This is a genomic window from Mycobacterium sp. MMS18-G62 (genome assembly GCF_053877835.1).
Window position 1 is genome coordinate 5669207 of record NZ_CM132662.1, and the last position, 57671, is coordinate 5726877.

The window sequence follows — 57671 nt, forward strand, 5'->3', positions numbered from 1 at the left end:
TTGTCGCTGGATGCGTTGGAGCGCAACAAGATGCGCGTCGTGCCGGGTGTGACGTCCAAGGCGATGTCGGTGGCCAGCGGGTACACCCCACGCGCCATCGTCACGCCGATCGTCGGCGCGGTCTACAAGAAACTCGGCGGCGGCTAGCGCCGGCGTTGCGCCTCGCCGGTTTCTGCACCATGTGACGACTTTGGACCGTAGGCACGAGATTGCACTCAGGGTCGTTACTCCTTAGCTCAAGGCCAATCCACAGCCCTGAGTGCAATCTCGCGGCTAGCGCCGGCGGCGGCCTGTGCCGAAGATGCTGCGGGTGATCTCGCGGCCGAGGACTGTGCCCGCGGAGCGCAAAGCGCTCTTGAAAGCCGAGCTCTCCACCACCTTTTCGACCATGCTGGGCTCGGCCGTATCACGCGATCTCACCTCGCCCTCGGCGGGCGGCAGCCCGACCGGAGCCTCAGCGGCCGGCGGGGGCGCGGCCTCGGGGGGCGCCAACCGCGCGTTCAGCCGCTCATAGGCGGAGTCACGGTCGACGGTCTGACCGTACTCTGCCTGCAGTGGACTGGCTTTCGCCGCCGCGGCGATTGCGTCCGGTCCAATGGTGTCCATCAATGAGCGGGGCGCACGCATCCGCGTCCATGCCACCGGCGTCGGCGCACCCTTCTCCGAGAGCACGGTGACGATCGCCTCGCCGATGCCCAGCGACGTCAACGCCGACTCCAGGTCGTACACATCGGTTTTCGGGTAGGTGCGCACTGTCTTCGCGAGCGCCTTCTGGTCGTCTGGGGTGAACGCGCGCAGCGCATGCTGAATTCGCGCACCGAGCTGGCTGAGCACGTCGTTGGGGACATCGGTCGGCAGCTGCGTGCAGAAGAACACGCCAACACCCTTGGAGCGGATCAGCTTGACGGTCTGCTCGACCTGCTCGAGGAACGCCTTGGACGCGTCGGTGAACAGCAGGTGCGCCTCGTCGAAGAAGAAGACCAGCTTGGGCTTGTCGACGTCGCCGACCTCGGGCAGCGTGGTGAACAGATCCGCCAGCACCCACATGAGGAACGTCGAGAACATCACCGGCCGGGCGGCCTGATTGCCCAGCTCGAGAAGGCTGATGATGCCGCGGCCCTGAGCATCCGTACGCAGCAGAGCCGTGGGCTCGAGCTCAGGCTCGCCGAAGAATGTGTCGGCGCCCTCGGCCTCGAGATTGACCAGGGCACGCAGGATGACGCCCGCCGTCGTCGGCGACACCGCGCCAAGGGCCTTCAGCTCGGGCTTGCCATCGTCGCTGGTGAGGTACTGAATGACTGCGCGCAGGTCCTTGAGGTCCAGCAGCGACAAACCCTTCTGGTCGGCCCAGTGGAAGATCAGGCCGAGCGTGGACTCCTGGGTAGCGTTGAGCCCCAACACCTTTGACAGGAGAATCGGCCCGAAGCTGGAGATCGTCGCACGCACCGGAACCCCGATGCCCGACGTTCCCAGCGACAGAAACTCGACCGGGAAGGCGGTCGGCGTCCACGAGTCACCGGTGTCCTTGGCCCGCTGCTCGCTCTTGTCGTTGGCCACGCCGGGCTGCGACAACCCCGACAGGTCGCCCTTGACGTCGGCCATCACCACCGGCACACCGGCCGCCGACAGCTGTTCGGCCAACACCTGGAGTGACTTCGTCTTGCCGGTGCCGGTCGCGCCCGCGACCAGGCCGTGGCGGTTGACCATGGCCAGCGGAATCCGCACCTGCGCGGTGGGGTCACACGTCCCGTCGACGACGACGGCGCCGAGGTCCAATGCCTGTCCTTCGACGGCGTAACCTGCGGCGATCTGCTGTGCGGGGGTGGCTGCCGACTCGGTCGTCATGGTTCGCAACACTACTGGCGTGTCGGGTGCCGTTGGCGGGTAGTTGTCGGGTGTGGGAATACTGTGAGCGCTGTGCGTGACGAACTGGTGTGGATCGACTGTGAGATGACCGGCCTGGATCTCAAGACCGACCGGCTCATCGAGATTGCGGTGCTAGTCACCGACGCCGAGCTCAACATCCTTGGCGACGGCATCGACGTGGTCATCCACGCCGACGATGACGCGCTGACGTCGATGATCCCGGTCGTCACGGAGATGCACACCCGATCGGGCCTGATCGAGGAGGTGCGCGCGTCGACAATCGACGTCGCCGCCGCCGAGGAGCTGGTGCTCGACTACATCCGCACCCACGTCAAGCAGGCCAAGACCGCTCCCCTGGCAGGCAACTCGATCGCCACCGACCGCGGGTTCATCGCCCGCGACATGCCCAAGCTCGACGACTACCTGCACTACCGGATGATCGACGTGAGCTCCATCAAGGAGCTCTGCCGGCGCTGGTACCCGCGCATCTACTTCGGCCAGCCGGAGAAGGGGCTCGCTCATCGCGCGCTGGCGGACATCCACGAGTCGATTCGCGAGCTCAAGTACTACCGGCGAACCGCGTTCGTCCCCCCGCCAGGGCCGGCGACCAGCGATATCGCGGCGATCGCCGCCGAACTGGGAACGAACGACGGTGACTCCGACGTTATCGATTCGGCCGCGGAACGCCCGAGCGGCTAATATCGACGGGCCGCTTGTCCTCACCGACTCGCGGAGATGGTGGCTGTAGTTCAGTTGGTAGAGCACCAGGTTGTGATCCTGGATGTCGCGGGTTCGAGTCCCGTCAGCCACCCCAAAGATCCCCGGCCGTCGGCCGGGCTCTACTTAATGCACCGTCTGGGCGGGCGGAAGCGTCGGCCTGAACTGACCAGGCCTCGCCGGCGGGAGCGTCGGCTTCGTCGAATCTCCCTCGTCGGAACCGATGAACGAACCATCCGACGCGTAGTAGTCGCACGTCTGGGCGCCGGAGCCGGCCAACGGCTTGTAGCAGCAGCTGTACAAAATCTCGCCGCCTAGCTCGCTCGAGGTCCACGTGCCGCCCAGACCGTGACATTGAGCCTCGACCTGCGAGGGCAGTTCTGCGTGAGCGGCCGGCGCGGCGATGGCCATCAGGCCGGTGATCGCACCTGCCGCGATGAACGCGGCGGGCACCAGCCGTCGCGAATGGGTTGTGTTCATAGTCGTCCCTTTCGTGTGGGTAGTAGCTGCGCCTCGGCGAGGCGCCAAGTGAATGAGGGGCGGCGATGTGCAGAGGTGACACATTTCTCGGGCGAAGTTCGCACCACCGCCGCGCGAAAAGTTCGTGAAAAACCGTCACCCCATTCGCGCGTGATGACTCCAACAATCGACGGCGGCCCGCCCGGGGCCGTCATGAAACCAAGGAGTCACACCATGAAGCACTTCCGTATCGCGTCACTGATCGGCGGCGGCGCAATCGCCTCCGCTGCGCTCGTCACCCTGACGGCGCCGGCCGCCCAGGCCGTCACGCCGCTTGCGGCCGACCAGAGTTTCTGCCAGTTGATCGGAGGCACATTCACCACCGAGGTATTCGGGGGGCAGAGCCATTCGACCTGCACGTTCAACGTGGCTACGGCCACCCATCATCTTCGCTACGAAAACGGCCTATTCACCGGTTCGGACTAGTGGCGAACGTGGCTGGCCGATCTCCCTCGGATCGGCCAGCCGAGCCCCTCTTCGGATTACGATCACGTCTTATCCCCGACCGCATTAGCTGGGGAGCGCTTTCATGACTGCACTGCCGGACTGGGACGTCGCCAGTGACGCCGAACTTGCGTGCGCCGCTGCGGCCGGCGATCGGGACGCATTTGCAGAGATCTATGACCGCTACGCCGACCGGTTACATGACTTCTGCATCGGCATGCTCCGTAACCGCGACACCGCGGCCGATTGTGTGCAGGACACGTTCTGCATAGCCGCTACGCGACTGCCTCAGCTGAAAGACGGCGAAAAGCTCCGTCCGTGGCTGTACTCCATAACTCGCAACGAAGCCCTGCGCTATATCCGCGCGGCTGGGCGCGAAAGGATCTCCGACGAGATGCCCGAAACGGTGTCGAACGAACCGGGGCCGGATGTCCTGGCAGCGCGCAGTGAGCTGGCCGATCTGGTTGCGGCTGCTGCCGGCGGGCTTTCCGATCGCGACCGCTCAGTGCTCGAGATGACGTACCGCCACGGCCTCGACGGGCCGGAACTGGCTCAGGCACTTGGCGTCAGCCACTCCAGCGCCAAGAAGATGGCACAACGCCTTCGGGAAACGGTCGAGAAATCGCTGGGTGCGCTCCTCGTATCGCGGCGCGCCATCGACCACAACGGATGCGCGGACTTGAGGACGATTCTCGACGGCTGGGACGGGAAATTCACCGTGCTGATGCGCAAGCGAATTGCGCGTCACATCGAATCATGTGCCGATTGCGATCAAGAGCGCCGCCGCCTGCTCAATCCGGTCGCATTGCTCGGCGCCGTCCCCGTGTTCATCCCCGCCCCCAAGTGGCTACGCGAGCACACCTTGAACAACATCGAGCTTCCGGGGAATTCAGCGCCGAGCGCCCAGGCTGGAGGCAAAGATGCAACGGAATCCGGTTCCACCAACCCGGCTGCGGACAAGCTCAGGCGATGGCGTCGAATCGCAATGACCGCGGGCGTTGTGGCCGCGATCATGGCAGCCGGGACCGGCTTGACGATTGCCTGGATGGTCGAGCGGTCGCCGAAGATCACCCCTGCAAACCTCACCAACACCGTGGCACCACCCACGTCCGCGCGAAATCAGATGAGCCCCAACGTAGTCGGTCCATCGCCAACCAATGCGCCGACACCTATCGAGACGCCGACGACGACGGCTCCCACCGCGCGGACGACCGAGCCGTCGCCCCCGCCGAGCACCGGCGCGACGACCACGACGGCGGGTACCACGTCCCAGCAGTTGCCGGTCCCAACAACCAATCCGCCCACGAGCGCTCCGACGAAGACCACGTACACACCACCGGCCTCGGAGAACCCGACCACTACGCAGCCCCCATCGAGCGTGCTGAAGCCGACGAATCCGGTATTCCGGCCGACGGCGACTGTGATCAAGCCGGCCCCTGTGACCACCACCCCGCCGATACTGCAGTAAGCCAGACTCAGTCCGAAGCGGCGGCCACCAGCCGAGCCGGAACCTTGTCCCCGAACAGACGTGCCGCATTGCCGTACGACACCTTTGCGCGGGTGGCCTCGTCCATCGGATACGACGCGATGAAGTCCGCACCGTCCTTGTTGTCGTCCATCGGGTAGTCCACCGAGAACATGACGCGGTCTGCGCCCATCACCTCGAGGGTGCACGCGAAGGCAGGCGGTGAGAAATTGCCGCTCGTCGTCACGTAGAAGTTGTTGCGCAGATACTCCGACGGCAGCCGCCGCAGCTTTCCGCCGCCGTCGCCGCCGAGCCCGTAGTACCTGTCGGTGCGAAACGCCGAGAACGGCAACATCTCTCCGAGATGTCCGAGGATCATCTGCAGGCGCGGATGGCGGTCGAACAGACCGGAGTAGATCAGCCGCAGCGCATGCGTGCCCGCCTCGACCGCGAACCCCCACGAGGCGAGGTGCAGGCCGTCGTCGACGTACGGCGCAAACCACGCGTCCATCACCGCCGGGTGCGGCGTCGTCGGATGAAGATAGATCGGCACACCCAGCGTCTCCGCGCGCTCAAAGAGATCCTCGTACGCTGGATCGTCCAGATATCGGTCGTGGGTGCGGCCGTTGACAAGCGCGCCCGCGAAGCCGAGATCCGTGACGGCGCGCTGCAATTCCGCCGCGGCGGCGTCCGGGTCCTGAGTGGCCAGCGTCGCGAAAGCACCGAAGCGGTCAGGGTTTTCGCGTACCGTCTCGGCGAGGTCGTCGTTGGCGCGGCGCGCATAATCGACCGCACGCGCCACGTCGTCGTCCTCCTGCACGCCCGGGTCGAACAGCGACAGGATCTGGAAGTCGATGCCTGCAGAGTCCATCTGCTCGAGTCGCAGCGGGCCGCGGTCATACAGTCGGTCGTAAGCGGTCGTGTTGTTGGACCGCAGCCACGTCGCAACGACGTTGTCCGCGCTGACCGGGTCCCACGCGTAATGCTCCTCGAGCGCAATTAACGGCACGGCCAGGAGATTACGCGCTCAGACGTTGGCGTTACCGGCTTTCCACTGCTCCCACGGAATGTTCCAGTCGCCAAGACCGTCGGTGCCAGGCAGCGTCGATCCGACGGTGTTGATCACCTCGACGACATCGCCGCGTTTGGTGTTGTCGTAGAACCAGATCGCATTGCTCGGGCTCACATTGAGACAGCCGTGACTGGTGTTCGTGTTCCCCTGGCTGCCGACCGACCACGGCGCGGAGTGCACGAAGATTCCGCTGTAGCTGATCTGCGTCGCCCAGTCGACGTCGGTGCGATATCCGTTGGGAGAGTTGACCGGAACGCCGTATGTCGACGAGTCCATGATGATGTGGGTGTACCGATTGCCTACGAGGTACACGCCGTTGTTGGTCGGCGTGCTGTTCTTGCCCATCGAGGTGGGCATCGTCTTGACGACCTCGCCGTTGCGCCGGACGGTGACGATCTTGGTGTCGTCGTCGGCCGTCGCGATGACCTCGTCGCCGATGGTGAAGTGTGAGGTGATGTTCTCCTGACCGAACAGCCCGTCGCCGAGGTCGACGCCGTAGGTGTTGACCTGAACGTCGACCGTGGTGCCCGGCTTCCAGTAATGCTCTGGGCGCCAGCGCACTTCGCGGTTGTTCAGCCAGTAGAAGGCGCCCTCAACCGGCGGGTTGGTGGTGATCTTGATGGCCTTCTGAGCCGCCAGCCGGTTCGGGATGTTCTCGTCGAACTGGACTGCGACGGGCTGGCCGACGCCGACGACCTCGCCCTCGTTGGGCAGCACGTAGGCCATCGTGAGGTTTTCCGGCGAATGCGTCTGGAAGGTCATCTGCTGGCTGGTGACGCCACCGAGGCCCAGCGACTGCGCGTTCAACGTGTAGCGCTTGTTGTAGCCAAGCGGCTCGGCCGTCGTCCAGGTCAGGCCGTCGGGGCTCAGCTTGCCGGCAACGGGCTCCCCGTTCTCGTTGGTCATGGTGATCGGGCCCAGCACGCCGTCCTCGGCGCTGACCGTCACTGGCGACTCGACGCTCACACCGACGGCGCCATCCTTGACCGACGCAGTGAGCTTCGGCACAAGCAGGTCGCCGTAAGGAGTGCCCTTATCGGTGATGACTTGAGGCTTCGGTGGAGCAGCGGGGCTGCTGCAGGCGCCCAGCCCGAGCACGACGGCAGGCAATAGCGAAATCGCCAGCCATGCACGCATTCGGCGCGGACGGGCCACTGTTCGGACCTGCCACATTCTTTGCTCCACCTCGCAACCAGTACTCACTCGTAGACCATTCTTGGCAATAGTCTAAGGGCAAACTTAACTAGGGGCGCGACTGCGGCGTCGCTCCCAGGAGGTGCGAGCGGTCGAATTTCACCCTTGCCGCAAGGCCTGTTATTGTCGCACACGCAGCGCCGTTAGCTCAGTTGGTAGAGCAGCTGACTCTTAATCAGCGGGTCCGGGGTTCGAAACCCTGACGGCGCACTCAGCGTGATAAATCGCTACGAGACCCGGCCCGCCGGGGCCCGCGTGTCCGGGAAGCGGCGGTGCAGTCCATCGATCAGCCGATGCGCTTCATATAGCTCGCGCCGCAGGCCGCCAGCCCTTCGCCGCACGGCAGCGCCAGCACGGCCCTGTACCGCGTGCGTCCGGCTCTCGACGGATTCCAACTTGTGCGAGATGTCCTCGACCTGTTGGTGCAGCGCCTGCAGCAGCTCTCTGGCCTGTGCGGTGTCGGCGTCATCGGTCACGCGGTCATCTTCACATCCACAGCGATGATGCGCGCGACCAGGGTCGACCGTCGCCAGTGATCGGCTATCTTGATCCTGTTGCCTTCGCACTGACCCCGCCGTACCTGCATGAATCGGCGCCCACCGCCTCGGAGATGTGCTACCACTCACATAACCCGACTTATGTCACGAATCCACCATGAGCTTGCATGAGTAACGGATTTTGCAGGTAGACGGGGCCGGACGGCAGATATCCTGCGCAAAGGCAATAGCCGGTGCTACACTGCGGATTAGCTAGAACGCACTACAGGCCTGTGAGCCGGTGGTCGAAGGTACGAAACGAGGTCTTAGCTGATGTCGCAGGGTGGCGCAGCGTTTCCGACTGAGGCGTCGGACATGCATGCGGCCGATGACGTAACTGCGCAACGGCCGGTGCTCGTACTCAGCTGCAGCCGGCTTGGCCGCGTCGCCAATCCTCCCAGCTTCTCCTTCGCCGACTGGTTCCGCCCCGGACGTCGCGGCTGACTCAATCCGTCAGCGCTGACGGATTCGCCGAACGACGATCACGACAACCACGACTCCGACCCCGGTCAGTGAAATCGCCACGGCCGGCTTCTTGACGAATCGCAGGACCCCCGCCTTGATGTCGTCAGCGATCCTGCGTGGGTTCGCCCGCTCGGCGAGGGTATCGACCGTGGACGCCAACTGGTCGCGAGCCTGATCGATCTCCTGCTTGATGACATCGGGATCCCGGTCCGCCACTGTGCCCTCCAAGTCGCCGTCCTGCCGCACTACCCTAGATCAGCCCGCGCGCATTGACGCGCACCGGTCGAAGAAGGGACACCACCGCATGCCGCAGACCTCGCGCCTTCAAGTGGGCGATAAAGCCCCCGCGTTCAGCCTGCCCGACGCCGACGGCAATACGGTCAAGCTGTCGGATTACAAGGGCCGCCGGGTCATCGTGTACTTCTACCCTGCCGCCGCGACGCCGGGATGCACCAAGCAAGCCTGCGACTTCCGCGACAGCCTCAGCGAACTGAACGGTGCCGGGCTCGACGTCATCGGCATCTCTCCCGACAAACCCGTCAAGCTTGCGAAGTTCCGTGACGACCAGAAGCTGACCTTCCCGTTGCTCTCGGATCCGGATCGCAAGGTGCTCACCGAATGGGGTGCCTACGGCGAGAAAACCATGTACGGCAAGACCGTTCAGGGCGTCATCCGTTCGACGTTCGTCGTCGACGAGAAGGGCAAGATCGCCGAGGCGCAGTACAACGTCCGCGCCACCGGCCACGTCGCCAAGCTACGGCGCGACCTGTCCGTCTGAGCCCAGGTACGCCAGCAGCAGCGCCTCAGCCGTCGCGGCGCGCTCGAGAACCCCGAGGTGCAGGCTCTCGTTGATGCTGTGGGCCTGTGTCGCAGGGTCTTCCACGCCAGTGACCAAGATTTTCGCCGACGGAAACGCCGCGGCGAACTCGGCGATGAATGGGATCGAGCCGCCGACCCCGGTGTCGACCGGTTCCGTGCTCCAGGCCTGCCGGAACGCAGCACGCGCAGCCTCGTACACGGGGCCGCTGGCATCGATCGCGTAGGGCTGGCCGATATCACCGGGCGTGACGGCGACCTGTGCACCCCACGGCGCGTGCTTTTCGAGGTGGCGGGTCAGCGCGGCGAGGTGTTCACGCGCGTCGCCCCCGGGCGCCACCCGCATACTGACTTTGGCGCGCGCCCGCGGGATCAAGGTGTTCGACGACTTGTCGATCGGTGTGGTGTCGATGCCGATGATCGTGATCGCCGGCTTCGCCCAAAGTCGTTGCGGCACTGAGCCTGAACCGATTTCGCGTACACCGTCGAGTAGGCCGGCCTCCTCGCGGACGCGTTGCGGCGAGTAGTCGACGTCTGCGGCGGTTCCTTCGTATAGTCCTTCGACTGCGACGTTGCCGTCGTCGTCGTGCAGGCTGGCCAGCAGTCGCACCAGCACCGAGAGCGCGTCGGGCACCACGCCGCCCCACAGTCCTGAATGCAGGCCATGATCCAGCGTGGCGACCTCCACGACGCAATCGGCAAGCCCGCGCAGCGACACCGTCAGCGCCGGAACATCGACGCTCCAGTTGTCCGAGTCGGCGATGACGATCACGTCGGAGGCCAGCGCGTCGCGGTGTGCGGTCAGCAGCGCCGGCAGTGACGGCGAACCGGATTCCTCCTCACCCTCGACGAAGACCGTCACCCCGACGGGCGGGTTACCGTCGTGGGCGCGGAACGCGGCCAAATGTGTTGCGATGCCGGCCTTGTCGTCAGCGGAGCCGCGACCGTAGAGCCGGCCGTCGCGTTCGGTCGGGACGAACGGCGGCGAGTGCCACTGCGTGTGATCGCCTTCCGGCTGTACATCGTGGTGGGCGTACAGCAGCACCGTCGGCGCCCCTGGCGGGGCCGGGTGCCGGGCGATGACGGCCGGTGCGCCGCCCTCGCTGACGATCTGCACATCGCCGAACCCCGCGTCCGCCAACAGTTTTGCGACCGCATCGGCGCTGCGGTGGACTTCTGCTCGGCGCGCCGGGTCGGCCCACACCGACTCGATGCGCACCAGGTCTTCGAGGTCGCGCCGCACCGACGGCAACACCTCGCGGACGCGCTGAACGAGATCACTCATGCAGCCGAGGCTAGCGGGTCACCGTATTAGCGCGAGCGCGCAGCCTGGTACACAAATTCGGCCTAAAACCGTACCTAACTGAGCGCTCGACGCATTTCCGTGATCCAGGCCGCCCCGGCTCGCCCGTACTAACGCTCCTCGAGGATGGCGACCGCCGCGGCGGTATCGGCCTCGTGCGTCAACGACAGATGGATCGTCACGTCCTTGAGATGCTCGGCGATCGCGCCGGTGAGGCGCACCTTCGGCCGTCCCCACATGTCGGTGATGACCTCGATGTCGCGGTGGATGCCCTCGGGCAGCACCGGCCTCTTGGAAAATCGCGAACCCGACCACGCCTTGATGACGGCCTCCTTGGCCGCCCACCGGGCGGCCAGATGCCGTGCCGCCGACGAGCTCTTGTCGGCGGCGTCACGGCGCTCACCGGGCGTGAACGTCTCGGCGAAGACGGTGCCGGGCTGGTCGACCTGCTCGGCGAAATCGGGAATGGAGACCAGGTCGATCCCCACCCCGACTACCGCCATGCCGCAGACGCTATCTCACCGCACATAGACGTCGTCATCGCCCAGCCGCGACGACGGATCGAGCAGCATCTCGGCTTCCTGCCGCTTCTCCGGCGCCTCACCGCTGAACCGGCGGTCGGCCGGCTTCTCGTACAGCGGACGCCCGCCGGCGATCGCCGACGCCAGCCTGCGCTGACCGGCCAGCACGCGAGCACCCGCGCGCTTGCGGTAATCCTCGCGCGTCTCCGGGTCGAGTGCCGCCAGGAACGCCTGCGGATGCACCAGCGCGACAAGGCCCGACACGTGACCGAAGCCGAGGCTGGTCACCAGACCGGCCTTCAGCGGGAACTTCTCGCCCAACCGCAGCGAGTCACGCAGCCATACGAAGTGCGCAGCACCCGAGAGCTCGTCGTCGACACAGTCCAGGCTGCGGTTCGGCGGGATGACGCCGTCGCGCAGGATCTGGCACATCCCCATCATCTGGAACGCCGCAGCGCCGCCCTTGGCGTGACCAGTCAGGCTCTTCTGCGAAACCACGAACAGCGGTGCGCCAGGCGAGCGGCCCAGCGAGTCGGCCAGCCGCTCGTGCAGCTCGGTCTCGTTCGGGTCGTTGGCCAGCGTGGAGGTGTCGTGCTTGGACACCACCGCGATGTCGTCGGGGCCGACGCCGAGCTTGGCGAGCGAGCGCGCCAGCTGCGACTCCCGACCGCCGCGGCCCGCGCCCAACGCGCCCAGGCCAGGAGCCGGGATCGACGTGTGCACACCATCGCCGAACGACGAGGCATAGCCCACGACGGCCAGCACCGGCAGACCCATGTTCACCGCGAGGTCACCGCGGGCCAGCAGGATGGTGCCGCCGCCCTGTGATTCGACGAACCCGAGCCGGCGCCGGTCGTTGGCGCGGGAGAATTTCGAGTCGCTGATGCCCTTGGCGCGCATCATCTCGGTGTCGGCGGTGGCCGCCATGTCACCGAACCCGATGATTGCCTCCAGCGTCAGGTCGTCGTAGCCGCCAGTCACCACGAACTCGGCCTTGCCGAGCTTGATCTTGTCGACACCTTCCTCGACGGACACCGCGGCCGTCGCACATGCGGCGACCGGGTGGATCATCGAGCCGTAGCTGCCGATGTAGCTCTGAACCACATGTCCGGCAAAGACATTCGGCAGGACTTCCTGCAGGATGTCGTTCGGCTTGTTCCGGCCGAGCAGGTTGCCGTGGTACATGGTCTGCATCGACGTGAGCCCACCCATACCGGTGCCCTGGGTGCTGGCCACCAGGCTCGGGTGCACCCAGCGCATCAACTCGGCCGGGGAGAAGCCGGCCGACAGGAACGCGTCGACGGTTGCACATAGGTTCCACAGCGCCACCCGGTCGATCGACGAAGCCATGTCCGGCGTGATGCCGAACACCATCGGGTCGAAGCCGGTCGGGATCTGGGCGCCGACGGTCCGCGACAGCTTCACCTTGCGCGGCACCCGGATCTCGGTGCCTGCCATGCGGGTGACCTGCCAGTCAGCGCTGTCGGGCACCGGCGAGATGACGGTGTGCTCCGGATCGAATTGCACGAACGCGCGCGCGTCGGCCTCAGACGAGACCACGAACGTGAAGTCCTTGTCCAAGAACACCGACACCAGCAGCGGCGAGGCGTGATCGGGATCGATCGCTCCGTCGTCGACCCACTCGCGGATGCCGACTTTCGCCACGACGGCGTCGTGGTAACGCTCGACCAGTTCGCCCTCGTCGACCAGTTCGCCGGTCTCGTTGTCGTACCAACCCGGCGTCGGGTCGTCCTCCCACTTGACCAGGCCCGTGGTCCAGGCCAGCTCGAGCACACCGGCCGCCGACAGCTCGTTTTCGACTTCCATCTCGAAGCGGGTCCGCGACGAGCCGTACGGCCCGATCTCGGCACCGCCGACGATGACGACGAGATCGGCGGGGTCGACGTCGAGGTCATCCCATGCCGGCGGCGGCGCAGCCTTGTAGCCGCGTGGCGGCGACGGCAGTGCGCGAATCGTGCCCTGCTCGTCGACGTCGTCGGGGGCGGTCTCGGCGACCATCTCCTCGCGGGCCTTGGCGGCCAGCTCCGACAGATCGAGATCCACCTCGGCCAGGCCGCCGGTCAAATCGACCTTCAGCGGCTCGCGTGCGGCGGCGACCTTGGACTCGATGCTGCACAGAGCCAGCAGCATGGTCGCCATCTCGTCTGTGGTGTAGGTCGTCACGCCGGCTTCCTCGACCGCGCCGACGATCGCGTCGTTGTGGCCCATCAGACCGGTGCCCTTGGTCCAGCCAATGAGGGCGTGCGCCAACGACACTCGCTGTGCCCACGACGACTCGGCCTTCCACCGCGACACCACGGCGTCGAGCGCGGACTTCGACTCGCCGTAGGCGCCGTCACCGCCGAACATGCCGCGGTTCGGTGAGCCCGGCAACACGACGTGCAGCCGAGCGGCGATGTCGCGCTCTGCACCGATGTGTGACAGGCCGCCGATCAACCGCTGCACGGCCCACAGCAGCACCTTCATCTCCATCTCGGCGCGCGACCCGGCGTCGGACAGATCACCGGCCACACGCGGCGCCGCGAACGGGAACAGCAACGTGGGTGTCTGCGCATCTTTGATGTGAATCGATTGCGGCCCAAGGCTTTCGGTCTGCTCGGTGCCGACCCATTCCACCAGCGCGTCGATGTCGGAGTACGACGCCATGTTGGCGGGGACCACCCACAGCTTCGCGCCGAACCGCGCGTTGTCGCGGTAGAGCGTGCGATAGAAGCCGAGACGGTCGTCGTCCAGTTTGGACGTCGTGGCGATGACGGTCGCACCGCCATCCAGCAGTTGACCCACCACCGACGCGGCGATCGACCCCTTGGACGCACCCGTGACCACCGCGACCTCGTCGCTGTAGCAACCCTTGCCGGGGTTCTCCGCACCCGCGGCCGCGCGGCCATACAGCGACGCGTGGATGTTGCGGCCTGCGGCCAGGGCCTTGCCCTGCCACCACGTGGCTTGGGTGCCGACGATGTGGCCTGCGCCCTCGAACCGCTGCGAGAGCCGCGGCCAATCGGCGTCGATCTCGCTCTCGTCGAGCAGCCACAGCTTGGCCAGGTCCTCGCGTGCGCTGGCCCAGCGGTCGTCGAAAAGCACCGCCTTGCGGCCGTCGAAGACAGGGGCGACCAAACGCGGCCAGTCCGAACCGAGTTCGGCGGTGACGAGGTCGATGAGTTCGGCGTCCGTCGCCTCCGGCGTGCTGACCGGGGTGTCCAGGCCGAGCTGGCCCAGGATCAAGCGGGCCGCCGACGCCAGTACGCCGTTGCGACCCGTGACCTGCTCTGCGAATTCGCCAAGCGCGGCCGAATCGACCACGCCGCCACCGCCACCGGCGGCCGACGGCAATGAGACCGAAACTCCTTGGCGCGCACCCACAGCGGTGACGGCGGCGTCGATGACCTTGTCGACGGTCGCCGCGTCGGCGAGCGCTCCGTCGTGCAGGCCGCCGAGAACGCCACCGCGAACGCTGGACCCCTCGCGGGTGCCCAAGGCCACCTCGACCGTCACGTGCTTGACCCAGCCGTCGCCGAGCTCCCAGGTCTTCTTGACCCGCTCTGCGATGTAGGCCGGGCGCTTGCCTGACGGGCCGAGCACCGTGCGCAACTGGTCGTTGATCGCATCGGAAAGCACTGGGCCGTAAGGCTTGTATGTGCGGGCCAGCTTGGTGACCTGTCCCTTCAGGCCGGCCAGATCGGCCTCGGCTGCGCCGTCGATGGCGCCGAGGTTCAGCTCGGAACCAAGGTCCACCAACAGCTGGTTGCGCCGCGACGATGCGCCGTCGGTGATGGACTCGATGGAGTCCAGCGGCTCGATCTGGTCGATGCGCATCTTCGCCGACAGCGCGATCAGCGCCATGGTGGCATCTGCCGCGCCGTAACCGATGTCGTCGGGTCGCGGGCCACCACTGGGAGCGGCAGGCGCAGGCGCCGGGGCAGCCGGTGCGGCGGCCTCGACGGGCGCGGCTTCGACGGCCGGCGCCGGGGTCTCGCCCTCGTCGTCTTCCGGCTCCGGATCGGTGTCGGTGGCGAACAGCACCGCGGCGTCGCGCTCTGAGTTCAGCACTTCCGTTGTGTTGTGCGAATACTCGGGCAACTTCAGCGTGTTGGTGGCCAGGCCCGCGACGGTCGGCGCAGACTTCACACCGATCTCGACGAACCGCTCGACACCCAGGCCGCCGGCTGCCTCCTCGATGAACAGGAGGTCCTGCGTCTCGATCCACCGCACCGGGCTGGCGAACTGCCACGCGAGAAGCTCGATGACGACCTTGCGGCACAGCTCGCTCGGCTTCTCGGTGATCCAGGTGTCGTAGTCGGCGAGGATCTCGTCGAGCGGCTCGGCGGGCACCAGATCGCGGATCTCCTGGATGAAGTCGCGGTCCAGGCTGAACAGCCTCGGCACCAGGTTCGGGATGTACCGGCCGACGATCAGGTCGGGATCCTTGTCGCGCGGCATGACTCGCTCCAGCGAGCGCCGGAAGTCGGCGACGCCGACTCGCAGCACCGAGGAGTGGAACGGCACGTCGATACCCGGCACCAGGATGAACGACCGCTTGCCGCCGGTGATCTCGCGGCGCTTTTCGATCTCCTCCTCGAGCACCTCGAGGCCGCGGACCGTGCCCGCGATCGCGTACTGCGAACCACGAAGGTTGAAGTTCACGATCTGTAAGAACTCGCCGGTATTCGCCGCGATCTCGTCGATGAAGGCAGGCACGTCGTCGTCATCGAGATCGATCTGCGACGGCCGGATCGCGGCCAGCCGGTAGTTGGAGCGGCCAAGGTGGTCGCGCGGAACGATGTCGTGCATCTTGCTGCCGCGGTGGAACACCACCTCCAGCAGCGCCTCCAGTTCGTAGACACCGCTCACGCACGCGAGTGCGGTGTATTCACCGACGGAGTGGCCGCAGGCGATCGCGCCCTCGACGAACGCCCCCTGCTCGCGCATCTCGGCGACCTGTGCGGCCGCGACGGTCGCCATCGCGACCTGGGTGAACTGCGTCAGGAACAGCACGCCGTCCGGGTGGTGGTAGTGCACACCGCTGGCGATCAGGCTGGTCGGGTTGTCGCGGACCACATGCAGCACCGAGAAGCCGAGGGTTTCGCGGGTGAACTTGTCGGCGCTGTCCCACACCTTGCGGGCGGCCTTGGACCGGGCGCGCACCTCCATGCCCATGCCCTTGTGCTGGATGCCCTGGCCCGGGAACGCGTAGACGGTCTTCGGCGCGGCCAGCTGTGCGGTCGCCGACATCACGAGTTCGTTGTTGACGCGCGCGGCGACCTCGACGATCTCCGCGCCGCGGTCGATGCCGACGCGGTCGACGCGGAAGTCGATCTCGTCGCCGGGCAGCACCATGCCAAGGAAGCGCGACGTCCAGCCGACGACGCGGGCCGGCGGTGCCGGCTTTCCGTCCGTCGCGGCGACGACATGCTGTGCGGCTGCCGACAGCCACATGCCGTGCACGATCGGCGATTTCAGCCCTGCCAGCAGCGCGGCGGCGCGATCGGTGTGGATCGGGTTGTGGTCACCGGAAACGACGGCGAACGCGCTCATGTCGGTCGGTGCCGTGACGGTGACGTCGCGGCGACGGCGGCGCGGCGTGTCGGTCGCGTTGTCGGTGATCGCCCCACCCGCACGCGGCGGATCGGTCAGTTCGGCCGCGCCGGTGCGGCCGCGGATCGCGAACCGCTCCTCCAGCCTGGCCAGTACGGTGCCCTTGGCGTCGGCGATGGTCACCGCAACCGGGATGACGCGGCCGTACTCTGTGTCGCTGGCCGCGGAAACCGTTGCGGTGACGGTCAATTCGGCCGTCGTCTTCGGCATCGGGGCCAGCAGGTGTGCGGCGTGATCGAGGTGGACCAGGCTCAGCAGGCCCTCGACGACGGGGAAGCCGTCCTCGGTCACGGCCGAGCCGATGGTCGCGAACACAGCGGGCCAGCAGTGACCGACCAGCGCGTCGGGAACCATCTTGAGACCCGGCGCCAGCGGCGCGCCGAACGTCGCGGTGACGCCGGTGTGGTCGGCGACCTGTTCGGGATCCCAGTCGACGGTGACTGTCGCGGTGCCGTCGTGAACCTGCGGCAGCGCGTCGGGTCCGTCGGCCCCCGCGGCAATGGCCAGTACCGAACGCATTGCGGTGGAGGCGTCTTCGACGGTGACGACCGGCATACCGCCGTCGACCGTGCAGGACGGCAGCGTGAAGCGAATGTTGATCCAGATGTCGGAGAGCGGGACGCTCAGGGTGACCGCATCGCCTGCGAGCTCCAGCCGTGAACCCGTGGACGGGTGTGTGGCATTGCGGTTTTCGTTGACCTGCCACTCGTCGGGCGCACCGATCCGGTGCACCGGGTTGATGGACGTGCGTCCGGCCCACAGCACGTCGGGCGAGTCGAGCACCACGGCGAGCGGACCCGTGACATCGATACGGGCCTGACGGCGTGAGACGACGGGCAGGGGCTGGCCGTCGGAGGCGAGCGCCTCGTCGATGGCGGCCTGCTCGAAGCGGTCCAGCAGGTCGCCGACGGGCTCGTCGACGCGGGTGATGCCGGCCACCGCCTGCGTGCCCGGGATGATGCACACCTCATCGGCTGAGTAGCGGGCGTCGTGCGCCTGCCACAGGGAGTCGCTGCGCCACCAGCGGCGGACATCCTTGTCGATGACGGGCACGAAGTTCACCGGCTTGCCGAGCGTCTTGCAAAGCGTGATGAAGAACGGCACGTCGGCGGGATGCAGCTTGACGGTCTCGGCGTCGGGGTAACGCGCCAGCAGAGCGGCGATGGCCTGCTCCGGATTGTCCAGCAACGCAGCATCATTGAACAGGGTCTGGATCGGACCGGAATCCTGCGGGTGCAGGCGGGCCTCGGCACGGTTGAGCATCTCTGCGAACCGCTCGCGCCAGGTGTCGGCCAGCCATGGGCTGTCGGGCAGTTTGGTGTCGGCGGTGCTGTCGCCGTCGCCGATGGCCAGCTCGACGTAGCGCTGCAGCCACTGCAGGTAGGTCATGTCACCCACGTCGCCGAAGTACGGCTTGCAGGTGTTGCCCATCGCGGCGATGATCTCGTCGCGGCGGGCTGCGACGGCATCGGCGTCGCCGGCCACCTCGTCGAGGAGCTGGCCGCAGCGCGAAGCCGCGTTGTCGATCTCGTGGATGTCGGCGCCGAGCTGGCTGCGGCTGGATGCCATGCCGCCCTTGGCTTTTCCGGCGCTGATCCAGTGATCGGTGCCGGTAGTCTCGACGAGCATCTGCTTGACGGCGGGCGAGGTGGTGGCTTCCTTGGTGGCCATCGCTGCGGTGCCGACGAGGATGCCGTCGACCGGCATTTCCGGGAAACCGTATTCGGTGGCCCAGCGGCCCGACAGGTATTCGGCCGCCCGCTCCGGGGTGCCGATGCCGCCGCCGACGCAGACGGTGATGTTGGGCAGCTTGCGCAGCTCTGCGTAGGTCCCCAGCAGCAGATCGTCGAGGTCCTCCCACGAGTGGTGGCCACCGGCGCGGCCGCCCTCGATGTGCACGATGACGTCCTTGCCGGGCACCTCGGCGGCAATTTTGATGACGGACTTGATCTGGTCGATGGTGCCTGGCTTGAACACCACGTGTTTGATGCCGACGCTGCCCAGTTCGTCGATCAGCTCGACGGCCTCCTCCAGGTCGGGGATGCCCGCGCTGACGACGACACCGTCGATCGGTGCCCCGGACTGACGTGCCCTCTGCACCAAGCGTTTTCCGCCGACCTGAAGCTTCCACAGATACGGGTCGAGGAACAACGTGTTGAACTGCACGGCGCGGCCGGGCTCCAGCAACTGGGTCAGCTCGGCGATGCGGTTCTCGAAGATCTCCTCGGTGACCTGACCGCCGCCGGCGAGCTCGGCCCAGTGGCCGGCGTTGGCGGCCGCAGCGACGATCTTCGCGTCGACGGTCGTCGGCGTCATCCCGGCGAGCAGGATCGGCGAACGTCCGGTCAGCCGGGTGAACTTGGTGGACAGCTTGACCGAGCCGTCGGGCAGCTTGACCGTGGTCGGCTTGTAGCTCGACCACGCTGGCGCCACGTCGGGCTCGGCGCCGACGGTGAACAGGTTGCGCTGACCGGCGCGCGTCGCGGCCGGAACGATCCCGACACCCAGCCCGCGAATCACCGGAGCGGTCAGGCGGGTGACGGTGTCGCTCGGTCCGAGGTCGACGATCCACCTCGCGCCGGAGTCGTGCAGCCGCTCGATCTCGGCCACCCAGTCGATCGGGCGCACGAAGATCGATTCGGTCATCTCATGGGCCATCTCGGCGTCGATGCCACACTTGGCTGCCCAGCGGTCGACCATCTCGACACCGTCGGCCAGCCGTGGGGTGTGGAAGCCGACCTCGACCTGCACGCCGTGGAACACCGGCGAGAACACCGCGCCACCGCGGAGCTTGTTCTTGCGCTCGGCCTCTTCCTTCTCGGTGATCTTGCTGCAATACAGCTCGAAGCGGCCCAGTTGTTCCGGGGTGCCGGTGATGACGACCGAGCGCCGGCCGTTGCGGATCGACAGCACCGGTGGCAGCACGGTGCGCACATCTTTGGAGAACTCCTCGAGGAGTTCGGCGATGCGGTCAGGGTCGACGTTCGTCACCGAGACCATCGGCGACTTGTCGCCGCGCCCAACCATGCCGCGGCGGCGCGAAACCAGCGACCCGGCCGCGCCGATCAGTTGCAGCAGGGCCAGCAGCTCGGCGTCCTTGGTGCCCTTGGCGCGCAGCGACTCGCAGGCCATGACGCCCTGTGAGTGCCCGGCCATCGCCACCGGCGGCGTGCCGTACAGATCGAGACCCTGACGCGTCAGCGCACGGATGGCGGCCATCTGCGCGAGCAGGATGCCCGGACCGGAGATGGCGGCGGTGATCAGTTGTTTGGTGGCGGGCAGCGGCTCTTCAGCCGCCAGCGCGCGGACCCACTGCAGCGGCTCGAAACCGATCGGCCGAACCACCACCAACTCACGGGCGACCGGCTCGAGCAGCAGCTCGGCCTCGCCAACGACCTCGCTGAGTTCGGATTCGATGCCCGCCGAGCTGACAAGTTCTTCGAGGTTCTCCAGCCACGCGCCGCCCTGGCCGCCGAACGCGACCGCGTAGGGCTCACCGGCGTTCAGACGATCGACGAGGGCGTGGGTGCCCGCCAACGCAGCAGGGTCCTCACCGGTCTCGTTCTTTCGGTCGGCGGACACTCGGTGCTGTTCGTTGATCGTCACGTCTTGTTTTCTCCCTCGGCGCGTATCGCTCGTCGTCTGTCGCAGTCGTCTCTGAAGCTTTGTGGCCTGCGCTTCCCTGCTACAGGCCATAGATTCGGCGTCGAATCCCGCTGGTTCCGGCATAGGCGATCTCGCAGACCGCCCAGCGGACACTCCAGCCGTACTAAGAGTGTCATAAGAGACGAGGCCATTTTCGCGCCTCAAATGGTTACTGGCGAGTTCTACGCATGGGTAACCACTTATTGCATAACGCGGGCTTCCATAGGCGCAGAACGCATCCGGGACAAACGTCCTGCATGCAGGTGGTTACGGTCGAGTAGGCATAACTGCGCTGATCAAGGCAGTATTGTTATGCAATCGTTATGTAAAAATTTCGCCTTGTCTCACCAGGCACATCGCAGCGTTGCGAGTCGACACTATGGCCAGATTTGTCTTGTCATCGCCGCCGGCGACCGCGGAGAGTTTGCTGCATCTACTTACTGATCGGTAAGGTTTAGTCCCACTGCCCAAATTGAGGCTTGAGGACGTGGTTGATATCCACTCCGACGCCCCCGACGGACCGCTTATCGATCTCGACCTGATGCAGATGCGCGGCAGGATGGGGCACCTTGCCCGGCGATCCCCAGTTGTGCTGCCAGAAGTAGGTGCCCAGGCCGTCCTGAAGTGCCCACTCGATGGTCTTGGAGTTGGCGTAGACGCCCACGCGCTGATGGCCCAGCACGGCTTCCCAGCCGCGCAAGTAGGGAGCGACCTGGGCCTTGTACTGGTCCAAGGTCGGGTCGTCGTCGATGGACGCGTAGATCGGCGCGCCGTACGAGCCGCCGGCCGCGACATGTAACTGCCAGCCACGCTTCGCGTGTGCAACGCCCGCGCTCTGACCTCCGAGCCAGTCGGCACTGTCCTGCTTGCCGTACTGATAGCAGGACACGATTTTCAGCCCGTTCTGGTACAGGTCACGCGCCTCGGGCAGCTGGATCGGCTTCCCGAGCATCCAGGCACCGCCCGGCCTGCGATCAGAGACGTACCTGATGGCGCCCATCGCGCCGGCGGCGCGCAGGTCGGCGGCATTGATGACACCGGCCGCATAGTCCAGGAGTACGCCCAGCGGCGCCGCCGATGCGCGTGCAGGTGCCAATGCCTGCAGCCCTGCGCCCAGGCCGAGCACGGCGGGCGCCGCGGCCGCGAATTTGAGCACGTCGCGGCGGGATACGGCCATGTGCCACAGGGTACGACAATTGCATCACTTTTCACGGCAACGCCACTGGTCACATCTGTATCAAGATTCCCAATCGGCTCGCAACACGACGCCGATCCCCACGGACGCACTAATAGCCGGGCAACGCACCCGCACGACGACGGCCACGATGGCTGTCGCACGTGCCGCCGCATTGTTGGTGGTGTTGCCTGCTAACAACCGCAATGTGCGGAACCCGTGGTCTGACGGCGAAAAGATCACGAAATCCGCGATGAAGGTGCGACATCACCGTGGAATTCCTACGATGAGCCATGCCCTCGGGGACGGTCAGTTCGCAGCCTGACACGAAAGTGGCTGCCGCCGTTGAGGATCCCCAGATCGAGCTGATCGGGGTGCGCAAAGTGTTCGGCGACGTGGTTGCCGTCGAGGGCGCGGACCTCACCGTGGGCGATGGCGAATTGTTCGCCATCCTCGGTCCGTCCGGCTCGGGCAAGACGACGGTGTTGCGGATGATCGCCGGATTCGAGCAACCCTCGGCCGGGGTGATCAAGCTGGGCGGCACCGACGTCACGGCGCTGCCCGCCCGCCGCCGCGACGTCAACACCGTCTTCCAGGAGTACGCGCTTTTCCCGCACATGACGGTCGCGCAGAACGTCGAATACGGGCTGAAGGTGCGCGGCGTCCCGAAGGCTGAACGCCGGCGCCGCACAGTCGACGCACTCGACATGGTGCAGCTGGCCGACCACGCTCCCCGCCGCCCCGCACAACTGTCCGGAGGACAACGTCAACGCGTCGCGCTGGCCCGCGCACTCGTCGGCCGGCCGCGGGTCTTGCTGCTCGACGAACCGCTCGGCGCACTGGATCTCAAGCTGCGCGAACAGATGCAGATCGAATTGAAGGCGATCCAGCGGGAAGTCGGCATCACGTTCATCATCGTCACCCACGACCAAGACGAGGCGCTGACGTTGTGCGACCGGCTGGCGGTGTTCAACGACGGCCGCATCGAACAGGTCGGCAATGCCCGCGACGTCTATGAAAGCCCGGCTAACCGCTTTGTCGCCGATTTCGTCGGGACTTCCAATGTGCTCGACGGCGCAGCGGCGGAGGCGCTCATCGGCAGACCCGGCATGTTCACCGTCCGGCCCGAACGCATTGGCGTGTTCCGGCCCGGCACCGACGCCGTCCCGGGTGTGCGCACCGTCGAGGCGACGGTGTCCGAGGTCATCTATGCCGGGCCAACCACTCGGATCGCCGCTACCACGCATGCCGGCGTCACGCTCGTCGCCACCGTGCTGACCGCGAGCACGTGGCTGCCACCGGATTTGCATCACGACACCCCAATCACCTTGGCGTGGCCCGAAAAAGCCGTCCACCAACTGTCAACCGAGGAGTAGCCATGAGATCAACCGCTGTCCGGATCGGCCTTGCGCTCACGGCGTGTGCCGCCTTGCTCGTCGCGTGTTCGGGTTCGAAACCCTCTGGCGGCAACGGTGAAACACCACCGAAGCTGGAGCCGCTGTCGGCGGTCGGCAACGGCGAGGGTCAGCTGAACATCATCGCGTGGGCCGGTTACGCCGAGGACGGGTCCAACGACAAGAGCGTGGACTGGGTGACGCCGTTCGAGCAGCAGACCGGATGCCAGGTCAACGTGAAGGTCGGCAACACGTCTGACGAGATGGTGCAGTTGATGCGCACCGGTCAGTACGACGGTGTCTCCGCATCCGGTGATGCCACGCTGCGGCTGATTTACGCCGGTGACGTCGCCCCGGTGAACACGTCGCTGGTGCCCAACTACGCCACGATTTCAGGGTTCCTCAAAGACAAGTCGTGGAATTCGGTGGACGGCCAGATGTACGGGATTCCACACGGCTGGGGTGCCAACCTGCTGATGTACAACATCGACGTGGTGCGCGACGCGCCCAACTCCTGGGCGGCGGTATTCGACGATGCAGGCAAGTACAAAGGCAAGGTCACCGCATACGACTCGCCTATCTACATCGCCGACGCCGCGCTGTATCTGTCGAAGGCCAAACCCGACCTCGGCATCAAGGACCCCTACTCGCTGACATCCGAACAACTCGACGCCGCAGTCGAATTGCTCAAGAAGCAGCGCGAAAACATCAGCGAGTACTGGTCGGACTACACCAAGGAAGTGCAGGCGTTCGAGTCGGGCACATCGGTGATCGGCACCACCTGGCAGGTCATCGCGAACACCATCGGCACCGACAACAAGGTTCAGGTCAACACGGTGCTGCCGAAGGAAGGTGCCACCGGGTGGTCGGACACGTGGATGGTCTCGTCGAAGGCCGCACACCCGAACTGCATGTACAAGTGGATGAACTGGATCTCGTCGCCTGAGGTCAACGCACAGGTAGCCGAGTACTTCGGCGAGGCGCCGGCACAGACCAAGGCCTGCGAACACACCTCGCAGAAGGATTTCTGCGACATCTACCACGCCACCGACGAGAAGTTCGCCGCCGAGATCCACTACTGGACGACACCGCAGAAGCAGTGCGTCGACGGCAGCGGCGACAACTGCACGGCCTACAACGAGTGGGTCGACAAATGGCAGCAGATCAAGGGGTGAGTCAACGCGGCGCCCCTCCCAGAGCTTCAGCTTCTCTGGGGCGCCGCATCAGCCTGACGCTGCTGCTACTCCCGCCGATGGCGTGGCTTGTGGTGGCATATTTGGGTTCGCTTGCGGTGCTGCTGGTTTCGGCCTTCTGGACGACCAACGCCTTTACCGGCGCGGTGGTGCACACGTTCACCGGCGACAACATCGCCCGCGTTGCGACCGAGACGGTGTTCCGGACAGCCACCGTCCACACCATCGTGGTCGCACTGGTGGTCACGGTCTTGTGCGCGGTGCTTGCCGTGCCGCTGGCCTTCTTCATGGCCAAGGTCGCCTCGCCCCGCGCGCGCCTGATGTTGGTGGTGGCAGTCACGACCCCGCTATGGGCCAGCTATCTGGTCAAGGCCTACGCGTGGCGGATGCTGCTGTCCCCGGAGGGGCCGGTGGCATGGTCGACGGGGTACAGCCCGGGCTACGGCTTGACCGCGACAGTCCTCACGTTGACGTATCTGTGGTTGCCCTACATGGTGATACCGGTTTTCGCGGCGTTCGAACGGGTTCCCGATTCGCTGATCGACGTGAGCTCTGACCTCGGAGCCTCGGATTGGGCCACACTGCGACTTGTGGTGGCACCGTTGGTGTTTCCCGGTATCGCGGCGGGTTCGATATTCACCTTTTCCCTGTCGCTGGGTGACTACATCGCGGTCACCATCGTCGGCGGCAAGACCCAGATGCTCGGCAACATCATCTACGGTCAGCTCGTCACCGCCAACAACCAGCCTCTGGCGGCCGCACTGTCGATCATTCCGCTCGTCGCGATCATCGGATACCTGCTGGCGATGCGCCGCACCGGTGCACTGGAGAACGTCTGATGCTCTCGGCCGGCGCAGGGCGGGCGGCTCGGGTGTGGACCGCGCTGGTGTTGATATTCCTTTACGCCCCAATGCTTCTCGTAGTAGTCAACGCATTCAACTCGTCGCGCTCGTTCGCCTTTCCGCCGACCGACTTCACCCTTCGATGGTGGGCAGACGCATGGAACAGCGAGGGCATGTGGCGATCGCTGGCCAACTCGGTGATCGTCGGGCTCGGCGCCACCGTCATCGCGCTGGCGCTCGGCACGATGGCCGCCTTCGCCGTGCAACGGTATGACTTCTTCGGCCGTCACACCGTGAGTTTCCTTGTGGTTCTACCGATCACGCTGCCCGGCATCGTCACCGGCATCGCACTGAACGCCACCTTCACGTCCGCGCTCGGTGTCACGCTGGGCTTGGCCACCGTGATCGTCGGCCACGCGACGTTCTGCATCGTCATCGTCTTCAACAACACCCAGGCCCGGCTGCGCCGGCTGGGCACGGCCCTCGAGGACGCGTCGGCCGACCTCGGTGCCTCACCGTGGCAGACATTCAAGTACGTGACGTTCCCGATGATGCGTGGCGCTCTGGTCGCCGGGGCCATCCTGGCGTTCGCGCTGTCGTTCGACGAAATCGTCGTCACCACGTTCACCGCGGGCCCGACCGTGCAGACGCTGCCGATCTGGATCTTCGGAAACCTGTTCCGCCCCAACCAGGCCCCGGTCATCAACGTGGTCGCCGCGGCCCTCACGCTGGTCGCAATCATCCCTGTGTGGCTCGCCCAGCGCTTCGGCGGCGACCCGGCCACCACCCGGGTATAGCCGGCTACGCCGGGTCGTGCGGCTCGGGCTCGTCGGGCGTCTTGGGCTCCCATTGGCCGCTGAGCATGAGGCTTGCGGTGTAGTCCGACACCGAGATCACCATGCGCTGACGCAGCGCCTCGTCGAGCCGGTCGGTGACGACCTTGTTGCCGATATCGCGGTAGTCCTGCACGACTTGGGTCAGCTCGGCGACCTTGTCGCGCTTCGGGATGAAGCCTTCACCGAACCGAGACCTCACGCCCTCTTCCAGTGCACGCACGGCCTCTTCAGCCACCGCGTCGATGGTCTGCCGCGTCGATTCGAAGATCCGAAGAATCGCACGGACGTATTCCAGTTGATCTTTACCCCGCGCCACGATCTCACCCATCGTCCGATCGGTGAGCACCACCACCCCATCGGCGAGTTCGGCCAGGCCGTGTTCAAGCAGACGCCGGGCCTCCTCACAATGAGGATCGATGTCGACGGCCGGCCTTGTCTGCGAGCCCGATTGCGTCGGCTCAACCTCCCTTTCCGCCGGCTCGGACGGCAGACCAAGGACCGCCCGCTGAATCCCCAGAATGTCGGCCAGATCCGCGCCCTGGCGCATGCTCTCGAAGAACTCGGCAATGTGGGCCGAATTGAAGCCCTTGCGCAGTAGCTGATTGATGGTCTTGAGCTGCGAGAGGTGATAGTCGTCGTAGTAGGCAGAGCGGCCAACCCGCCGCGGCGGATCCAGCAGGCCCCGTTCCCGATAGGCGCGGATATTGCGGGCACTGACGCCCGAAACCCGCGCGAGATCATCCAGCCGGTACTCAGCCAATGCGCCGCACTCCACCCGTGGCGGCGGTGCCCTTCCGGCGCGCACCGCAACATTCCATGCGACCACTGTAGCGGCCGATGAACGTTTCCGAGCGAAGTCGAGATGGCCCTGTGGACAGTTTGCTAGCTATCGCACATAAGCCCGGTTATCTGCGGATATGAGTGTTCGACGATGACGTCGGTTGACATTGCCACGCGGTCTCAGCCAACTCGGCTCGCCGTCGACGGCTTCGGTCCGTGAGTGATTTCACCGGTTATCAAGTGGCATCGCAGACACACCGTGCGCGATGATGAAGCCGAAAGACATTAAGACAAACCGTGGTTAACGGCTTGAATTCGCGTTGAAAGGTTCGGTGTGCGTCCCTGGATCGTCTGGGCCACCGGACTGCTCGCATACATCGTCGCTGTCCTCGACCGCACCACATTGGGTGTTTCCGGTCTCGAGGCCGCACATAGGTTCAACGCCAGCCCCAGCGTGTTGTCGACGTTCGTCGTCTTGCAGGTGATCGTCTACGCCGGTGCGCAGGTTCCCGCCGGGCTGCTGCTCGACCGATTCGGCTCCAAGGTTCTGATCACAACGGGGGCCGCGCTGATGGCGTCGGGCCAGTTGGCGCTTGCGTTCACCGAGTCCTTGCCCACGGCGATCGCCGCGCGAGCGGTGCTCGGACTGGGTGACGCGGTCACGTTCATCTCCGTGCTGCGGCTCGTGCCGCACTGGTTCAAGCCGCGGCAGGTGCCGCTGGTCACCCAGCTGACGGGTATCTGCGGACAGCTGGGTCAGGTGTTGTCGGCCGTGCCGTTCCTCGCCCTCCTCGCCGGTGCCGGCTGGTCCACCGCCTACGCGTCGGTGGCGGCGGTCGGCGTGCTGTCGATGGTCCTGACGCTGGCGGTGGTCAAGGACACCCCGAACGGGTCGACCGTCGCCACGTCGACGACGTCGGTCCGCGACACCCTGGCCAGTGTGAAAACAGTGTGGTTGCGTCCGGGCACACGGCTGGGCTTCTTCACCCACATGGGCACGCAGTTCTCCGTCACGGTATTCGCGTTGATGTGGGGCGTCCCCTATCTCACCGTTGGACAAGGCCTGTCCACCGGCGTCGCAGGCGCTCTGCTGACAATCTCTGTCGTCGCGGCGATTTCGTCCGGCATCGTCATCGGCGTCCTGACCGGACGTCACCCGCACCGGCGGTCACGGATGGTGCTGGCGATCATCGGCAGTAACGCCCTCGTGTGGACGGTCGTGCTGGCTCTGCCCGGACGAGCGCCACTATGGCTACTGGTCGTGCTCGTCGTGGTGATCTCCGTCGGGGGTCCGGGGTCGATGGTGGGTTTCGACTTCGCACGCACGTTCAACCCGAGCGCAACGCTCGGCACGGCTCAGGGCATGGTCAACATGGGCGGCTTCGTGGCCTCGCTGCTCGTCATGCAGGCGATGGGCCTCATCCTCGATGCCGCAGGCGATTTCTCGTCCGGCTCGTTCCGCCTAGCGTGGACTGTGCAATACGCGGTCTGGGCCCTTGCGGTTGTCGGAATCCTGATCACGCGCACCAAAGCTCGCCGCCTGATGCGCCTAGAGCAGGAGCGAATGTTGTTGGAAGGCTTTGAAACTGCGCCGACGACGCGCTAGCGGTTTCGGGCCGACACGCGGCGATTGGCCTTCTTGATCGCCGAGACAAGTTCGCCCTTGCTCATCGTCGAACGGCCCGAGATGTCCAGCTTGCGTGCGACGTCCAGAAGGTGCTTCTTCGAAGCGTTGGCGTCGACGCCTTCAGCAGACTTGCCCGTCGGGTTGGGGCCGCCGCTACGCGCCCGAGAATCGGATGGCCCCTTCTTGGACTTGGGCTCCCAATGATCCCCGACCTTTTCGAAGCTGTGCTTGAGCGCGTCGTAGGCGACCCGGTGCGCACGTTCACCTTCGCCATACTGCTCGGCCGCAGAATCGTGTGCCTTGGCGAAGGTGCGCTGCGCCTTGGCGGGCGACTTCTGCAAGGTGCTCGGCAGCTCACTTTTCTTGGCGCTGCCGCTCTTGGTCGTCTTCGGCATCCTCGGCTCCTCGTCGAACTGCAGAACGTAGCCACCGCCGAGGCGGGATCGCCGGGCTCGCCGACGTAGAACGAACCGGAGCCGCTTCTTGACCCGCGTCGTGCCACCTCGAACGGTTGCTCATCGCGTACCCGGCTGGCAGGCGGCTAAACCCGCTAAGTGTCCAGGCTCCTCGCGATCGCTTCCGCCGCGTGTCGATGCCCGACCAACTCGAACCCCACCACTGACACCAACGGCGCAAGCGTGACGACCAGCAGGCAGTTGGCCATCGACACCCCCGCCTCGGCCAGCCACACCGCCACCGCCAACACGACCCCGGTGAGGACGATGAGTAGCAAGTGGAATGTGTCGACGGTGCGGACCAGGATCATGTACAGCAGGTAGATGGAGACGATGTAAGCCCCGACCGGAATGGCCACCGACAGAACCGTTTCGGTCGAGTTCAGCTTGGAATGATGCTCGAGGTAGTAGGCGGCGGCGTGCAGCCCGGCGCCGGTAGCCACAATCGCGCCAAGGGTGACGATGGGCAGATAGCCGAACCAGAATGACCGTTCCCGGTGGGCGTGCAGCAATTCGCCCTGTGGCATCACAAAATACGTCCACCACATTCCGAACGTCAGCCCGATGCCGGCTACCGCGACGAAGGCGGCATCGAACGTCCACCCTTGTGCACTCACCGCTGCCGACAGCGTCGCGACCGTGCCCACGACGCCCTCGCCGAGAGCGATGATCGTAAGCAGGCCATAGCGTTCGGAGATGTGATGGGCGTGCCACGGCGTGCCGCCCTTGCGCCACTCCGCCAGCACCGGGCCCAAGATCTCCACCCCGATCAGCAGCACAAAGACCACGAAAGTCTGCCCGACCGACGTGTGCAGGAACATGCTGGCGATCCAGCCGACCTGCGCAACGGTGACAGCGGTGGCGTACGTCAAGCAGGCCGAGCGGTGAGCCGGATCCTGTTTGGCCGCGCGTAACCACTGCGCTACCAACGCGATTCGCATCACGACATACCCTGCGACCATGACCCTGTTGTCGACGTGGCCGCCGTGCTCGACCGACGCGTACATCTGCGGGAAGCCGAGCGCCATCACGATGACGCCGACCATCTGCAGCATGGTCATCAAGCGGTACATCCAGTCGTCCGTATCGTAGGCCGACGCGAACCAGCTGAAGTTGATCCATGCCCAGCAGACGGCGAACGTCGCGAATGAGAACGCAAGCAATCCGGGGCCGACGTGGTTCTCGGCCAGCATGTGCGAGAACTCCGATGCCGCGATGCCGAAGGCGACAACGAACGTCAGGTCGAAGAGCAGCTCCAACGGCGTCGCCACCCGATGCTCTTCATGCGGGTCGCGCCCCGACATCCGGCGGACCCGGTGCGCCGCCGTAGTGGGCCGTGGCGGCTGTTCTTCGACTTCGCTCACTTCACCCGTCCTCTTCGCTCGTTGACCGGTTACATTTCACACCCATGACGGGCGCGAAGAAGTTGGTGGTCGGCGCGAGCGGCTTTGTGGGCTCGCATGTCACGCGGCAGCTTGTGAACCGCGGCGACGACGTACGGGTGTTGATCCGCAGGACGAGTTCGACCAAGGCGCTCGAGGACCTCGACATCGAGTATCACTACGGCGACATCTTCGACGACGACGCGTTGCGGGCCGCGATGGCCGGGTGCGACGACGTGTTCTACTGCGTCGTCGACACTCGGGCGTGGCTTCGTGACCCCGCTCCCCTGTTCCGCACCAACGTCGAGGGCTTGCGGCACGTGCTGGAGGCGGCTGTCGAGGCCGACCTGCGGCGTTTCGTCTTCACCAGCACCATCGGCACCATCGGAATCCCCGCTGATGCACGGCAGGCCACCGAGGAGGACCGGTGCAATTTTCTCGACGAGGGCGGCGGTTACATCCGATCGCGGGTGGAGGCCGAAGACCTGGTGTTGCGCTACGCCCGTGAGCGCGGACTTCCTGCCGTGGCCTTGTGCGTGTCGAACACGTACGGACCCCGCGACTGGCAGCCGACGCCGCACGGCGGCCTGCTCGCCGCCGCGGCCGCCGGCAAGGTGCCCGTCTATGTCAAGGGCGCGGCCTCTGAGGTCGTCGGAATCGAAGACGCCGCAGCGGCATTGATTCTCGCCGCGGAGAAGGGGCGAAACGGCGAGCGCTACATCATTTCCGAGCGGTACATGAGCGTCCGGGAACTGTTCGCGACGGCCGCCGAAGCCGGAGGAGCGAAGCCGCCGCGGTTCGGCATACCGCTGTGGGCGGTGTATGTGGCCGGCTACGTGGGCGATGCAGTCGGCCGGGTGCTCAACCGCGACACGCCAGTCACCAGTACGAGCGCGCGCCTGTCACACATCTTGCCGCGGATGGATCACAGCAAGGCTGAACGAGAGCTGGGGTGGCAGCCCACGCCGATCCACGAGTCGATCAGGCGTGCTGCGCAGTTCTATCGGGAGAACGGCATACGCGGCATGTAGGGCGTCGGCGCACGAAAAACAGGTAGTGCTCTACGCGTGTCCATCGAATCGCGCCGACCCACGATCGATGTGTGTCCGAACAACTATCGCTCAACGTACTCGGCGGATTCGCGGTACACCGCGACGATCAGCACGTCGCGCTGCCACCGGCCTGCCAGCGTCTGGTGGCACTCCTCGCGCTGAAGCGCCGTCCGGTGCATCGCCTGTGGGTCTGCGCGATGCTGTGGCCGCACGCCCAAACCCGTCGGGCCATTGCGAGTTTGCGGTCCGCGATGTGGCGGCTACGTCCGGCAGGCGTCGATGAGCTGCTGGTGATCGATCCGCAGTACATCGCGCTGGCACCACATGTTTCGGTGGACTGGCACGACGCGGTGGACCTCATCGAGCGCCTGCTCGACGAAGACAAGCCCGCCGGCGCCGACCCGCAACTCGTTGCCGACTTGCTTCCACTGCTTCGGGCCGGGGATCTTCTCGAGGGGTGGTCCGAGCGGTGGGTCATCACCGAGCGTGACCGTTACCGCAACATGCGGATCGCCGCGCGTGACGCGCTGGGTCTTTGTCCGGAGAAACAGGTAGGCCACCACGCAAACGGCGCTATCCGCTCGCTTCACACTCGGCACGCCGTCCGCAGCAGAAACAACGACCCGCAAGAACCATGAACGCGCTACTGCTCCTCTGCATGTCCGTCGGCACACCGCTAGCCGCGCTGGGCCTCTACGACCTGCAGGCGCGACTGGAGCAGTGGGACCACGACCGCCACGCGGAGGACTGACCGGGCCTACCGTGTTGGTGTGGCTGAACTCCCCGATGACGTAGTTGCGTTTCTGTCCGAAGGCACCCGCACCGGCATGCTGGGTTACCTGGCATCCGACGGACGTCCGCTCGTCGCGCCGGTCTGGTTCGTAGTGGACGACGGTGAACTGGTTTTCAACACCGGCAAGAACTCGGCGAAGGGTCGAGCCCTGACCCGCGACCCGCGGGTGGTGATGTGTGTCGACGATCCGCGGCCGCCGTACTCGTTCGTGCAAGTTCAGGGAGTCGCGTCGATCAGCGAGGAGCCGCAGGAAGTGCTCGATGTCGCGACCAGGACCGGCGGGCGCTACATGGGTGCCGATCGTGCGGAAGAATTCGGCAAACGCAACGGCGTGCCCGGTGAACTCGTCGTCCGCATCCGGCCGTCGAAAGTGCACTACACCTTCGACGTTGCGGACTGACAAGCGGAGCAGACGATAGTGTTCGGCCCATGACCAAGCCGTCTCGTCAGGACACGGTTGGCGTGGTGCTGGCGGCGGGCATCGGCGCACGCGTCGGCGCGGACGGCAACAAGGCGTACCTACCGCTTGCCGGCCGCAGCATGGTGTCGTGGTCGCTGGAATCGCTGACGCAGGTCCCGGATGTCACGCGGACGGTGCTGGTATTCCGGTGCGGCGAACGCGAGCTCGCCGAGCGCACGGTGACAGCGGAGCTTCCCGGCGCGGCCGTGGAATTCGTTGAGGGCGGCGACAGCCGGCACGCCTCCGAGTTCAACATGCTGCGTTACCTTGCCGCCGACATCGAAGCGGGCTCAATAGATGTCGTGTTGATCCACGACGCCGCCCGCCCGATGGCAGGACCGGACATGTTCGTCAGTGCGCTGACCGTGGCGCGCGAGTTCGGTGGCGCCGTCCCCGCGCTACCGCTTGCCGACGTGGTGCGCCTGACACCGAATGGCCTGCAATCTGCCGGCAGCGCAGCGGGATTGGTTCGCGTCCAGACCCCACAGGCGTTCCAGGCGCTGCCGCTGCTGCAGGCTTATCGCGCCGCAGAGCGCGAACGCTTCGAAGGCACGGACACGTCGTCGTGCGTAGAGAAATACACGGATCTCGACGTGCGCACCTTCGGCGGCCAGGAGCGCAACCTCAAGGTGACCTACGCACACGACATCGCGGTCGCCGAACGTCTGCTCACCGACGCGAGGCGATGATCGCCTCGACAAACGCGGTGTCCCTTGGCAATTCGACGACGAACGCGTCGGGATCCCCATCGACCACCGTGATCGCGACGCGCGCAGCCAGCGCCTCTTCGAGCTCGTCGAAGTCGTCGGAGGCACGTCCCGCCAACAACTGCGACAACATCTCGGTCGTGAAACCGCGCGGGTACTGGACTGTCTGCAATGTGGAACGATCGAGCGTGGCCGTCACCGACCCGTTGGCATCAACGGCTTTGACGCTGTCGGTGAGCGGCAGCGCCGGCATCACGATCGGACTGCCGGCGCGCAGCGCCGCGACGACCCGTGTCTGCACAGCCGAAGTTGCCAACGGCCGCCGAATATCGTGAACCAGCACGAATCGCGCCGATGTGTGGTCCAAACCAGCGGCAATGCAGTGTGCCCGCGCGCCGGGGCCGCCAACGGCTGTCACGCTGACGGATGAAAGTCCTTGGTCTGCAAGGTTTTCCCGACAGGCGTCGGCCAGCGGTTCAGCAGCCACCACCACCACACTTGCCTCGCCACCAAGGGCTGTCCTGACGACGCGGGCGAGCGGCGTCTCACCGGCCAGGGGTGCGAAGGCGGCCGACTTGTTGTCCGCCACGGTTTCTGGCACCGGCACGATCGCCGCCAACTCCGTCATCGGCGGAACCGCTCGAGGTAGGCGCGCCAATCCCAGGTGGACAGGAACTCTTCTGTGGCCGCATATCCCTTGGCGTACAGGGCTTCGACCTCATCGTCGGATATGTTGAAATCGAGGAATCCGACGTCGGTCGAGTCTACCCGGATTGTGCGGGCGCTGACCCACGGTTGGTTGAGGTACGCCTGATCGCGGCCCACCAGCACGGTGGTGATCACGCTTTCGAGCAGGTGCGGTGGACCGATCACTCGCATCGGCGATAGCGCGGGAATCACCTTGTCGTTGCCTTCGGGAAGATTCGGTAGCACAGTGACGCCGAAGCTCGGCCAGCGCGGCTCGCGACTGTCGGCACGGTCCAGCGAATCGATCGGAAAGTTGGACAGCAGCCCTCCGTCGACCAGGGTTGACGTCAATCCGGTTGTGCTGGTGAGCATTACGGGACGAAAGAAGAACGGAATCGACATAGATGCACGCACGGCGTCGGCGACCGACTGCTCGTCGGGGTCGAGCCCGTAGACCCTTCGGTAATCCCAGGGCAGCCGGATCAGCTGGCCGGTAGTCACATCGGCGACCGTGACGGCGAGCTTATAGCGGCGCTCTTCGGGAAGGTCGTCGTCGTCTATCGCCAGATCGCCAAACGTTTCGACGCCCAAGTTCTTCAGCTCGCTTGCCATCCAGTTGTGTGCGTAATCGCCCTTGTAGATGCCGGAGCCGCGCGCCACCGCAAGCGACGGCCCAAGCACTGGGACGCGTTCGATCACGCCAGGGTCGGTGAACTTTCGGTAGTCCAATTGCAGCGCAAGCTCTTTGACTTCCTCAGCAGTGAGCTGGCTGCCCTGGGAGGCCGCTGCGACGATCGCGCCGACGATTGAGCCCGCAGATGTTCCGGAGACGCGTTGGGCGGTATAGCCGGCATCCATCAACGCGACGACCGCTCCCACCAGACCGACGCCCTTGACGCCGCCTCCCGACAGCACCAGGTCGGCAGGTTTCGACGACGCCGGTGTCACGGCGCCGAGGCTACACGGGGTCGAACGACGAAATCAGCCAGGTCCCGTTGATCTTTTTCAGCCCGACCTTGACGCTGCTCGCCGCGAACGCCCCGTCGGGGTTCTCCTTGCTCGTCGTGTTCTGGTTGATGAACACCAGAACCATCGCCGAGTCCGGGTGCAGTTCGGATACCACGGCCTGCACGACCGACGCCGTCGTCTTGACGGACTTCTGCTTGGCCGCCGGCGTCACGATCTGCTCGGTGAACTGTGTGTAATACGAGAGGAATTCACCGGTCAGATGAGACTTCGCGTTCGCGAAGTCCTTATCGAGACTCTCGGGTGAGTACGACAGCAGCGACACCGTGCCGGTCTTCGCGGCTTCGAGCGCCACCCCGGCGGCGGCGTCGTTGGTCTGCTGATCGGGGCGGTACTGGTAGAAGTACAGCCACGCGGCCACGCCGGCCGACGCGACCAAGGCCGCCGCCAGCAAGATGACACCGAGCTTCGACTTCGCCCCGCGCAGTGTCCGTCGAACGCCACTGTCCTTCGGCTCGGACTGCGCTTGCGTCTCCGCTGACTCTTCGCCCGCTTCCGCGGCGTCGGGTGTCTCGGCGGCCTCGTCTGCGTCGTCGGCTTCGTTGTTCTTGACGTCTTCGACCACGTCTGCGTTCTCTTTTGTCGTCACGGCACGAACTCGACTTTCGCCATTTTGATCTGCCCGCCGTCACGCTGCAGATTCACCAAGAGGCGCCATGTGCGGGGCTCCTGCTTGGCGCCGGCGTTGTTTGTGACTCGCGAGGCGGCCGATACCAGGGCTGTCGCGGTGTCGTTCGTCATGGTTTGGACGCCGACCGCGTTGACGGTGACCTCGGTGATGACCTTCGATTCTTGCGCCACCTTGACGAAATCCTCGGCCTGGTTCTTGAAGTCGTCCCTGAATTGGCCGGTCGAATTGTCGATGATGCGCTGCACATCGTCCTTCGCCTTGTTGAAGTCCAGCGACATCAGCGTCACCACACTTTGCCGGGCGGCCGCGGCGTACTCGGCGCGTTGCTGTTGTTCGGCGGCCTGGTGGCGATGGTTCAACACCATGAGCACGCTCAGCGTGATCAGGGCGCACGTGCACACGACGGCTACGCCGGCAGCGAGGACCTTCAGAATCCGGCCAAGCCGCCAGCGCCGCGCGCGGGGCGGCTTTTCCTCCGCGGGCTCATCGACGCCGTCGTCTTCGCTAATTACGTCGGCTTCGACTGCATCGACCGCGTCGATCGGTTCGGCCTCAGCGTCCGCGGCTTCGGACTCGACCTCGGTCGTCGACGCCTTCGCCTCCTCGGCCTTGGTCTCGACCTCGGCCTGCCTTCGCAGTCGGATCGCGCGGGCTCGGGCACGTGCGGCGGCGGCCATCGCCTCCGCTTCGGCTGCCTCTGCCTCCGCCTCTTCGGCAAGGGTCAGAGCGTCGGCCGCGTCCGCCGCCCGCTCAGATTCCTGCGGCGGCTCGTCGACGCGGTCAGCGTCGATCACCGACTCGCGGCGCCTGAAAGACGGCACAGCGACCTCCTCGTCTGCTACGCGCACTACTCAATGAGAATGCGATTATCCTTTTTTGAGTATCGCCGCGACGATACCCGCCTCCGCAGGTCCCGGCAAAAGCCTGATTTCCTGCGGAAATGCTATTTACACGCTGTGCACACGCTCAGCCGTGATTGTTCTGAAGTTGGTCCTTCATCACTTTGCCGGTGGCGTTCAACGGCAACTCGTCGAGGAACTCTACATACCGGGGCACCTTGAATCCGGCCATTCGCTGGCGGCTCCACGAAATGAGGTCCTCACTCGTGATGCCGTCGTTACCCTTCACCACGACGAACGCCTTGCCCACCTGACCCAACCGCGCGTCGGGAACACCGATTACCGCGGCCTGCGCGACGACGGGGTGCTCCAGCAAGAAGCCCTCGATCTCTGCGGGATAGGCATTGAAGCCTCCAACGATGAACATGTCCTTTTTGCGGCCGACTATGCGCAGCCGGCCCGAGGCGGTGAAACTGCCAAGGTCCCCCGTGTGCAGCCAGCCGTCGGCATCGATCGCTTCTGCCGTGGCGACCGGGTCGTCGAGGTAGCCCTGCATGACGCCATAGCCACGGACGAGCACTTCTCCGTCTTCGGCGATGCGCACCTCGACGTCCTCGCACGGCAGTCCGGCGGTGGTGGCGACGTCTTCGAACGAATCGCCGGGGCGAGAGAGCGTCACGTTGCCGGCCTCGGTGAGCCCGTAGCCGGTCATCAGCGACTGGAATGGAAGTTCATCGTGTATCCGGCGAACCAGCTCCACCGGGATGTCGGCCGCGCCCGTCACGGCCGCCCGCAATGTCGCGAGCTTGTCTTTGTCCGCAACGGCGAGAAGCGAGTGATACAGCGTCGGCGGTCCGGGCAGCATCGTGATGCGTTCGCGCTCAATTAGTTCCACGACCCGGTTGATGTCGAACGCTGCGACCGGGAGCATCGTTGCGCCTCGGAGGAAGGAGGCAATCAGCCCCGCCTTCAAGCCGAAGGTGTGGAAGTACGGGTTGATCATCAGGTACCGGTCGCCCTCGCGCAGGTCCGCGAGGGTCGCCCATTCCTCGTACATCCGCAGCGTCTGAAGGTGATTCATCCTGGCGCCCTTGGGCCTGCCCGTCGTGCCAGACGTGAAGATGATGTCAGAGATGTCGTTGCCGCTGACCTCACGGCTAAACGGCTTACCGCTGCAGAGAAAGTCCGACTTCAGGTCGATCACCGGCACGCCGGCCGGTACCGAGTAGTCAAGGCCGAGGAAGTCCTTCTGAACCAGCACCGCCTTGGCGCCGCTGCGGCCGATGATGTCGGCCGCTTCGTCGGGCTTGAACCGGGTGTTAACGGGTACGAGCACGCCGCCTGCGGTCAGCAAGCCGAAGGCCGCGATGATCCACTCGGCGGAGTTGGGCGCCCAGACCGCGACCCGCTCCCCCTTGTCGATGCCGAGATCCGCGAACGCGCCTGCGGCACAGCGGATCCGGTGCGCCAACTCGGTGAAGGTCAAGCGCAGCGGGCCATCGACGACGGCTTCCGCGTCATCGAAGCGGTCCGCTGCGCTCAAGACCATCTCGGGGATGGTCTGCCAGGGTTGGCTGGCTGTCACACCGTGACGAGCCGAGATAGGTTGCCGCCCATGATCTTCGCCTGGTCGTCGAGGGACAGATGCTCGAGCGCGGTCACATAGTGGGTTGGTTCCGCCAGGCCCTCAGGGTGCGGCCAGTCGGAGCCGTAGAGCACCTGGTCCACGCCGACCAGGTTGATCAGGTCGTCGATGCCCTCCTCGTAGAACGGACTGACGTGGATGCGGTTCTTGATCTCCTCGATCGGGTTACCGGGGAAGGCCTCGGGCGCCTTCTTGTACACCTCGGCCATGGAATCCAGCAGCGGGAACATCCACTTCGACCCGGCTTCGACGATCGCGACCTTGAGCGTCGGGAACCGGAACAGCGCACCGTGAATCACCCACGAGGCCACCGCATCCTGGATCGGGCGCCACTCGTTGAGGATGGACATCGCATTGGTCTGGAACGGCAGCATCTCCTGGGCGGCGCCATCCCACTCGGACGTGTAACGGGAGTAGCCGCTGTCGCTGGAATGCATGCCGATCAGCACGTCGTACTCGACGCACTTCTGCCAGAACGGGTCGAACTCGGGCAACGCGAACGACCGCGGTCCGCGGAAACCGGGGACCGGTGCCGGACGGACCAGGATGACGCGCGCACCGCGCTTGACCGCCCACTCCAGCTCCTCGATGGCCTTCTCCACGATGGGCAGAGTGATCACGGGGGTGGTGAAGATGCGGTTCTGATAGTTGAAGCCCCACACCTCGTCGAGCCACTGGTTTAGCGAATGGATGAGGACGTGGATGGCGACCGGATCGTCACGCAGCCGCTCTTCGATCAGGCTCGCCAGCGTCGGGAACATCAGCGTGCGGTCGAGGCCCAGTTCATTCATGAGTTCCAGGCGCGGACCGGGCTCGAAGAACGCCGGGATGGATCTCATCGGCTCGCCGAAGAGCTCGCGCTTGCTCTTGCCGTCGGGATTGCCGAACTTGAAGTACTCCTCCCAAGCACCCGGCTTGGCGACAACCGAGAAGGTGGGGTTCGGGATGTAGTTGCTGATCTGACCGCGTATCGCGATCTTGGTGCGCCCATTGACCTCGACGTACTGAACGACGTCCTTGTACTCCTTGGGGAGGTACTTGGTCAGCGCCTCCGGCGGCTCGTAGAGGTGATTGTCCGCATCGAACAGCGGAAACGGGATATCGACTCGGTGCGAAAGTTGCCCCATGAAACACTCCTTATCCTCTTGCGAGAATCATATTCTCGCTAGCTGCTCAACGCAATATTCTGCCTGACCAGGAACTTCTGCACCTTGCCGCTCGCGGTGCGCGGAAAGTCGTCGACCTCGTGGAGTTCTTCCGGCCATTTCTGGGCGGCCATGCCCGCGCGCTTGAAATGCTCGCGCACCTCGTCGATGGTCGGCATCGCATGACCCGGCTTGAGACGTAGCACCGCTGCGGCATGCTCTCCCAGCCGGGCGTCCGGTGCGGACACCACGACGGCCTCGGCCACAGCCGGCATCGCGAGCAGGACCTCCTCCACCTCCAGCGCGCTGATGTTCTCGCCGCCGCGGATGATGACGTCGGCCTTGCGGTCGGTGATGGTGAGGTAGCCGTCCTCGTCGAGCACACCCACATCGCCGGTGCGATACCAGCCGTCGTCGTCGAAGGCCTTGGCCGTCAACTCCGGATCCGTGTAGCCCAGGCACAGATCGGGGCCGCGGCTGAAGATCTCGCCATCGGGCCCGAGGCGGATCTCCACGCCTGGCCGCGGATTGCCGTCGGTGTAGAGCCGCTTGGCCTCCGGCGCGGTCGGCGAAGAACCGGTGATGGACGGGTGCTCGCTGCTGCCGTAGGAGCGGAAGACGAACATGCCTAAGTCGGCCAACCGCCGCGTGACGGATGCGGGGACGGTCGATCCGCCAAGGCCGACGGTCGTGAAGTGCTTCACGTGCTCTGGGGTGCAGTCGGGATGATCCAACACGCTGGTGACGAAGTAGGGCGGACCCCCGCCGATCGAAAGACCGTCGCGCTCAATGAGCTTGAGCACCAAGCTCGGATCCCATACGTCGCACAGATCGATGGGTGCGCCCTCGAGTACCGGAATGAGGAATGCGCCCAGCATGCCGATGAAGTGACCGACCGGGGTGCCGGTGAGCTGGCGGCCACGGTCGGCCGGGTAGTTCTCCAGCAGTTGGCGTGTCTCGAACCCGAGCGTCTGATGGCTGTGGACGACGCCTTTGGGGTTGCTCGTGGTGCCGGACGTGAACGCGATCAACGCCGGACTCGAAGGGTCCGCCGGGATGGTTCCCGCCATCGGCTCGTCGTCGAGGAGGTCGTCGAAGTCCTTACCCACCAGTGCGACGATCGGGACGTCGGCGCACAGGTCGGGCTGGAACTTCATCCGACCGAACTCTTCGGCGGTGATGAAGACGCGCGGCTTCGCCGTGCCGAGGATGTGGGCCAGTTCCTTGCGGCCGTAGAAGTGAACGATCGGCACGATCACCGCTCCGAGAAAGGCCGATGCCCAGAAGACGACCGCGGCTTCCATCCAGTTTGGCAGCTGGATGGCGATCACATCGCCGGACCCGACGCCGCGCGCCCGCAAGCCCGCCGCGAGCCTGCGGGCGCGGAGCTCGACGTCACCGAAAGTGCCCGTGAACGGCCGCACTGCCGAGTGCACACAAAAGCCGGCGTCGGGCCGTCCCTGCAGGCCCCGCGCGACGAGATCGCCGAGGGTTTCCTGCGTCCACCACCCCTCGTCCTCATAGCGTTTCTTCAGCTCAGCAGGGATATTTCGCATGGAATCCGCGGCACCTCCGGTTCGAACGCGATGCTATTCTCCGTAACTGAGAATGCCAATACCGCAGACGGAGAACGCTTGATGGTGGACCTTGAGTTCGACGAGGGTTTGGCGATCGTCACCATCGATCGGCCACACGCCCGCAACGCCATCTCGCTTGAGACGATGGGCCAGCTGGAGAAGGCGCTCGACGGCGCGGAAGGCGCGAGCGCACTCGTCGTCAAAGGTGCGGGCGATCGCGCCTTTGTCTCAGGCGGCGACCTGAAGGAACTGGCTGCCCTGCGCACCGAGCATGAAGCCGCGGCGATGGCCTTCCAGATGCGCTCCATCTGCGATCGGATCGCGAGCTTTCCGACACCCACCATCGCGGTGCTCAACGGTCATGCCCTCGGCGGCGGCGCCGAATTCGCGGTGGCGGCCGACATTCGACTGGCCGCAGACGACATCAAGATCGGCTTCAACCAGGTGGCGCTGGAGATCATGCCCGCATGGGGCGGCGCCGAGCGGCTGGTCGCACTGGTCGGTTACAGCAAGGCACTCTTGCTGGCGGGCACCGGCACGGTGCTCGACGCCGCCGAAGCCGAGCGAATCGGCTTGGTGGACAAAGTGTTTCCGCGGGACTCGTTCGACGAGGGCTGGCGCACCGTCACCCGCCTGCTGGCCAAGCGCCCGGCGGGAGAGATCAAACGTGTGATGCGCGGGGTGCCGACGACGGAAGCCGTCGCTGCCTTCGCACGACTGTGGGTGTCGGACGAGCACTGGGCCGCCGCCGACAAGGTGATGAAGCGCAGCAAGTGAGCTGACCGCCGCCGAAATGCATTCCAGCAGAACGGTCTAGCCGTTGCTGCCGGCGCTGCCGTTCGCGCTGCCAGCAGTGCCGGTTGCAGTACCGCCCGCCCCGCCAGCACCGCCTGGGGTACCGCCGTCACCGCCGTCACCGCCGAACGCCTGCCCGCGCACAGGGTTCAAGGCGTCGCCGCCCTTACCGCCGTTGCCTCCGGCGCCACCGTTGGACCCACCGTTGCCGCCAGCGCCGCCGTCGCCGCCATTGGCAACGGGATTGGTGATGCCACTGGCACCGGTAAAGCCGCCCGCGCCGGCCTTGCCGCCGCTGCCGCCGGTGCCACCGTCGCCACTCCCGAAGTTGCCACCGTTACCGCCACTGCCCCCGGTGCCGCCGGTTGCGTTCCCGTCCGCGAACACGCCGGTCGCGAAATCTCCTGTGGCGCTGTTGGCGTCGCCGCCGTCGCCGCCCTTGCCGACCCCGGCGAGTCCGCCATTACCGCCGTTGCCGCCGACCGCGTCGCCGGCAAAACTACCGACACTGTGGCTGCCGTCGCCACCGTTACCGCCGATGCCGCCGATGCCGCCGTCGCCGCCGCTGCCGCCATAGGCCGTGGAGCCGACCGAGGTCGTCACTGCGGTGACGCCACCGTTGCCCCCATTGCCGCCGTTGTTGCCGGTGTTGCCCATCACGCCATTACCACCGTCGCCGCCGTCCCCGGCCCTGGCGTCACCATTGGTGGTGGCGGCACTGCCGCCGTTACCGCCATTGCCGCCGCCGGCGACACCGGGGCCGCCGAAGGTGCCCCAGAAGCTGTTCCCGCCGTTGCCGCCGTTGCCGCCGGTCGCAGGGACTGACAGCGAGTTGTCCACGCGCTCGCCGTTGACGAGGACGATGTTGCCGGCGTCGCCGCCGTTGCCTCCATCGCCGCCCCTGCCGATATACGTGCTGCCGCCGTTACCACCATTACCCGCGACGCCGATCAGCGGGTCGGCGTCGCCGCCGTTGCCGCCCTTGCCGCCGTGACCGTAGAGGAAGGCGGATCCGCCGTTGCCGCCGTCTTGGCCGATCCCGCCGTCGACGCCGTCGCCGCCGTTCCCGATGAGCAGGCCACCGAGTCCGCCGTTTTGGCCCGGCGTCCGGCCGCTCGCGCCGTTGCCGATGAGGATGCCGCCGTTCGCACCGGGCCTGATGGCGTCGCCGATGAGCCAGCCACCCGGCCCGACCGCGTTGAGCGGGTTGGCCAGGATCTCGCCAGGCAACGACACCAAGCGGATGACCAGCACATCAAGGCTGGTCAACGCCGCGGCCCCGCCCGTGCGAACGGCCGCCGGGGCGAACGAGCGGTCGGCACCCCTCGCGCCGGCCAATGAGCAGAGGATGTCCGTGGAGGCGCACGAGGCTGCGATTCGATCGGTCGGCAATGGGCTCGATTGATCCGCCAACACCACCGTGGCGCTGACGAGTCGTGGCGGCGTCGGCGTGCCGTGCTGCCCAATCGCCAACGCGACGCCTGTCGCGGCCAGCGCTCCGATGGTCACGGTCGACGCAAGAACCCGCTTTTGGCCTTGGGACTGCTTGCCATGCTTGTCCATGATCAACCCTTCCCTGAACCCGCGATTCGCTGACAGGTCACTGAGTACTTGCGAGGAACTATTTGAGAACGTAAGGCTCCTAGGACCCCATGGCTGGGGTAGTGCGATACCCCAGTGCACCCGACGGCCTACGCCACCACGGGAGTTCGCCACCGGATTTGGTATTGGGGTAGCGAATTACCCCAGTCATTCGACGGCGTCAGCGGCACGCTTGGACCGTGGCCAGTGACGCGCAACGGGACCGCCCCCTCGAGCAGTTGCCACTGCCGTATGCGACCGCGTTGCGGTTACGCAATGCGGGGATCGCCGACGAGGTCATCGCCGACTGCGTTGGCGTAGAACTCGACGCGCTCCCGACGTTCATGCAGGTGGCATACGCGAAGCTGCGCACGGCGTCCCGCGAAACCTCGAGCTGACCGCGTTCGCTGCACGGCACACCGGTACTTGGCGCCGGTGTTTGCCCGATGACCGAGTGGCGCACCGCCGGGCGGTTAGAATTTGCCAGTGATCCGCCAGTGGCCCCTGGTTGGGCGATCGGAGGAACTCGCGATCATCGCCGAGGCCACTCGCGCACCCGGTGATCGCGCCCGCGGCATCGTGCTGTCCGGCAATGCCGGCGTCGGCAAGACCCGAGTAGCCCGCGAAGCCGTCCACGCCTGCGGGCCGCGCACCGCGCGGCGGCAATGGATCGTCGGTACCGCATCCGGACGCACCATCCCACTGGGCGCGTTCGCCTCCGTCGCGAGCGATTTCGGCCCCGACCCGCTCCGTCGCGTACGCGAAGTCATCGACGGACTCGTCGGCGACAAAGTAGCCGGCGAGGTGATCCTCGGCGTCGACGACGCCCACCTGCTCGACGAGCTGTCCGCGTTCACCGTGCACCAACTCGTCACCCGCCGACTGGCCACCGTCATCTTGACCATTCGCTCCGGAGAAACGCCCCCAGACGCCGTCACCGCGATATGGAAGGACCAACACCTCCAACGCCTCGAACTGCAACCACTCGCCCTGGCAGAAGTCACCCGACTCGTCGAACACGTCCTCGACGGACCTGTCCACTCCGCTAGCGCACACCGCCTGTGGCAGTACACCCAAGGCAATGCGCTGTACTTACGCCACCTCCTCGAGAATGAGGTGAAAGCGCAACGGATCAAACAACACTCGGGCGTATGGCTGTGGGATGGACAACCGAAACTCTCACCAACCCTGAAAGAATTACTCCAAGCCCGGATGGCCGATGTGCCCGCGACCGTCTGCGACGTGCTCGCCGCGCTGGCCGTCGCCGAGCCACTGGAGTCCGAAGTCCTGGAATCCATCGCCGACGCCGACGCGCTGGCCGAGGCCGAGACACTCGGCCTCGTCACCATCGACTCCGACGTGGAGCCCGCGACGGTGCGGCTGACGCACCCGCTGGTTGGCGAGGTTGTCCGCACCGACTCGATGCGGTTGCGGCGACTGCGTGGGCGCCTCGCCACCACACTCGCCGAGCGGGGCTCAACCGATCCCCGAGACGTGGTCCGCCATGCCGTGCTCGCCATCGGGTCCGATCACAGTCCGGCTCCGGAGCACCTGCTCGCGGCCGCGGGCTCGGCGATGCAGCTCGGGGATCTGAGGCTTGCCGAACGGCTCGCGGAGCGCGCGGTGGGCGCCGGGGGCGGACCGGAATGCAAACTCCTGCATGCGATGGCAATGACGTGGCAGGAACAGGGCGCCGCTGCGGAGTCCATCTTGGCCGAGCTAGCCAACGAAACATCCGGACCGGTGCGCGCACAGATCGCCATCCTTCGCGCGATCAACTTCGCCGTCGTGCTTGGTCACGTGACAAGCGCCGAAGGCGAACTCGAGCTGCTGCCCGACGACGATCCCGCCGTGATGCCCCTGAAACAAGCGTTGAAAGCACTAATTGCTTTGGTGCGCGGCAACCCCCAGGCCGCGGTCGCGGCGGCCTCGACCGCCGATGCCGAATCCCCCGGTCACGACCTGGCGCACATGCTGACCATTTGGGTGCGGGTGGCCGGATTCGCCGACCTCGGGCGCATCGACGAAATCGGACCCCTGGCGGACGTAGGCTACGCGGTCGCCAATGAATCTCCAGAAGCAGCGCATTTGCGGCAACCGCTGGCGCTGCTGCAGGCATATGGTTACCGGTTCGCGGGTGCATTGACCGACTCTGACGCCGTGGTCGCCCGGATCCGTCGCGACACCATCGACGTCCCATTCGAGGAGTCGTGGCACAGTCTGCTCGTCGGCATGTCTGCCATGAGTCGCGGCGCTCTGGACCACGCGCAGCGTTCGTTGCGAGAAGCCATTGCCTATTTGGGAACCGGCGACAGCGGCCGCATAGTGAAGTCCTTCGCTCGATCGTGGCTTGCGACAGTGACCGCGATGGCCGGACGAGCCACCGACGCACGCCGTGAATTCGATGCCATCGAATGGTGGGCCGAAGATCCCGACGCCAGCATGACGGACGGTGAACGGTCGATGACGCAGGCTTGGGTATGCGCAGCTGAAGGCGCTGTCTCCCAGGCAATCTCGATCACCAGCAGTGCAGCATCCAGGGAATTCGAGCGTGGCCGACCCGCGTGGGAGGTGGTGCTTCTGCAGGCGGCGACGCAATTCGGTGACCCCACCACCGCCACCAGGCTGGCCGAGCTCAGCGCCCTGGTGCAAGGCCCCCGCGCATCCGCCGCTGCCGCCCATGCCGCCGCCCTAGCGGCGACGGACGGTGACGCACTGCTCGACGCATCCCGCCAGTACGAAGCGTTCGGCGACCGCATCGCCGCCGCCGATGCCGCAGCCCACGCCGTGGTCGCCTACCAACGAACCGAACTACGAGGCGCCGCGATGAACGCCTCCGCCATCGCCCGACGGCTGGCCGCAGAATGCCAAGGAGCCCAAACCCCCGCAATGCGGGCAGCGATGACAGTTCAACCGTTCACCGACCGTCAACGCGAAATCATCTCCCTTGCCGCATGCGGACTCTCGAACAAGGACATCGCCCACCAACTCACCATGTCGGTCCGCTCCGTCGAGGGACACCTGTTCCGCGCATCGCAACGGGTCGGAGCCAACAACCGCGAACAGCTCATCGCAATGTTGAATGGAGCGCCGGCGACGGACACGTGACGTGGGCTAGCGGTCGGGGCTAGGTGCCCATTTCGCGAATGGGATCGGTACCGTCCCAATTCGCAGCGGTGTCGCGGATGAACTTCGCGCTGGCCGCTTGCGCTTCGGTGAGCTCTGAGATCTCGACGATCGTCGCTGGACTGTTCGGCGGCTCGACATACGCGAATCGCACGCCGAAACCCTCGCCGCCGGACCACACGACCGGCCAGTCGGCCTCCTCGACGGCTTTCATAGTCGTGTCGAAATCCTCTGCCCAATAAGCCAACTGGTGATAGCCCGGGCCATTGGCCGCGAGGAACTCGGTAAAGATGCTGGGCGTGTCGTCATGCTGGCAGATCAGCTCGATCTGCATCTCGCCGCTGTTGGACAACGCCAGCGACAACGTGGTCTCGCAAGGTTCGCCGCGATAGCGGGCGCTCATCGGCAGGCCGCGGATGACGAGCCACGGGCCGACGCCCAGCTCGACCCAGCTCGCCAGCGCCTTGTCGAGATCGGTGACGACATAGCCGATCTGACGAATGGGGCCGGGAAGGACGCTCATGCTTCTCCCGTCGGGTGGACTACGACGCGCGGCGGGCCTTGCGACTTACGCGCCTGGTCGATCGCAGCGGGCACGTCGTCGAGGCCGATCACCTTGCCGATGCTGGGCAGTGGGTCGAGCCTGCCCTCGACGACCGCGTCGAGCGTCCCGTACCAGTCGACCGGATGCGGGCCGCCGCCGAATTGGATCGTGACGCCCTTGTGAGTGGCTGCCGTGACCGACACCGAGTCGCTGCCGTGCCAGCCGCCCGCCGCGAACAGCCGTGCCATGAACTCGCACGACTCGATGATGCTCGCAAGCAGGCCGGGTGCGCCCACGCATTCGAAGATCACCTGCGGCTTCTGAATTCCGTTGTCTCTGGCCACTTCCCGCCACACCTCGTAGGGTGAGCGCTCGGCTGGATTCACCAGGACGTCTGCGCCGAACTTCTTGGCGAACTCGAGGCGTTCGGCGCTGTAGTCCGACACGATGATCGGGCCGACGCCGCGTGCAGCGAGTGCCGCTACCGCGGACAAGCCGATCGCGCCCGCGCCGATGACGAGTGGCAATTCGCCAGGTCCGATGGCAGAACTGCGAACGTAGAACTCCCCCACCGCGAATGCGTCGACGACAGCGACGGCGTCGTTGGGGACGCCGTCGGGCACCGTGCGCGCAAGCACTTCCGACACGAGCATGAGTTCGCCGAACGCCCCCGGCGCATCGGGATCGTGTCCGATGACATGCGGTTCGGCGCCGTGCCGGATCAGCAGGGGCAGGCTGGTGACGCGGGATCCTATCGGGAAGTCATCAGAGCAGTCTGGGCCGTGACCGACCACCTCGCCGATGAACTCGTGGCCCATGATGGTGTCTCGATCGGAGTCCCACACGAAGCGCGGCGCGGAATTCGGATGATCCATGTAGTGCACGTCCGATGCGCATATCGCGGCAGACAGTGGGCGTAGGAGCAGCTGGCCGGATCCGGGTACGGGATCCGCGGTTTCGCGAACGTGCAGCGCGCCGTCTCGCAGAACTACTGCGCGCATCTCAGGTGGTCGTCTTGGACGCGAAATCCAGTGAGGCAGCGCTCATCATCTCCACCAGCGATCGGCGGTCGATGGTCCAGATCGCTGACGCGGCCGCTCGGTTGTTGTCGCCGACGACGTGTACAGGTCCGTTGCCGATGTTCTCGATGATCTCGCGCGCCACGTCCTCTGACAGCATGTGCATCGCCGGGTCGTACTCGATGCCCATACGCTGAAATGCGGGTGTGTAGGTCATGCCGAGCGGGGTGCAGCAGACGTCCACCCCGTGTGCGCGCAGCTCCGACCACAACCCTTCGGCGAAGTTGTGCTGAAACGCCTTGACCGCCGAATAGACCGCCAACGTCGCCGAACCCGCGAGGCAGGCCAGCGATGCGACCAGCACGATGCCGCCTCGGCCGCGCTCCCGCATCGCGCTACCGAAATGGTGCACCAGGCTGACTGGCCCGATGCAGTCGAGCTTGATCTGCTTGAGCGAGTACTCCACTTCGGTATCCAGGAAATTCGTCACCCGGTCCGACGCGCCGGCGTTGTAGATCAGCAGCCCGACGTCGATGTCGTCCGTGGCCGCGGCCAGGTTGGCACCCGCATTCTGATCGGTGAGGTCTTGGACGACGACGCGCGTCTGCACCCCGTGCGCTTCCCGCGCCCGGCTTGCGACCTCGTCGAGCAGCGCGCCGTTGCGTGCGACAAGCACCAGATCTAGTCCACGCGAGGCCAATTGGTCGGCCAGGGAGGCGCCGATGCCCTCGGATGCGCCGGCAATGACGGCCCACTGGCCGTACTTCTGCACGAAGTCGTCGGTCACGATTGAGAACCCGCTGCCGCGCCTGCGTGCACCCGCGCGATGCTCGTCGTGCGACGGGCAATGCGCCAGCCATCGGACGTCCGGACCAGCTCGTCGTCGTAATGCCCCAGGGCCTCAACCCAACTGGCCGCATCATCCGGGATCGCCTGGAGTACGGCATGGACGTACGAACGTGCCGTCGCGCGCTCACCATCGACGGCAATGGCGAAGTTGGCCAGTCGGTGATAGGTCGGGCCCATCGCGTTGTGAAGCTGCTCCATCAAACCGGTGATCGCATCAGCGCCCGAGTACCGGCCGACTTCGCCGTAGTCGACGTCGACGTCCTCGGTCCAGCAGGTGCGCAGCAGTGCCCAGTCTTTGAAATCGATTCCGGTGGCGTAGCGGACCAGCACCTCGGCGATCTGCTCTTTGTCGGCGTCCACACGGCGAGGCTATTCGATAAGTTAGACTCGGGTCAACTATGAAATCTATGGGAAAGCCTTGCAGGTGAGTGAGCTAGCACGCCGCTCGGGTGCTGACCAAGGTCAGCGTCGGGCGTCGTTCCAGCAGGCCCGTTCGCACGTGACCAAACAGGCCCTGGTGCAAGCAGCGATGGCGTTGTGGCGCACGAACGGATATGCAGGCACGACAGTCGCCGACATCTGTCGAGCCGCGGGTGTCTCGAAGGCGTTGTTCTACTTCTACTTCCCTCGAAAAGAAGACGTGTTGTTCGAGGTTGGCGTCTTGTCCACCGACGCCGCGCATCGCAAGGCCGTTGAGCTCTTGGAAAAGCCCTATGACATCGCGGATGTCATCACCGCGGTGCTGACGAGCCTGGAAACCACGATGCGCGCCAACCCGCCCGAACTCCTCATCGAGGCGATCCTCGAGGGCTATCGGCAGGCTTTGGCCGGCCATGATCACCTGGAGAGGACCTCGGTGATCTTTGCGGAAGTGTTCAGCCGTGCACAGCGTGACGGGAAGCTACCCGCCCACGTCGACGTGGCTCACCTGGCGAACGTCGCGCAATCATTGATCAGCGAGGGCGCCAGGCACTGGGCGGCGGGCGCGTATGGAGAGCGCTCCTTCGCCGAGGTCGTCGGGCGCGACATCACCGCCCTCGTCGCGGGCTACAGCGCAGCCAGCGCAGCGTCGTAGTCGGGTTCCTGGGCGATCTCGGGCACCAGCTCCGTGTACGCGACGTTTCCGTCCGCACCGATCACCACGATGGCCCGGGCAAGCAGTCCGGCCATCGGGCCGTCGACGATCGTGACGCCGTAGTCCTCGCCGAAGCCGTCGCGGAACGCCGATGCCGTCTTGACGTTTTCGATTCCCTCCGCGCCGCAGAATCGGTTCTGCGCGAATGGCAGATCCTTCGAGATGCACAGAACAGCCACCCCGTCCGCGGCCGCGCGCTCGTTGAACGTCCGAACACTCGTCGCACAAACAGGTGTATCGATCGACGGGAAGATGTTGAGCAACACGGGAGTGCCGCTGAACTGCGAACTGCTCAACTCACCGAGGTCCGTGCCGGTCAGGGTGAAACCGGGAGCCGGCGACCCGACGGCAGGCAATTCGCCGACTGTGTTGATTTGATTTCCCCGCAAGGTGATCTGCGCCATGCGCTCAGTCTGTCAGGACGGCACAGAGGCCGCACAACGGGATCGGCTCCCGTCCTATCACTGCACCGAACCTGACACGTGAGTGCGATGTTCGACGGCGGCCTTGATCTTCGCCAGCGTCGTCTTCATTCCATCGAGCATCTCGTCGTCGAAGCTGTCCTCCCCACCGAGGATGTGCGCGACGATCGTCTTCGAAAACCAGGACGTGCCGTCCTGCGGAACCAAGCGGCGTTCGATGAGTTTCGATCCGGTTTCGGTCGCGGTGATTTCGAACAACCAAACGCTGTCGTTCGTCAGCGTGCGAAATGCGATCGCCCGGCCCGGTTCATAGCGGTCGACCTTCGAGGCCGTCGGCCAGAACTTGTGCCCCTGCCGGTTCATGTTGATCGTGTAGGCGCCTTCACGCAGCGTTCCCAACACCCGCATCCAACGGCACTGGGGACTCCATTCGGGCATCCGCTTCAGGTCGGAGATCACGCTCCAGACGCTGTCGGGCGAGGCGTCGATGTCGACACTCGCGTCGAGATTCTTCTTGGTCATGACTCTCCCTCCAGCGGGTAGCGACGACCATACTCACCGACCGACTGGTCGGTCAATAGACGATCGCGAGGGTGCAGCTCTGCCCAGTCCGTTCTCTCTAGACGAGAACGCCATTTCCGGTTATGGTCAGCGGCATGGCAAAAGCGCTCGCGCCTGAGATCTCGACGTGGCCAGACGAGAATCCACAGTTAAAAGGAAGCACCTGCGGCAGCTGCGGGGCGACGACGTTCCCTGTGCAGCAGCGCTGCCCGAAATGCAGTGGTGCGGACATGTCGGAGGTATTGCTCCCCCGCCGCGGAACGCTCGTCGCGTGGACGACTCAGGGCTTTCCGCCGGGGCCGCCGTACAAAGGCCCGACGGGTAAGGATTTCGTTCCGTTCGGCGTCGGCTTGGTCCAACTCGACGATCTGATCCGCGTCGAGGGCCGGCTGACCGAGAACGATCCGGCCAAGCTGAAGTTCGGCCAGGAAGTCGAGCTGACCATGGTGCCGTTCACCACCGACGACGAGGGCGACGACATCATCACCTTCGCCTTCCAGCCGATCTAGAGAGGATCCCGCAAATGACGAACGACGTGGCCATCATCGGCGTGGGACTTCATCCATTCGGCCGGTTCGACAAGACCGCCATGGAGATGGGCGCCGACGCGATCCAGGCTGCGCTGGCCGACGCGGGCGTGCAGTGGAAGGACATCCAGTTCGGCTTCGGCGGCAGCTATGAGGTGTCCAACCCCGACGCGGTGACGCGGCTGGTCGGCTTGACCGGCATCCCTTTCGCCAACGTCTTCAACGCATGCGCGACCTCGGCCACCGCCATCCAGCAGACCGCCGACACCATCCGGTTGGGAAAGTACGACATCGGTATCGCCATCGGGCTGGATAAGCATCCGCGCGGCGCGTTCACCGACGATCCCGCCAAGCTGGCGCTGCCGCAGTGGTATGCCGAGAACGGCCAATTCGTGACCACGAAATTCTTTGGGATGAAGGCCAACCACTACATCCACAAACACGGCATCTCGCAGGCGACGCTGGCCAAGGTCGCTGCCAAGAACTTCCGCAACGGCGAGTTGAACCCGAATGCGTTCCGGCGCAAGCCGATTTCCGAGGAAGAAATCCTCAACTCGGCAGTGCTGAACTACCCGCTGACCCAGTACATGTTCTGCGCGCCCGACGAAGGCGCGGCCGCGGTGATCATGTGCCGCGGCGACATCGCGCACAAATTCACCGATAAGCCAGTCTTTGTGCGAGCCACCGAGATCCGTACGCGGACGTTCGGCGCCTATGAAGTGCATGCGACGTCGGCGCCACTGGACGAGGACTCCTCCCCGACCGTGTACGCGGCCAAGGCTGCCTATGAGGTCGCGGGAATCGGTCCTGAGGACGTCGATCTGGCGCAGTTGCAGGACACCGACGCCGGCGCCGAGGTCATCCACATGGCCGAGACCGGACTATGCGCCGACGGGGAGCAGGAGAAGCTGCTGGCCGACGGCGCAACCGAGATTCACGGTTCGCTGCCGATCAACACCGACGGCGGGCTGATCGCCAACGGCGAGCCGATCGGAGCATCGGGCTTGCGCCAGGTGCACGAACTGGTGCGCCAACTGCGCGGCGAGGCAGGCGACCGGCAGGTGCCCGGCGATCCCCGGGTGGGGCTGGCACAGGTGTATGGCGCACCGGGCACCGCGTCGGCGACAATATTGTCGCTGTAGAGCTGGATTGCCGATTCGGCCCCCAATGCGAAAACATATTTCTAAAATCCGGAAATGATGTTTCCGCGACGTCTGATGAGATCGCATGCCTTGCTGACGCTCGCGGCGGCAATGACCATATGGGGCCTGGTGTCCCCAGCAGCCAACGCCGACGACGACGTGCCGCCTCCCCCGCTCCATAACGTCCACTACACGGTGTGGTCCGAGGCACCGTTCAACGTCGTCGTCTACTACCGCGACGTCGACCCGCCGAACTGGGCGGACTACAGCCACAATCCCTATCAGTTCAGCCCGAAGATCGAAGCTGACGTCGGCCCGAACCAGCAGTGGAACTTGGACGTGCCGCTGGCCAACCCGGATGAGTGGGCGATGGTGGTGGCCAGCGCGCCGGAGACACAGAAGACGCCCAACATTCACTGTGCACTCGCGGTGGACGGCGTGGTCGTCGCCACCAACCAGGGGCCTAAGGGCGCGCTCTGCTCGCTTCGGAACTGGTAACCGCCGCGGATTCCAACTCGGCATCTGTGAGTGGTTCGCCCTCGAATCGGCGCAGCCACCGCTCGCAGTACTTATATGTCTCTGCGTGACCGGTGGAGATGCCGAGCGCTTGTTCCATCACCAGACCCTGCGACACGCTCGTCGCGAAGACGGTCCACACGACCGGCGGCACGTCGGCGATCTCCACGCCGTAGCGTTGCAGGGCGGCCGCAATCGCCTTGTTCTGCTCTTCGCGGAAACGTTCGGCGTAGTAGACGATTTCGGCCCGCAGGGCCTTTCGATGATTGGCCAGACCCACGAACTCCATGGTCAATCGGGTGGCTTCCGGCTTCGTGCTGAACCTCCACAGCGCCCACAGCGGCTGCGGCGAGGCCAACGCCGTCGCAAGCACACCGAGGCCTTCCTCGGCCCTGCGGCGAAACACGGCCAAGAACAGATCTTCCATGGTGCGGAAGTAGTAGTGCACAAGCTGCGGCTTGAGTCCGGCCCTTTCGGCGACTCGCCGGGAGGTGACTGCGGCATACCCCTCTTCGAGAAGCAGTTGCTCGGCCGCATCGAGCAGCACACCCCGGTTCTTCGCGTCCGGCGCTCCGATTCGACGAGCCGATCCCATGTCACCTCCCTGTCCGCACGCTCGACGCAGATGTTAGACGGCGGCCGGTCATGTCACCTTGACCATGACTCTACCGTCATGCTAAGCAGGTGCTCAGCACATTTTGGGATTCGGAAGGAAGCACCGCAAATGACCACCGATTACGACTCTGTCGACTACTTCACGGATCCGTCATTGGTGCCCGACCCTCATCCGTACTACGACCACGTCCGTGCCAAGGATCCCGTGTGCTGCCCGATCAACAACGGCGTGCTTGCCGTCACGGGCTGGGAAGCGGCCAACGCCGTCTACAAAGACAGCGAGAACTACTCATCCTGCGTCGCGGTGATGGGCCCGTTCACGCCGATGCCGTTCACGCCCGAGGGCGATGACATCTGTGCCCAGCTCGAGGAACACCGCACCGAAATCCCGATGTTCGAGCACATGGTCACGATGGATCCGCCGCAGCACACGGATGCACGGTCCATTCTTTCCCGGCTGCTGACTCCCAAGCGGCTGAAGGAGAACGAGGACTTCATGTGGCGGCTGGCCGATCGCCATATCGATGAGTTCATCGCCGACGGCAAGTGCGAGTTCCTTGCGGCGTACGCAAAGCCGTTCTCATTGTTGGTCGTTGCCGATCTGCTGGGTGTGCCCGAAGAGGACCACGAAGATTTCCGGGAGGCGTTCGGCGCTGAGCGACCGGGCTCACGCATCGGCGCCCTCGACCATGAAACCATCGCCACCAACCCGTTGGCGTGGGCGGATGAGAAGTTCGCTCAGTACATCGAGGAGCGACGCGAGTCCCCCCGCGACGATGTGTTGACCTCGATCGCCACCGCGAAATACCCGGACGGCTCCACCCCAGAAGTGCTCGACGTGGTGCGGACCGCGACGTTCCTGTTCGCCGCGGGCCAGGAGACGACCGCGAAATTGCTCGGTGCTTCGCTGCGGGTGCTCGGTGACCGGCCGGACATCCAGCAGCAGTTGCGCGACGACCGCAGCCTCATTCCAGTGTTCATCGAGGAAAGCCTGCGCATGGACAGTCCGGTCAAGAGCGTGTTCCGGATGGCCCGCAAGACAACAACTCTCGGCGACACCCCCGTTCCCGCAGGCACAACGGTGATGGTGAGTCCGGGCGCCGCGAACCGCGATCCACGCCGATTCGACAATCCGCACGAGTTTGAGCTGGACCGCAAGAACGTCCGCGAGCACATCGCCTTCAGCCGCGGTATCCACTCCTGCCCGGGCGCCCCGCTAGCGCGTGTCGAGGGACGCGTCTCGATCGAGCGCATCTTGGACCGGATGGCCGACATCAGAATCAGCGAGGAAAAGCACGGCCCGATCGACGACCGCCGCTACACGTACGAGCCGACGTTCATCCTGCGAGGGCTGACCGAACTGAACATCGAATTCACGCCCGCCGGGTAACGGGTTTGAAGCAAACGTTTCGACTGATTGCCGCGGCCTAGAGGTCGCCGCGCTCCCAGTGGCTACTGCCGTCCTTGGACACACAGGTGAGGAAGAGGCCGTCCGGCGCCTGCGCGACCTCACCGTCCAATGCGGGGCAGAAGTCACCCTCGTTCTTGACGCCGTGCATCTCGGGAGAACGGAACCAGCGTGGTTCGTAGCGCCTCGGCGAGCCGCAGAACACCAAGCGCCCCCACGACGTCACACCGAACGAGTAGTACGTGGGGTTGTCGCAATTGGAACCCAGTACGACGCCGGGCATGATGCCGGGCGTGCATGACGGATAGTTGCAGTCGGTCGGATCGTCGGCGGCCGCCGGCGGTGCGGCGATGACCGCGGCGGAAGTCGTCAAGGCAGCAAGTACTGCGAAGGCCGATCGCACCGTCGTATTTTCACACATGCGGGAACGAAATTCTCGCTTTTGGAGAGGATTGCTACCGGCCACGATAGGCTTACGAGCTATGCGTGGAGTTCGGGTAGCTGGCGCGGTGTCGGCGGCGGTAGTCACCGTGTTCGGAAGTGTAAGCCTGGCACCGCCGGCGTCAGCCTCGAATTACGGGGTCGAGCTCAACGGCACCTATCGAATGATTTCGAACGGCGACTGGGCGAAGACCAACGAGGTCTTCATAAACGAACAGACGCAGGTTCAAACCTGGACCTTCAACTCGAGTTGCGAGAGTCCGATTCGGTGCACGGGCACAGTGACGAGCGACCAGGGTTGGACCGCCCCGATGACCAACACTGGCGACTATTGGGTCGCCGAACGCGTCGTCGAAAACTGGGAGCCGTGTCCCGCGTCGTACTCCTACCCGGGCGCGGAGATCTTCACCGGCGCCGGGGGCACCTCAGCCTCCGCTATCCAGAGGTTCTGGTTCTGGGGTTGGGACCCCGTCAACAGCCAGCGCGACACCAAGATCCGCGACCTCCTCGCAGGCCGCACCAGGACACAGGCTGACAGCGGCGCGTGCGGCATCAACAAGCCACTTGTCATCGAGGTGCCGATACGGCTGGAGCAGCTGTCTTAACCGTCTCCCCAGCGGGTCAGGTCGGCAGAAGGTCCTTCCACGACTTGGGCGAAGCTCCGGCAACCGCATTCGTCAGTCGCTGCTTCTGACCGTCGGGGGCGATGTATTCCCCTGTTTGCGCGTCATACTGCGCGAACGCGACGGACGGGCCGCCAGATCCGTTGCCTCCAAAGGCACTTGGAGCCGCGGGCACGGCGCCGTCACCAGGTGGCACCTCGACGGGCCCTGGAGGCGGCCCCTGCGGTGCAGGGGGAACATCCGCCGCTGCGGGCGCGGGCGGAATCGGCGTCCCGTTGATGGAATTCCCCGGTGGCGGCGGCGGCAATGGCGGCGCCGCCGGTGCGGGCGTAATCGGAGCCATTAGTGGATCCGGCGGTGTACCGCGAGGTACCGCTCCCGGTGGCAACGGGGTGCCCTCGGTGGGCGCGTAAATTCGGTCGTTGAAGTCGACGCGGTCGTCAGGCGGGATCCCTTGCGCGATCAGATTCGGATCAATCGGATACGGCCCGAGATAGTGCTGGCGGATCGCGAGTGGCTGATATCCCTTAGGGTCGTTGCACAGTTCGACTGTGGGCGCGCGCTTCCCAGGGTGTCCCATGCATGGGAGGTTGCGGGCGCCGCGAACGCCGATCGGTGCATCCTGGGGCAGCTTGCAGTACAACCCATCTGGTGTGTCGATGGTGGTGGTGTCGGCCGGTGATCGCCATTGCGACGGCGGCAGGAACCCGACGGTGCACGGCGGCGGATCGCTGATGGTGAACGCGAAGTCGCTCAAGGGCAGACCATACGGGTTGTTCTTCATGATCCCGAAAGACTGCTGTAACGCGACGGTTCCCGGTAGGAGGACCAAGAGTTGTTCCAGCGATGGGTTATAGGTGACGAAGATCTGACCCAGCGTGGTGAGGTTCGACAGCAACACCGGCAAAGTCGGCTTGATCTGATTCAGAAGTGTGGAAACCTCGTTCGCGAAACCGGGCCCCCGCTGCAGGATCGTGCGCACGTCCGCGTCGTGTCGCGCGACCTCGTCGGAAATCCCGGCCACACTTCGCGCCCACGTTCGGATCGCATCAGTGGTCTTGGCCTGCGAATCCAGAAGTGGCCCACTGTCATCGATCAGGCCCCGCGATTGGTCGGACACCTCGTTCAGGTATTGGCTGATGCTGGCCGACGAGTCGACGAGCGATTGGAAATCGTCGCCTGTGCCGTTGAAAGCTTTGAACGATTCGTCGAGCAGATCGGACAGCCTTTCCTTCGGAATGCTCTTCACCAGTGAGCTGACCTGGTCCAGCATGGGCCCGACTTGCTGCGGAATCGTAGTGTTCTCGACACCGATCACCGAGCCGTCCCGCAGATAGGGGCCGGAGTCGGTGCGTGGGCGAAGATCCACATACTGTTCACCCACGGCCGAAACGCTGCGTACATCGGCTTCCAAATTCGCAGGTATTTTCGGCGACGTGTCGAGGCTCATCGTTGCCTCGGCCCCGTTCTCGGTCAGCGCCACTCCGGTCACTCTGCCAATTTGCACGCCTCGGTAGGTGACGTTGCTGAAGCGGTACAGACCACCGGAGGCAGGCAACTCGAGCTTCACGGTCAGACGGCCAACACCGAGCAGCGTCGGCACCTGCATGTAGACGAAAAGCATGACCGCCACACCAAGCACCGACGCGATGGTGAAGATGATCAATTGGTTGCGGACAAAGCGGGTAAGCATCAGCCACCACCTCCCGGTGCGGGTGCGGCCGGAGCCGGCGGCGCCTCAGCACCATAGGGGCCCGCGAAGACCTGCGACGACGTGCTGACTGGCGCAGCACCGGGCAACGTGGGCTGTGGCGCTACAGGGAGCAGCGGCACCGTCACGGGGGGCATCGGCCCGCCAGGTGGTGCCGACGGCGGAGGCACCGCCTCGGCGGGCATCGGCGTGACACCGACGGATAGCGGGTTGTACGAGTAATTGAGGTACC

Annotated in this window: 54 protein-coding genes and 2 tRNA genes (2 of these 56 running past the window's edge); 25 read left to right on the forward strand and 31 right to left on the reverse strand. The window is 65.3% G+C overall.

Annotation, left to right across the window (positions count from 1 at the left end; all coding sequences use genetic code 11):
• Positions 1–147, forward strand: partial view of a mycolate reductase gene (cmrA, locus tag ACWW36_RS28275; RefSeq protein ID WP_456139219.1) — the 3' end only. Its footprint begins 660 nt before the window's first position; 147 of the gene's 807 nt are visible here — the last part of the coding sequence; the start codon falls outside the window, past its left edge; it ends in the stop codon at positions 145–147.
• A gap of 126 nt (positions 148–273) precedes the next feature.
• On the opposite strand, the gene ACWW36_RS28280 is transcribed toward cmrA, so the two are convergent.
• Positions 274–1845, reverse strand: a complete 1572-nt coding sequence (locus ACWW36_RS28280; protein WP_456139220.1) for a helicase HerA-like domain-containing protein — start codon at positions 1843–1845, stop codon at positions 274–276.
• A gap of 72 nt (positions 1846–1917) precedes the next feature.
• Here ACWW36_RS28280 and orn point away from each other — a divergent pair, with 72 nt between their 5' ends.
• Together orn and ACWW36_RS28290 are read left to right on the forward strand one after the other, a co-directional pair.
• Positions 1918–2565, forward strand: a complete 648-nt coding sequence (orn, locus tag ACWW36_RS28285) for an oligoribonuclease (protein ID WP_456139221.1) — start codon at positions 1918–1920, stop codon at positions 2563–2565.
• Between the two features lie 39 nt (positions 2566–2604).
• Positions 2605–2680: transfer RNA gene (locus ACWW36_RS28290), tRNA-His, on the forward strand.
• Positions 2681–2709: 29 nt separating this feature from the next.
• On the opposite strand, the gene ACWW36_RS28295 is transcribed toward ACWW36_RS28290, so the two are convergent.
• Positions 2710–3063, reverse strand: coding sequence for a hypothetical protein (locus ACWW36_RS28295; protein ID WP_456139222.1), 354 nt, complete (start codon positions 3061–3063; stop codon positions 2710–2712).
• Between the two features lie 213 nt (positions 3064–3276).
• Between ACWW36_RS28295 and ACWW36_RS28300 the strand changes: the two genes are divergently transcribed.
• Together ACWW36_RS28300 and ACWW36_RS28305 are read left to right on the forward strand one after the other, a co-directional pair.
• On the forward strand, positions 3277–3528 hold the full coding sequence (locus ACWW36_RS28300) for a hypothetical protein (RefSeq protein WP_456139223.1): 252 nt from the start codon (positions 3277–3279) through the stop codon (positions 3526–3528).
• A 103-nt stretch (positions 3529–3631) separates the two neighbouring features.
• Positions 3632–5014: a sigma-70 family RNA polymerase sigma factor gene (locus ACWW36_RS28305; RefSeq protein WP_456139224.1), complete on the forward strand. Its 1383-nt coding sequence runs from the start codon at positions 3632–3634 to the stop codon at positions 5012–5014.
• 7 nt (positions 5015–5021) lie between these two features.
• On the opposite strand, the gene ACWW36_RS28310 is transcribed toward ACWW36_RS28305, so the two are convergent.
• A complete protein-coding gene (locus ACWW36_RS28310) occupies positions 5022–6020 on the reverse strand; it encodes an amidohydrolase family protein (RefSeq protein ID WP_456139225.1) in 999 nt (332 codons plus the stop codon).
• Positions 6021–6038: 18 nt separating this feature from the next.
• Positions 6039–7256 (reverse strand): L,D-transpeptidase, encoded by a 1218-nt coding sequence (locus ACWW36_RS28315; protein ID WP_456139226.1) that lies wholly within the window; start codon positions 7254–7256, stop codon positions 6039–6041.
• 158 nt (positions 7257–7414) lie between these two features.
• On the opposite strand from ACWW36_RS28315, the gene ACWW36_RS28320 reads away from it, so the two are divergent.
• Positions 7415–7487, forward strand: a tRNA-Lys gene (locus ACWW36_RS28320).
• Between the two features lie 17 nt (positions 7488–7504).
• Here the strand turns inward: ACWW36_RS28320 and ACWW36_RS28325 are convergent.
• Positions 7505–7753 (reverse strand): hypothetical protein, encoded by a 249-nt coding sequence (locus tag ACWW36_RS28325; RefSeq protein WP_456139227.1) that lies wholly within the window; start codon positions 7751–7753, stop codon positions 7505–7507.
• A 513-nt stretch (positions 7754–8266) separates the two neighbouring features.
• Entirely contained in the window at positions 8267–8494 is a 228-nt protein-coding gene (locus tag ACWW36_RS28330; RefSeq protein WP_456142659.1) for a DUF3618 domain-containing protein, read from the reverse strand.
• 88 nt (positions 8495–8582) lie between these two features.
• Here ACWW36_RS28330 and bcp point away from each other — a divergent pair, with 88 nt between their 5' ends.
• On the forward strand, positions 8583–9056 hold the full coding sequence (gene bcp, locus ACWW36_RS28335) for a thioredoxin-dependent thiol peroxidase (protein WP_456139228.1): 474 nt from the start codon (positions 8583–8585) through the stop codon (positions 9054–9056).
• On the opposite strand, the gene ACWW36_RS28340 is transcribed toward bcp, so the two are convergent.
• The 4 genes from ACWW36_RS28340 to ACWW36_RS28355 form a co-directional block, all read right to left on the reverse strand.
• Positions 9033–10379: a M20/M25/M40 family metallo-hydrolase gene (locus ACWW36_RS28340; protein WP_456139229.1), complete on the reverse strand. Its 1347-nt coding sequence runs from the start codon at positions 10377–10379 to the stop codon at positions 9033–9035. The two genes, bcp and ACWW36_RS28340, sit on opposite strands and share 24 nt — an antisense overlap.
• 128 nt (positions 10380–10507) lie before the next feature.
• On the reverse strand, positions 10508–10900 hold the full coding sequence (acpS, locus tag ACWW36_RS28345) for a holo-ACP synthase AcpS (RefSeq protein WP_067805904.1): 393 nt from the start codon (positions 10898–10900) through the stop codon (positions 10508–10510).
• A gap of 15 nt (positions 10901–10915) precedes the next feature.
• On the reverse strand, positions 10916–20140 hold the full coding sequence (locus ACWW36_RS28350; RefSeq protein ID WP_456139230.1) for a fatty acid synthase subunit beta domain-containing protein: 9225 nt from the start codon (positions 20138–20140) through the stop codon (positions 10916–10918).
• Between the two features lie 493 nt (positions 20141–20633).
• Positions 20634–21356: a DUF1906 domain-containing protein gene (locus ACWW36_RS28355; protein WP_456139231.1), complete on the reverse strand. Its 723-nt coding sequence runs from the start codon at positions 21354–21356 to the stop codon at positions 20634–20636.
• A gap of 290 nt (positions 21357–21646) precedes the next feature.
• On the opposite strand from ACWW36_RS28355, the gene ACWW36_RS28360 reads away from it, so the two are divergent.
• From ACWW36_RS28360 to ACWW36_RS28375, 4 genes are read left to right on the forward strand one after another with little or no spacing between them, the layout of a single operon-like run.
• A complete protein-coding gene (locus tag ACWW36_RS28360; RefSeq protein ID WP_456139232.1) occupies positions 21647–22729 on the forward strand; it encodes an ABC transporter ATP-binding protein in 1083 nt (360 codons plus the stop codon).
• Positions 22730–22731: 2 nt separating this feature from the next.
• Positions 22732–23922, forward strand: coding sequence for an ABC transporter substrate-binding protein (locus tag ACWW36_RS28365; RefSeq protein ID WP_456139233.1), 1191 nt, complete (start codon positions 22732–22734; stop codon positions 23920–23922).
• The gene (locus ACWW36_RS28370; RefSeq protein WP_456139234.1) at positions 23901–24779 is read left to right on the forward strand and encodes an ABC transporter permease; all 879 of its coding nucleotides are present in this window, start codon (positions 23901–23903) and stop codon (positions 24777–24779) included. Before ACWW36_RS28365 ends, ACWW36_RS28370 begins: the two co-directional genes overlap by 22 nt.
• Positions 24779–25579, forward strand: coding sequence for an ABC transporter permease (locus ACWW36_RS28375; RefSeq protein ID WP_456139235.1), 801 nt, complete (start codon positions 24779–24781; stop codon positions 25577–25579). The genes ACWW36_RS28370 and ACWW36_RS28375 overlap by 1 nt, the downstream gene beginning before the upstream one ends.
• A gap of 4 nt (positions 25580–25583) precedes the next feature.
• Here ACWW36_RS28375 and ACWW36_RS28380 read toward each other — a convergent pair whose 3' ends face one another.
• A complete protein-coding gene (locus ACWW36_RS28380; protein ID WP_456139236.1) occupies positions 25584–26423 on the reverse strand; it encodes a MerR family transcriptional regulator in 840 nt (279 codons plus the stop codon).
• A 309-nt stretch (positions 26424–26732) separates the two neighbouring features.
• Between ACWW36_RS28380 and ACWW36_RS28385 the strand changes: the two genes are divergently transcribed.
• Positions 26733–28004, forward strand: a complete 1272-nt coding sequence (locus ACWW36_RS28385) for an MFS transporter (RefSeq protein ID WP_456139237.1) — start codon at positions 26733–26735, stop codon at positions 28002–28004.
• Here ACWW36_RS28385 and ACWW36_RS28390 read toward each other — a convergent pair.
• Complete coding sequence (locus tag ACWW36_RS28390) at positions 28001–28420, reverse strand: ChaB family protein (protein ID WP_456139238.1); 420 nt, start codon at positions 28418–28420, stop codon at positions 28001–28003. The genes ACWW36_RS28385 and ACWW36_RS28390 overlap by 4 nt on opposite strands.
• A gap of 155 nt (positions 28421–28575) precedes the next feature.
• Complete coding sequence (locus ACWW36_RS28395) at positions 28576–29784, reverse strand: low temperature requirement protein A (RefSeq protein WP_456142660.1); 1209 nt, start codon at positions 29782–29784, stop codon at positions 28576–28578.
• A 104-nt stretch (positions 29785–29888) separates the two neighbouring features.
• Between ACWW36_RS28395 and ACWW36_RS28400 the strand changes: the two genes are divergently transcribed.
• From ACWW36_RS28400 to ACWW36_RS28415, 4 genes are all read left to right on the forward strand, one after another.
• The gene (locus tag ACWW36_RS28400) at positions 29889–30893 is read left to right on the forward strand and encodes an NAD-dependent epimerase/dehydratase family protein (protein ID WP_456139239.1); all 1005 of its coding nucleotides are present in this window, start codon (positions 29889–29891) and stop codon (positions 30891–30893) included.
• A 71-nt stretch (positions 30894–30964) separates the two neighbouring features.
• Entirely contained in the window at positions 30965–31552 is a 588-nt protein-coding gene (locus ACWW36_RS28405; protein ID WP_456139240.1) for an AfsR/SARP family transcriptional regulator, read from the forward strand.
• Between the two features lie 132 nt (positions 31553–31684).
• Positions 31685–32107: a PPOX class F420-dependent oxidoreductase gene (locus ACWW36_RS28410; RefSeq protein ID WP_456139241.1), complete on the forward strand. Its 423-nt coding sequence runs from the start codon at positions 31685–31687 to the stop codon at positions 32105–32107.
• 29 nt (positions 32108–32136) lie between these two features.
• Positions 32137–32856 (forward strand): IspD/TarI family cytidylyltransferase, encoded by a 720-nt coding sequence (locus tag ACWW36_RS28415; RefSeq protein WP_456139242.1) that lies wholly within the window; start codon positions 32137–32139, stop codon positions 32854–32856.
• On the opposite strand, the gene ACWW36_RS28420 is transcribed toward ACWW36_RS28415, so the two are convergent.
• The 7 genes from ACWW36_RS28420 to ACWW36_RS28450 all read right to left on the reverse strand — a co-directional run bounded on the left by ACWW36_RS28420 (position 32837) and on the right by ACWW36_RS28450 (position 40403).
• The gene (locus ACWW36_RS28420; RefSeq protein WP_456139243.1) at positions 32837–33502 is read right to left on the reverse strand and encodes an IspD/TarI family cytidylyltransferase; all 666 of its coding nucleotides are present in this window, start codon (positions 33500–33502) and stop codon (positions 32837–32839) included. The genes ACWW36_RS28415 and ACWW36_RS28420 overlap by 20 nt on opposite strands.
• Positions 33499–34509, reverse strand: a complete 1011-nt coding sequence (locus tag ACWW36_RS28425) for a patatin-like phospholipase family protein (RefSeq protein WP_456139244.1) — start codon at positions 34507–34509, stop codon at positions 33499–33501. The genes ACWW36_RS28420 and ACWW36_RS28425 overlap by 4 nt, the downstream gene beginning before the upstream one ends.
• Positions 34510–34519: 10 nt before the next feature.
• Positions 34520–35176 (reverse strand): hypothetical protein, encoded by a 657-nt coding sequence (locus ACWW36_RS28430; RefSeq protein WP_456139245.1) that lies wholly within the window; start codon positions 35174–35176, stop codon positions 34520–34522.
• Positions 35173–36039, reverse strand: a complete 867-nt coding sequence (locus tag ACWW36_RS28435; protein ID WP_456139246.1) for a hypothetical protein — start codon at positions 36037–36039, stop codon at positions 35173–35175. The genes ACWW36_RS28430 and ACWW36_RS28435 overlap by 4 nt, the downstream gene beginning before the upstream one ends.
• Before the next feature lie 145 nt (positions 36040–36184).
• Positions 36185–37642, reverse strand: a complete 1458-nt coding sequence (locus tag ACWW36_RS28440) for a FadD3 family acyl-CoA ligase (protein WP_456139247.1) — start codon at positions 37640–37642, stop codon at positions 36185–36187.
• Positions 37639–38829, reverse strand: a complete 1191-nt coding sequence (locus ACWW36_RS28445) for an amidohydrolase family protein (RefSeq protein WP_456139248.1) — start codon at positions 38827–38829, stop codon at positions 37639–37641. Before ACWW36_RS28445 ends, ACWW36_RS28440 begins: the two co-directional genes overlap by 4 nt.
• Positions 38830–38867: 38 nt before the next feature.
• Positions 38868–40403, reverse strand: a complete 1536-nt coding sequence (locus ACWW36_RS28450; RefSeq protein WP_456139249.1) for an AMP-binding protein — start codon at positions 40401–40403, stop codon at positions 38868–38870.
• 81 nt (positions 40404–40484) lie between these two features.
• Here ACWW36_RS28450 and ACWW36_RS28455 point away from each other — a divergent pair, with 81 nt between their 5' ends.
• Positions 40485–41201 carry an enoyl-CoA hydratase/isomerase family protein gene (locus ACWW36_RS28455; RefSeq protein ID WP_456139250.1) on the forward strand — a complete coding sequence of 239 codons (717 nt, stop codon included), beginning with the start codon at positions 40485–40487 and terminating at the stop codon, positions 41199–41201.
• Positions 41202–41237: 36 nt separating this feature from the next.
• Here ACWW36_RS28455 and ACWW36_RS28460 read toward each other — a convergent pair whose 3' ends face one another.
• Positions 41238–42782, reverse strand: coding sequence for a PE family protein (locus ACWW36_RS28460; RefSeq protein ID WP_456139251.1), 1545 nt, complete (start codon positions 42780–42782; stop codon positions 41238–41240).
• A gap of 218 nt (positions 42783–43000) precedes the next feature.
• Between ACWW36_RS28460 and ACWW36_RS28465 the strand changes: the two genes are divergently transcribed.
• A complete protein-coding gene (locus tag ACWW36_RS28465; RefSeq protein WP_456139252.1) occupies positions 43001–43198 on the forward strand; it encodes a hypothetical protein in 198 nt (65 codons plus the stop codon).
• 88 nt (positions 43199–43286) lie between these two features.
• Positions 43287–45908 (forward strand): LuxR C-terminal-related transcriptional regulator, encoded by a 2622-nt coding sequence (locus ACWW36_RS28470; RefSeq protein WP_456139253.1) that lies wholly within the window; start codon positions 43287–43289, stop codon positions 45906–45908.
• 19 nt (positions 45909–45927) lie between these two features.
• On the opposite strand, the gene ACWW36_RS28475 is transcribed toward ACWW36_RS28470, so the two are convergent.
• The 4 genes from ACWW36_RS28475 to ACWW36_RS28490 are packed head-to-tail and all read right to left on the reverse strand — an operon-like array spanning position 45928 to position 48698.
• Complete coding sequence (locus ACWW36_RS28475; protein WP_456139254.1) at positions 45928–46449, reverse strand: VOC family protein; 522 nt, start codon at positions 46447–46449, stop codon at positions 45928–45930.
• Positions 46446–47471, reverse strand: coding sequence for a zinc-binding dehydrogenase (locus ACWW36_RS28480; RefSeq protein ID WP_456139255.1), 1026 nt, complete (start codon positions 47469–47471; stop codon positions 46446–46448). The genes ACWW36_RS28475 and ACWW36_RS28480 overlap by 4 nt, the downstream gene beginning before the upstream one ends.
• Before the next feature lies 1 nt (position 47472).
• Entirely contained in the window at positions 47473–48276 is an 804-nt protein-coding gene (locus ACWW36_RS28485) for an SDR family NAD(P)-dependent oxidoreductase (RefSeq protein WP_456139256.1), read from the reverse strand.
• Complete coding sequence (locus ACWW36_RS28490) at positions 48273–48698, reverse strand: nuclear transport factor 2 family protein (protein WP_456139257.1); 426 nt, start codon at positions 48696–48698, stop codon at positions 48273–48275. Before ACWW36_RS28490 ends, ACWW36_RS28485 begins: the two co-directional genes overlap by 4 nt.
• A gap of 139 nt (positions 48699–48837) precedes the next feature.
• On the opposite strand from ACWW36_RS28490, the gene ACWW36_RS28495 reads away from it, so the two are divergent.
• Entirely contained in the window at positions 48838–49413 is a 576-nt protein-coding gene (locus ACWW36_RS28495) for a TetR/AcrR family transcriptional regulator (protein ID WP_456139258.1), read from the forward strand.
• Here ACWW36_RS28495 and tpx read toward each other — a convergent pair.
• Together tpx and ACWW36_RS28505 are read right to left on the reverse strand one after the other, a co-directional pair.
• Positions 49386–49877, reverse strand: coding sequence for a thiol peroxidase (gene tpx, locus ACWW36_RS28500; protein ID WP_456139259.1), 492 nt, complete (start codon positions 49875–49877; stop codon positions 49386–49388). The genes ACWW36_RS28495 and tpx overlap by 28 nt on opposite strands.
• Positions 49878–49934: 57 nt before the next feature.
• Positions 49935–50417, reverse strand: a complete 483-nt coding sequence (locus ACWW36_RS28505; RefSeq protein ID WP_456139260.1) for an SRPBCC family protein — start codon at positions 50415–50417, stop codon at positions 49935–49937.
• Between the two features lie 134 nt (positions 50418–50551).
• Here ACWW36_RS28505 and ACWW36_RS28510 point away from each other — a divergent pair, with 134 nt between their 5' ends.
• The 3 genes from ACWW36_RS28510 to ACWW36_RS28520 are packed head-to-tail and all read left to right on the forward strand — an operon-like array spanning position 50552 to position 52623.
• On the forward strand, positions 50552–50965 hold the full coding sequence (locus ACWW36_RS28510; protein ID WP_456139261.1) for a Zn-ribbon domain-containing OB-fold protein: 414 nt from the start codon (positions 50552–50554) through the stop codon (positions 50963–50965).
• Positions 50966–50979: 14 nt separating this feature from the next.
• Entirely contained in the window at positions 50980–52125 is a 1146-nt protein-coding gene (locus tag ACWW36_RS28515) for a thiolase family protein (protein ID WP_456139262.1), read from the forward strand.
• 54 nt (positions 52126–52179) lie between these two features.
• Complete coding sequence (locus ACWW36_RS28520; RefSeq protein ID WP_456139263.1) at positions 52180–52623, forward strand: hypothetical protein; 444 nt, start codon at positions 52180–52182, stop codon at positions 52621–52623.
• On the opposite strand, the gene ACWW36_RS28525 is transcribed toward ACWW36_RS28520, so the two are convergent.
• Positions 52589–53236, reverse strand: coding sequence for a TetR/AcrR family transcriptional regulator (locus tag ACWW36_RS28525; RefSeq protein ID WP_456139264.1), 648 nt, complete (start codon positions 53234–53236; stop codon positions 52589–52591). The genes ACWW36_RS28520 and ACWW36_RS28525 overlap by 35 nt on opposite strands.
• A 129-nt stretch (positions 53237–53365) precedes the next feature.
• Here ACWW36_RS28525 and ACWW36_RS28530 point away from each other — a divergent pair, with 129 nt between their 5' ends.
• A complete protein-coding gene (locus tag ACWW36_RS28530) occupies positions 53366–54646 on the forward strand; it encodes a cytochrome P450 (protein ID WP_456139265.1) in 1281 nt (426 codons plus the stop codon).
• Positions 54647–54683: 37 nt separating this feature from the next.
• On the opposite strand, the gene ACWW36_RS28535 is transcribed toward ACWW36_RS28530, so the two are convergent.
• Positions 54684–55067: a hypothetical protein gene (locus ACWW36_RS28535; RefSeq protein ID WP_456139266.1), complete on the reverse strand. Its 384-nt coding sequence runs from the start codon at positions 55065–55067 to the stop codon at positions 54684–54686.
• A gap of 79 nt (positions 55068–55146) precedes the next feature.
• On the opposite strand from ACWW36_RS28535, the gene ACWW36_RS28540 reads away from it, so the two are divergent.
• Entirely contained in the window at positions 55147–55710 is a 564-nt protein-coding gene (locus ACWW36_RS28540; RefSeq protein WP_456139267.1) for an Rv2253/PknI dimerization domain-containing protein, read from the forward strand.
• Positions 55711–55726: 16 nt separating this feature from the next.
• On the opposite strand, the gene ACWW36_RS28545 is transcribed toward ACWW36_RS28540, so the two are convergent.
• The gene (locus ACWW36_RS28545) at positions 55727–57421 is read right to left on the reverse strand and encodes an MCE family protein (RefSeq protein ID WP_456139268.1); all 1695 of its coding nucleotides are present in this window, start codon (positions 57419–57421) and stop codon (positions 55727–55729) included.
• On the reverse strand, positions 57421–57671 hold the 3' end of the coding sequence (locus ACWW36_RS28550) for an MCE family protein (RefSeq protein WP_456142661.1). The gene runs 1063 nt beyond the window's last position; the window shows 251 of its 1314 coding nt (coding positions 1064–1314); its start codon lies beyond the right edge, outside the window; its stop codon occupies positions 57421–57423. The genes ACWW36_RS28545 and ACWW36_RS28550 overlap by 1 nt, the downstream gene beginning before the upstream one ends.

Coding starts and splice junctions, on each gene's coding strand:
- ACWW36_RS28545 (WP_456139268.1), bottom strand. CDS start 57,421: ATGCTTACCCGCTTTGTCCGCAACCAATTGATCATCTTCACCATCGCG.
- ACWW36_RS28280 (WP_456139220.1), bottom strand. CDS start 1,845: ATGACGACCGAGTCGGCAGCCACCCCCGCACAGCAGATCGCCGCAGGT.
- ACWW36_RS28450 (WP_456139249.1), bottom strand. CDS start 40,403: ATGCGAAATATCCCTGCTGAGCTGAAGAAACGCTATGAGGACGAGGGG.
- acpS (WP_067805904.1), bottom strand. CDS start 10,900: ATGGCGGTAGTCGGGGTGGGGATCGACCTGGTCTCCATTCCCGATTTC.
- ACWW36_RS28375 (WP_456139235.1), top strand. CDS start 24,779: ATGCTCTCGGCCGGCGCAGGGCGGGCGGCTCGGGTGTGGACCGCGCTG.
- ACWW36_RS28360 (WP_456139232.1), top strand. CDS start 21,647: ATGCCCTCGGGGACGGTCAGTTCGCAGCCTGACACGAAAGTGGCTGCC.
- ACWW36_RS28390 (WP_456139238.1), bottom strand. CDS start 28,420: ATGCCGAAGACGACCAAGAGCGGCAGCGCCAAGAAAAGTGAGCTGCCG.
- ACWW36_RS28525 (WP_456139264.1), bottom strand. CDS start 53,236: ATGGGATCGGCTCGTCGAATCGGAGCGCCGGACGCGAAGAACCGGGGT.
- ACWW36_RS28395 (WP_456142660.1), bottom strand. CDS start 29,784: ATGTCGGGGCGCGACCCGCATGAAGAGCATCGGGTGGCGACGCCGTTG.
- ACWW36_RS28515 (WP_456139262.1), top strand. CDS start 50,980: ATGACGAACGACGTGGCCATCATCGGCGTGGGACTTCATCCATTCGGC.
- ACWW36_RS28400 (WP_456139239.1), top strand. CDS start 29,889: ATGACGGGCGCGAAGAAGTTGGTGGTCGGCGCGAGCGGCTTTGTGGGC.
- ACWW36_RS28445 (WP_456139248.1), bottom strand. CDS start 38,829: ATGGGGCAACTTTCGCACCGAGTCGATATCCCGTTTCCGCTGTTCGAT.
- ACWW36_RS28420 (WP_456139243.1), bottom strand. CDS start 33,502: ATGACGGAGTTGGCGGCGATCGTGCCGGTGCCAGAAACCGTGGCGGAC.
- ACWW36_RS28370 (WP_456139234.1), top strand. CDS start 23,901: ATGGCAGCAGATCAAGGGGTGAGTCAACGCGGCGCCCCTCCCAGAGCT.
- ACWW36_RS28510 (WP_456139261.1), top strand. CDS start 50,552: ATGGCAAAAGCGCTCGCGCCTGAGATCTCGACGTGGCCAGACGAGAAT.
- tpx (WP_456139259.1), bottom strand. CDS start 49,877: ATGGCGCAGATCACCTTGCGGGGAAATCAAATCAACACAGTCGGCGAA.
- ACWW36_RS28295 (WP_456139222.1), bottom strand. CDS start 3,063: ATGAACACAACCCATTCGCGACGGCTGGTGCCCGCCGCGTTCATCGCG.
- ACWW36_RS28480 (WP_456139255.1), bottom strand. CDS start 47,471: ATGCGCGCAGTAGTTCTGCGAGACGGCGCGCTGCACGTTCGCGAAACC.
- ACWW36_RS28340 (WP_456139229.1), bottom strand. CDS start 10,379: ATGAGTGATCTCGTTCAGCGCGTCCGCGAGGTGTTGCCGTCGGTGCGG.
- ACWW36_RS28530 (WP_456139265.1), top strand. CDS start 53,366: ATGACCACCGATTACGACTCTGTCGACTACTTCACGGATCCGTCATTG.
- ACWW36_RS28415 (WP_456139242.1), top strand. CDS start 32,137: ATGACCAAGCCGTCTCGTCAGGACACGGTTGGCGTGGTGCTGGCGGCG.
- ACWW36_RS28540 (WP_456139267.1), top strand. CDS start 55,147: ATGCGTGGAGTTCGGGTAGCTGGCGCGGTGTCGGCGGCGGTAGTCACC.
- ACWW36_RS28455 (WP_456139250.1), top strand. CDS start 40,485: ATGGTGGACCTTGAGTTCGACGAGGGTTTGGCGATCGTCACCATCGAT.
- bcp (WP_456139228.1), top strand. CDS start 8,583: ATGCCGCAGACCTCGCGCCTTCAAGTGGGCGATAAAGCCCCCGCGTTC.
- ACWW36_RS28505 (WP_456139260.1), bottom strand. CDS start 50,417: ATGACCAAGAAGAATCTCGACGCGAGTGTCGACATCGACGCCTCGCCC.
- ACWW36_RS28475 (WP_456139254.1), bottom strand. CDS start 46,449: ATGAGCGTCCTTCCCGGCCCCATTCGTCAGATCGGCTATGTCGTCACC.
- ACWW36_RS28460 (WP_456139251.1), bottom strand. CDS start 42,782: ATGGACAAGCATGGCAAGCAGTCCCAAGGCCAAAAGCGGGTTCTTGCG.
- ACWW36_RS28315 (WP_456139226.1), bottom strand. CDS start 7,256: ATGTGGCAGGTCCGAACAGTGGCCCGTCCGCGCCGAATGCGTGCATGG.
- ACWW36_RS28365 (WP_456139233.1), top strand. CDS start 22,732: ATGAGATCAACCGCTGTCCGGATCGGCCTTGCGCTCACGGCGTGTGCC.
- ACWW36_RS28305 (WP_456139224.1), top strand. CDS start 3,632: ATGACTGCACTGCCGGACTGGGACGTCGCCAGTGACGCCGAACTTGCG.
- ACWW36_RS28355 (WP_456139231.1), bottom strand. CDS start 21,356: ATGGCCGTATCCCGCCGCGACGTGCTCAAATTCGCGGCCGCGGCGCCC.
- ACWW36_RS28300 (WP_456139223.1), top strand. CDS start 3,277: ATGAAGCACTTCCGTATCGCGTCACTGATCGGCGGCGGCGCAATCGCC.
- ACWW36_RS28520 (WP_456139263.1), top strand. CDS start 52,180: ATGATGTTTCCGCGACGTCTGATGAGATCGCATGCCTTGCTGACGCTC.